The following is a 55,926-nucleotide window of genomic DNA, read 5'->3' as shown; positions in this document are numbered from 1 at the left end:
CGCCAACTGGTCAACCTCTCACTTTGTTAGGAGTTCTAAGGGCAGGCCCCGTGACGGACGTTTCGAAGGGAATCGAAAGCATGGCCTGACCGCCAAGCCCGTGGAATGGTGCTCCCTCACCCTCTACGAACAAGGGGAACATCATGCACTGTGCGCAGGAGGTTCGAAAATGACGAGTCATGAGACACGCTGGGTGCTTGCCTTCGACGCGTCGTGCGGAACCTGCCGGAAGGTGGCCGCGACGGTCGAGCAGTCATCCAGGGGGCGGTTGGAGATCGTGCCCCTGGACCGGCCCGAGGTAGTTGCATGGCGCGCTGCCGCCCTGGGCGAAGACGCACCCTGGCTGCCCACCCTCATCAAGGCACGCGGCGCCCAGGCACACGCTTGGACCGGTGTGCGGATGGGCTTACCGCTTACCCGCCGGCTGGGGGCGCTCGGCACGGTGCGCGTGCTGCGGGCGCTCGGGGATTTGACCGCCCGCAGCGATGCGGGTGCCCGCAAGACCGCACACGCGGACCCTGCCTCGCCATGCCCGGAGGAATCCGGCATGCCGCGCAAGGGATTCCTGCGTCTAGTGACCGGCGGAGTCGTCGCGGGAGCGCTGGTCCTTGCCGGTCGCACCCCGGCGCTCGCGGCGGACGGACGGTCTGAGGTTCGCGAGTGGCTGGAGAAAAACAAGGACGCGCTGCCCACCGAATACGCTGAAGTCACCGCTCAGCCCCTGGCTATCCGGAAGGCCATCTACGGTGCTTCCGCCCCCGAGGTGAAGAAGGCTCTGTGGCTGGCGCACTTCGATGACTACAGGAAGACACGGGGGGCGCTCACTCGAGACCAGCGCACCGCGATCACGCAACTCGAGGCATTCGTCCGGGGAACGGCAAGCTTGTTCACCGTGCCAATTGCTGCGGGTGACACCAACCACCTGACCCTCGACCCGCTCAGGACTGCTGCGATCGAGGCGTTCGGCCAGCAGGAGGCGCGCGCCCTGATGGCTCAACTGGGACCCGACTCCTCACAAGAGGCTCTCGCCGGCGAGTGCGGGTGTGCCCTGGGTGACCCGAGCTGGTGCGGCCGCACCTGCCACTCATGCTGCTACTTCCAGCTCGGCTGCCCTAGCGGTTGCGGCTGTTGCTGCACTCTGGTGTCCAGTGGCTGCGGCTCTCTGTGGGAGTACACCTGCGACGGACTCTGTTACTAGCGGTTGGAATACAAAGCCGCACCGAGGGGAGAACTCTCCCTCTCGCACCCCCTCTTGAGCCGCTCAGGCTGCGTCAACTGGTGCGTGGTGCGGTACGCACTCCGTACGGCGATGCGCACCGACTGACCGGAGCGCACGGCATCGTGCGCACCTGCTTGGGAGGAAACTGCACCGAATGCGCATCGCCGGCGGGGGAGTGTGCTGCATCGTGCACGACACATCACGCCGCGCGTCCTCCGAAGGCGCCCTCGCTTGTTGGGTACTGCCGGGCGGCACCGTGGAAGCGGGGCGAGACCAGTGCGCAGGCCACTGTCCGGGAGGCATTGGAGTGACGTCGTCGGCCTCTATTTCAACCCGCCCGAGGGCGCGGTGGTGCTGTCGGTGGACGAGAAGTCGCAGATCCAGGCCCTGGACCGGTCCCAGCCGGTGCTGCCGATAATGCCGGGCATGCCCGAGCGGCGCACCCACGACTACGTCCGCAACGGCCCGACCACCCTGTTCGCCGCGTTCGACGTCGCCACCGGCGAGGTCATCACGGCCCTGCACCGCCGGCACCGTGCCGCGGAGTTCAAGAAGTTCCTGATCCGCATCGACAAGGAGGTGCCCGCTCACCTGCAGGTCCACCTGATCGTCGACAACTACGGCACCCACAAAACACCGGCGATCAAGGCCTGGCTCGCCAAACACCCGCGGTTCGAGCTGCACTTCACCCCGACCGGCTCCTCCTGGATCAACCAGGTCGAGCGGTGGTTCGGCTACCTCACCCACCAGAAGATCCGCCGCGGCGCACACAAGAACATCCAGGCCCTCGAAGCCGACATCCGGACCTGGGTCAAGCACTGGAACGAAGACCCCAAGCCGTTCATCTGGACCAAAACAGCCGAAGAAATCCCCGACTCCCTCGCCCGCTTCTGCCGACGGATCTCCGGCGCAGGACACTAGTGGCAAGTCGTGGACGTCGGCGGCTATCGCGAGGACCGCTGCGGCGTACCCCTCGGTCTGGAGAAGGCCGGGTACGAGGCCGCAGGAGTACAGCCGAAACAGTTCCGTGTCGCGGTATCCGCGGACCCGGCTGTCCTGGATATGCCGCAGCCCCGCACGGACTTGGTGGCGCCACTGCCGGTACATGGACTCAGCGCCGAGGGACTGCACCACGAGATCTTGCGCCTGAGCTTCCGCACGGGCGGCCTCGCACCAAGCGCGAATATCGTTGGCCGACGGGCCGGTGAGGGCGTTTTCGATACGGCTCGTCTTGGAGTAGTGCCAGCCGCACGCTGCAGCAAGTTGTACAACCGTCAGGCCGGCCTCCTTGCGGATGTCATGCAGGCGTTGGGCAACGGCTTCACGCGCGGCCTGGGCAGACGAGGACGGCGAGGCGGGCATGGGCTGGCTGCCGCTGCTTTCTGATCAGTGGATGTCGTACTGGTCGTGGGGGATGGCGCGGTCCCAGACGGCCGCGAATGCCTCCGAACAGAGCTTCGCGGTGGACGGGTCGTCGATCGTCTCATGGCCGACCATGGCGCCGTTGCCGGAGAAGTAGCCCCAGCGGACCACCCGGTCATCAAAGAGCCAGAAGTCGTTGCCCAGTAGCGCGAGGTCGGAGGCGCGACGGCGGGGAAGCCAGCGGACCTCCTCGCCCGCCAGCAGGTTCACGACGGTGGAGGCGTGCTCGTAGCGGATGTAGTCAGAGACCGGTTCCGACACGATGCGGGCGCGCCGCACGGCGACACCGCGAGCGCGGGCCTGGGAGACGATGCTTACCCAGGGTGCCCAGTCCAGTGAAGCGGGGTCGGTGTCGAGGCGACCGGTCTCTAGCCAGGCCCGGAAGTCGTCGGCTTCTTCGGCCACCCCGTAGTGGTCCCGCATCTCTAGGTGCACGGCGGAGCGCGTGCAGCCAGCCATGAGCTCAGCGATCGTCGGCTCGCTCGACGGCATCGCACGCCTCCCTGATCATCGGCACCATCCTCGCGGGGATCCGGATCACAGCCTCGTCGTAGGGGATGCCGACAGGTGGCCCGGCACCTCGAACGCCGCGCACTCTGCTTCGAGTTCGGGGCCCGGCTTCCAGCCCTGAAGGACGAGTTCCTGCTTCTCCTGGTCGACCCTGCTCTTGCCGGAAAACTCGGTCCGCGCAGGTCACGCGGCATGTTCGTACTCGTGGGACGCTTGGCCGATCCTGAGCCAGGTCGGCGCTCCGAGGATCTCGATGTCCTTGCCGTGGTCGCTCGTCGGCAGCAGGCGCAGCATTGCGAACGCGTTCGTCACGGCGAGATACGTCAGTCGCAGCAGCACGGCCGGTCATGTTCCCGCAGATCCCGGCACGCCACCACACCGCCTCCCACCAGGACAGATGAGTTTCTCGGCAGGGGCAGCGTGCCATTCCATGGTGCGCCTTCCGGCGGGCGTCGCAACCTTCACGCCATCAAAAGGGTTCATTCCGCCCCCTCATGGCGAGAGGTGGCAGGTGGCGTCAGCCCGTTCGCTCATGCGTAGGATCCGTCCCCGTCGTGCCGCCTGTGCGAGTTGCGGGGACTGCACGTCGCACCCGATGGGTCTGTGACCGACAAGGCCCAAAGGTGAGACATCTGTTTCGGCGGCGGTGGCTTCGGGTGTCACTCCGGCTGGCGCTCGGGTCCTCCGAAGTCCGGGCTGGTGTAGTCCGGGCTCGTGAAGCTCGGGCGCGGAGCGGGGGTGGCGTCGTCCGGGCTGCTGAAGCCGGGCCGGTCGTAGCCGAGGTGCGGCGTGCGGATGGTCGGAGCCGGCGGTGCCGGACGACGCAGTACGTCGGTGCCGGGGTCGGCCAGCGCCTCCCGCAGAAACGGCAGGATGCCGCACTCCAACAGTGCGTTGTGCCAGGCCTCCCTGGCCCGGGTTACTTCCGCGGTCAAATCGCGGTACGGTCCGGCCTCGAGCGAGGGCTTGCTGCGCAGGGCGGTGATGAGCAGTCCGACGGCGGTGACGAGGATCGCGGCCGCGGTCACGGCGCCGAACGTCCATCCGGTGGTGAGCATGGTCTGGGCAGCTGCGGGTTCGGGGTCGAGCATCGTGAGGATGTAGCCCACGAGTAGGAAGATCGCTGCGATGGTTCCGGAGAGGGCGGTGGCAGGAGCGGCGAAGACCGAGAACGGGCTGGGCCGCGCGGCTCTGGCTGCAGCGGGTACATCTGGACGTACGTGCAGGCCGAGCACTGCTGCTAGCAGGCGACGGCCGTAGGACATTCTGGCCCACCGATGTACAGCGATCCCGTCGCTGGCCCGACCGTCGTACGACGGCCCGGCTCCCAAGGCGCCCGCGCCGGTGGTCTCGGCGACCTCTCCCATGGTGGTGGCGAGCCCCGTCGTGCTCGAGCGCGGTTCCGCGGAGCCGGTGTCACGGCTGGACTGCGCCGGGTGGCGCAGTTCCTCGCGGACCTTCACGTAGTGCTGGTACTCGGTCGCCGCGGCCGCCGTGATGAGTGCGGTGGCGTTGAGCGCCATGGTGCGCAGCTGTTCCGTGTTGAGTCGCTGTCCGACAGCGGCCAGTTCCGGGCGGTCTGGTGCGGAGCGCAGCGCCTCGTCGAGGATCCGCTCGTATTCCTGGCGGTCCTCGCTCAGCAGGTGCTCCGGATCGCTGTTCACAGCGCCTCCTCCCCGGTCGCAGGTCCCTGACGCCATCGTGGCGCGCCTCGACCATCGAGCCCAGATCCCGTTCTGTCGGTCGGATCGCCAGGCAAGGCAGTGTCCCCAGGAGATGCGGGCTCTGCACGGTGTGTGCGGTCCGCAGAGAGCGCGCCGGGGATGGGCTCCTGCGTGGGAGCAAGCGCGGCACGAGGCGTGGACGACGACAGCGGACGCACAGGGGGAGGCGGGATCTGAGTAGAGGCCGCCTGCTGGACCGGGCTGGCGAGGGACGGGGAGGGTGCCGGCCGGGGGTCCGTTTGGGGCAAGGGAGCGGGCGGTGTGCTGGTTGCCGCATCTGAGGCGCTGGCGTGGTCCGCACCGCCCACGGCACCAGTAGCCGGAGGCGCCCCGATTGCCGTGGGTGCCTCAGTCCCCTCGGCAGGCCGCCGATCGCCCGTCACCGCCTCGTTCACTGTCTGGACGCGGGTGAGCTGGGTGAGCAACATGGGGGCTGACATTCCGACGACGAGGGCTGCGTACTCACCGCTGATTTGCCCCGTAGTGCCGAACAGTACTGCGGCTCCGGCTCCCATAAGGGTGTGCAGGACGGGCGCGACGATGTCGGTGGAGGGGTCGAAATAGTCCTGGAATCGCGGTGCTTGCCTTGCCGATTGCCGACAGTCGAGGCGAACGGTCTGCCAGGACACGAAGCGGCTGTAGAGGTCCACGGCACCACGCAGCAAACCGCCCGCCGCCCCCAACACGATCAACGTCGGGACGTCCACGGTCTCCCCCGGGTGTAGACGCTGACGCCTGGCTGCAAATTTCCGGACACTGCGTCAGCGTAGAGCCAGGCGCGAGTACAAGGAAGGGCTCAAGACGGCTCACTGCTGGGCTAACTACCCATACCTCAGGCGTATTTGACGTCAACGGAGCCAGTCCGTGAGGTAGCCGTGTCGCGCAGTGTCCTCGCCAACTCAAGCGCTTCTGTGTGATGTCCCCGTGGAGGAGGAGATCATCGGGTCCGGGGGCCGGATGCCCTCTGCGGCCGGGCGGGGCTGGCGCCCGGCGGCCGGTGGCCGCGCGAGCAACGAGGGGACAGCAGATCTTTAGCAGAGGCCCGATTTCTGGCTGCGGCAGCAGCAGGCGCCGAGCGGTGTCGCCGGGCTGCCGAGTCAGGACGTCCAGCAGGTGTAGGTGAACCAGGTCTGGACCTCGTCGGCGGACAGCACACGGGTCAGCTCGGCTGTCCCCGGGAGCATCGGGAAGAACCGGTCTGCGTTCCAACTGCGCGGGTACATCGGCTCGTCCAGCACGAGTAGGCGTCGTCCCTCCACGACGGGTATGTCGTCGGGCAGCCCCTCGTTCCAGATCCGCTCCCCGTCCGGGGCGAGGAGTTCGAAGGCCCCGGACGCGAGGGCCCCCGTGCGGCCCTGGGCGGGCTCGGGGTCCGTGGCCAGGCGGACGCTCTCTGCCGACGGTGCGGTGCCGGGTACGTGGCCGCCGCCGACAAGCACATGGGCGAGCAGCGTGTGCAACTGGAAGTTGTCCCCGATGCCGCCGATGCGCACTTCGAACCCGGTCCCGGTGGGCCGGTGCAACACCACCAGGGACTCGTCGTCCAGGATCGCCAGCGCGTAGGCCAGGCACTTGAGGTCGTGCCGCTCCAGGGCCGCCAGGTCGCGGCAGGCGGGGAGGAGCGTGGGTGCGTGCCGACGGCGCACCTCGGCGCTGCGGCACAGCACGGCCAGGGCGGGGGGCTGCCACTGCTCGACCGAGCACCAGGCCAGCGCCAGCCGCAACGCCTCGTGCGCCTCGCCACCCAGCCGGGCCATCAGTGCATCGTCGATGATCTTCTCGTCGGTCTCCGGCAGTTCGTCCCCGGCACCGCCGGCGAGGGCCCAGCGGCGGGCGAACTCCAGGGCATCGAGTAGGTCCCGGTGGGTGCCGTCGAGGATCGGCCCCGCGCAGGCCGCCAGGTCGGCACCGCGTTCCACGCAGAAACCGGCCATTGTCGCCAGCATCGGGCGCGGACCGGTGGGCGGAAAGGCGGGGAGCAGCGCGGCCAACCGGGGTCCCACCGGCACGCATTCGGTGTCCGTCGCCGACTGCAGACCACTCACCACCGCGTTGAACGCACGCTCGGTGCGGCCACCGTCGCGGGCGGCCACTGCCTGCTCCAGCTCTGACATGACGGCGGCCAGGTCCGCGGCCTTCTGCTTCCTTCTGAAGATCACCGGCACACCTTAGGCGTGAGGCCTGACGGGTGTCATGAGGGCATCATCGTTCGAAGATTCTGGACCGTTCCGTGCTGTGGTTCGCCCTCGCTCTGAAGCTGCAGCGGCAGTCACGCCATCACCAAGAGGACGTCGCCCGTGTCTGGCGAAGCACAGGAGGAACCTCGGTTGGTGCTGGCCCCGCGTGATCTTCCTGTTGTAGTGGCCGACGATGCCGGGTTGCCCAGGGCAGCGAACGCGGACAAGCCGTCTTCACCTTCATCTGACCTGCGTGAACTGAGGTTGGCGATGCTCAGTGACGGGGTCAACAGAAGGGCCGGGGGCCCCGTGCACGGAACGGCTTATCGCGGCTACTGTCCTCTGACGAGCGTAGTGGGCAGTGACGCGCCGAGGATCAGATCACGCGGCAGTGCGAGTTCGAAGTGCTGCTCCAGCACGGCGAGAGAGGCACGGTGCGCCGTGTCCCTGTTTGTTTCCTCCGGGATGCGGGCGGCGATGATGTCAGCGCGGATGAGGTCGGCTCCGGGGCCGGTGATCTCCTGCGACCAGGTGTGCATGTACATGTCGAAACCGCACACGTAGTGGTCGTCGTGGAAGCAGGCGAATGCGGGGGGCGGGACCTTCGGGTTCTGCTTCTCGTAGTAGAGCTCGAAGATGTGGACGCCGTCCCGGGAGGTCCCGTCGTGGTAGGCGGGACCGAGGACGGACGGCCAGTGGCCGTAGGCTACGGCGAAACCCAGTCCGGCGTGGTCGCCGTAGCGGACGGCGATGCTGTCGGTGTCGCCGCGTTCGGCGTCGAGCCTGTCGATGAGCTCTTCAGCCTGCGGCCCGGTGGTGGCCTGGACCGGTACGGGTCCGCCGGTGGCGGCGAGGCGGGCGGCGAGCTGTTCGCCGGTCAGGCCCCGGGCCAGCTTGATGTAGTAGCCGAGCCAGGAGATGTCCGCGTCGGCTATCCATGTGATCCCGCCGGAACTCACTGTGTGTCTCCGTTCTCCGGTGTGGCGCGGCCCGGGGGCGGCCCTGTGGCCGGCCCCGGGCCGCATGTGCGGTGTGCTTCAGCATCTTGCTACCGGATGTCGCACTTGATGGTCGGCTTCGTGGCGTCGCACTTGTCGAAACCGGGCGTCCTGACGAAATACGCGTCCTGATCGATCAGCCGGAGGTTCTTGGCGAAGGTGGGGAAGCGGCTCATCGAGGTGGAGTTGATCCATCCGGACATCGCGGACCGGCCGCATACTTCGGACCATGTCGGCGCGGCTGTGCGCTCGTCGTCGTAGAGCCGCCAGGTACCGTCCGAGAGCTTGGTGGCGTAGGTCCGGGCGCACTTGTCGCCCGAGGTAACCGGGTTGGTGCCGCTCATGGCGGAGGGCATCCCGCCGCTGTTGTAACTCGCTGCGAAGGTGAACTCGTCACAGGACGCCTTGTCGCTGGCGGAGATGTCAGTCACCGGTGTGGTGTCCGGGTGGCCGGATTTGGCGGCCCAGCTGTCCGGGCAGATGACCCTGCGGTTGGCGTCGAGGTCGCGGCCGTACTGGTTGCGCTCACCGTGCTCGCCGGTATCACCCCTGCGGTCGGGGAGGTAGCTCAGCGGTGCACCTTCGCGGATTTTCGCCTGGATCAGCCAGGCGTGCGCGGCAGCCGCCGGGGTCTTGGCGGTGTTGAACACATAGCCGGGCATGTAGTCCCGGAACACGCAGCCCGCCGGGGAGTACACCATGTCGCAGCGTACGTATACCGGGTTGCCGATGAAGCCCTGACTGTTGTCCGTGGGGAACGTCTCCGGCACCGACGTGGAGAACGCGTAGGGTGCGAACGCCAGCGCCTGGGAGAGGTCGGAGTCCTTCTTCCCGGACTCATCCGGCACGCCGCCGGACCACGGCACGGTGGCCGTCGCAGTCTCCTCGTGGGGGTCGATGTCGTAGGAGCCGCCCCACATCAGATTGCCGTCCCATGCGTAGGCCGGCTTGTCCATGCAGCCGGCGGAGCACTGCGGGGAGATCGTCAACTTGATCGCCCCCGGCTGGGCGGGGAACGGCAGGTGTCCGGCGGGCATCGGCAGCGGTGTGACACGGGCCCACAGTTTCAGCTCCGTGCCGGTCAGCGCCGTGCTCATGTGAGAGGAGTACAAGAACTCTTGGTAGCCCTTCTCCTCCTGGCCCTGCTCATCGGTGACCTGGACGGAGAACTTGCCGTACATGCACGCTTTGTCGCGGGTGAAGATCGACAGGTAGGTGTCCTGAGCGGCGCCTACTTCGCAGGAGTCGTGCAGCGGCGGGTTCGCGGCCCGCGTGGACTTCAGCCTCGCCCTGGATTCGCGGGCGGCTTCAAAGTCTGCCTTCGTGGCCGGCTCCCAGGCGAGGCACAGCCGGTCACCCTGCCCGGTCGCCTCGCAGTGTCGTTCACCTGCGGCGTCCTTGGTCTGCACCGATCCCCAGCCGGGGACTGGCTGCCAGGAGGTGTCGAAGGCCGGGTCCGCCGCATCCTTCTTCGGCGCGGGGAGGGTGATGTCGACCTGTCGGCCCCGGGTCTTGAACGTCGCGTACGGCGACCAGTCCGTCTCGTACAGGGAGCCGTCGTAGGCGGGGGTACGGAACGCGTAGGTGGTGGCGGGCTTGAGGTTGCCGTGCGGGACGGTGACCGTGGCCTTCGACCCCGAGGTCACCATCTTGGACACGATGACGCCGTACTCGGCGGACACCTCGCCCTGGTTGGCCGGGTCGGCGTTCTGGCCCGTCAGCTTCATCCTTGGCCTTCGGCTTGCCGGCCGTGTCGACGCTCCACACCTCGAACGCGAGGTTCGCCTTGTCCCCGTCCGGGTCCGTGACCGAGTTGCGCAGCTGCGCCACGGTGCGGTCGATCTGCCACACAGTGCCGCTCTGCTTCCATGTGGGCCCAGCTTCCGGCTTACTCCCCGACGCGGGGCGGCCACCGGCTCGGGTGCCCTTTTCCGGCCCGGCGGCCGGCCGCGAGGACGGAGCATAGTTCCCGTCCTGGCTCGGAGCCGGGCTGCCGGCGGCAGACGCCACGCCGGTGCCGAGTAACGGGACCGCGGCGGTAACGCCGGTGGTTAACCGGGACGGACAGCGTCTTCTTGTCGTCGTTCCAGACATGCTGGATGATCCTTTCAGGCCCCATCCCGCGAGCCCTCGGCTGTGCATGGCTCCCGGGGCGCAGGCTGGTTGGTGGTTGAGGCTCGCCGGGAACCTTCCTGCAGGGCCGCCGCCTTGCCACTCCACGGGCATCAACTGGGGCGTTCAGTCTGAAACGCAGGTAATGGACGTGATGAGGCCGACGTTTAGCGAGGGTTGCCGCGCGGACCCTCCAAACCTTGAGCAGCGGTCGCTGTAGATCTCCACCAACCCTCCTGTGGGAATTCGGTGTCAGAGCGTGGGTGGTGTTTCCGGGGTGGCGGCTACCGTGAACCACATGGATGACTCCGCGCACAACCCCGCCGCCGTGCACTGGTTCCTGATCGCCTGAGGCCGAGGAGTGCGAGCGGGCATTCGGGTTGCGGGCCTGGGCGACGTCGCACGGTGATGTGTCCGGGTTGGTCGCGCTCGAGGGTGGTGAGCGGGCGATTGGCTCGCGGGTGTGGTGGCGGAGCCCGGTGGAGATGTGCGGCGCACCCGGGCCGGGGCGACGGGGCCCCGGTCCGGCTTCCGGCACAAGCCGCTGAGCCGCGCCAGGACCGCGGGCGGCTCCGCGATCGGGTCAGGGACTTAGGCGCAGCCAGGAACGCGCACGCGGTCAGGGACAGGGCGAAGGGGGCGGGTGGCGCCGATCTGGCGCCGACGGTAGAGGAGCAGGGGGTGCAACTGCTGCCGTGATGTCCCGCTGCGGGCGCTTGGTTCGGCGCGAACCGTCGTGGTGGCGCATCCCACGAACTGGAAGGCGCAAGCCGTGAATGCCCGCTGCTGCCCATGAGGCATCGGCTCGCCACCCCCACCGCCGTGCAGCAGCCCCGCGTTCAAGGCCCTGTTGTGCGCTCCAAAGGAAAGCTGACGCCCGTGCCTGGTGGGCGCATTGCCGTGTGGAAGGGTTGATCCGCAGAAGAGACCTCCGATTAGGGTGGCGGGGGTGCGGGCATCGCCTTGGTGCGCGTGAAGTGGCCGTGGTTTTGAGGGGGGTTCACGGGGGATGGGCTACGTCCTGCCTGGCTGGATGGACGAGATCCTGGACTTCATCGGGATCAACTGGCCGAACGTCGACGGTGATGGCGCTCTTTGAATCTCCTCATGTGACGCTCTTCAGGTGGCCAAACCTGCTCAGGTGATCTCCCCACCCTTTGCGTGATCCTTCTCGGCGTGTCGATCTGGTGTCGGCGTGTCGTGGAGAGCCTGCGTGGCTGCGTAGGTGAGAGGCGAGAGCGGATGTCGGTGGGTTTCGGCAGCGACTGACGCTGGGCTGGCGCTGAAACGTTCCCGAGTTCTGAGAGCGCCCCTGCTTCCGTGTCGGTTGCGGCAGGTCCAGGACGATGCAGTGCTGGAACGTTTGATCGATAGCATCTCGTCGTGACGCTGCGGTGGTCAGTGGTCTGACGAGGTGAGGAAGCTATGAGCGATGATGTCCTGTCGATCATTCCGAATGATCCGCAGTGGCAGCCGGACCGCGATGCGGTCGACCACGTCGTCGCGCTCGTCGAGGACCTGGCCCCTGGTGTGGCGGGCGGCGTGGACGTGGAGATCGAGGTGACGTGGCACGACGTGGTGACGGCCGTCGACTGCGGGGCGAACCTGGAGAGGATCGGTTGTCCCTTGTGTCAGGCGGCCATCGACACGGAGTGGTGGGGCGACCTCCTTGAGGCTCACTGCGACGACGGGTTCACCACGCTCGCGATCGAGGTCCCGTGCTGTGGAGGATCAACCACTCTTGACGTGCCGGATTACGACTGGCCCTGCGGTTTCGCCCGGTTCGAGATCGCCATATGGAACCCCGAACGCTCCTGGTTCAGCGAGGACGAATTGAGGACTCTAGGGGATCGACTGGGCCATCCGGTGAAGCAGATCCGGGCCCATATCTAAGTCTCCGCAGCTCATGCGATCGCCTGTTGTTCGGCGGCGGGCGCGGGCGCGGGTGGTGGCGAGGCGGTAGGAGTCGGTGCCGGTCTCGATGATGTTGCCGCCGAAGGTGAGGCGGTCGATGGCCGCGCAGAGCCTGGGGTCGGTGAAGGTCTTGGTCCAGCCAGAGAAGGACTCGTTGGAGGCGATGGCGACGCTGTTCTTCTCCTCCCGCTCTGTCAGAGTGCGAGATGTGAGCCTTTACCCGGTTCGTCGTTGAGTTTGGATGAGGCGCAGTGATCAGTGGTTCGGGGCGTGGGTCGATACCAGGTGCCGGGCGATGGGACTCAGCGGGCAGGAGCCGGCTCGGACGACGGCAGCCACTCTCGCCTGAGCAGCCCGTAGACCCACGAGTCAGAGACCTCGCCGTTGACAACGCAGTCTTCCCGCAACGTCCCCTCACGCACGAAGCCGAGCTTCTCCAGCACGCGGGCAGAAGCCACATTGCGCGTATCGGCCTCAGCCTGGACGCGATTCAGGTCCAGCGTGTCGAATGCCCACCGCAGCAAAGCGCGCGCGGCCTCGGTCGCATAACCGTGGCCCCACGCTGCATCGTCGAAGCAGTAGCCCAGCGACGCGCTGCGGAAGTCCGGATTCCACCTGTTCAGGGTGCACCAGCCGATGAACGCCCCGTCGGAGACACGATCCACGGCCAGCCGGGCCCCGGTGCCTTCCTTCTCCATCTCTCGGCAACGGGTGATGAACTTCTCGGCGCGCGCTTGTTCGGTCCACGGTGGATCGTCCCAGTAGCGCAACACGTAAGCGTTGCTCTGCAGCGCGAACAGGTCGTTCGCGTCCGCGTCTTCGAAGGCACGCAGTCGCAGGCGAGCAGTGTGTAACGAGGGGGTGGGCAGCGAGATACTCATGTTCCATCCCGTGATCGGTGGCCGATCAATCAGACATCCGATGCGGCTCACTCGCAACGGGTTTCCTCTGCGGGCTGGCAGAACGACGTGAATGGGCCGGTGGCGTGTTTGCCGGGCGGCTACGGTCGCGGCCTGTGAACAGTCCCTGCTCGGTCTCATCGAGGATTCCGCGCCCGGTCAGGCGCTTCAGTTTGATGCGGACGTTGTTGATGTTGTTCGGCACGAGGTCCAGGTCGCTGTCAGAGGGCCGGTGACCGCGCCGACGATCGCCTCCGTGGTCTCGCGCACCTTGTATTTCTGCCAGCCCCTGGTGGGTCGGTAGGCATCGTCCAGCCTTTTGAAGATCACGCCCTCCATTCCCACCGAGGCCCATGTCAGCCACTCGCGCACGGTGTCCGGGTCGGTGGTCGACGGGCACAGCACCCAAGGGGCCGACAACCGGCGGGCGGCGAACACGGACTCCAGGGCGGCCCTGCGCCGCCGATACGGCCATCCGGTCGTGTCGGTCCCGGACAGCCGCAGCAGATCGAACGCGGCGAAGTAGGCCGGCTACTCGCCAGCGGCCCAGACCGGCCGGGCGCCGCGCCGCTGAAGCCGGTTCTGCAACTGCTCGAAGGCGAGCCGGCCCGCAGCGTCCCGTACGACCAACTCGCCGTCTATCGCCGTCGCGTCCGGCAGCTGCGCGGCTCCCGTCCCGATCTCCGGAAACGCCGGGAGCATCTCGGTGCCGCGCCTGGAGCGCAGCACCACCCGGCCTGCGTCGACGGAGACCAGGGCGCGGAACCCGTCCCATTTGGGTTATGCCCTGTTGAACTGTCCGCGGGATAGAGTCCGGCGCCATGTCGATCACTGGCGGCGAGCGGCTGTCCTCGTGAGAGTGCGGTCAGGCGGCGAAGGAGGCGAGCAATTCGTTGTACTGCTTGGCGGCGGTGGCCAGTTCGTCGTCGGAGAGGCCGAAGGCGGTGCCGTACACCTTGACCATCGGCTGCTGGATGTCGAACTGGCAGAGCCGCAGGGTGGTGTGCCAGTTGCTGAGGAGGGTCTCGATGGTGGCCTGGTTCGAGCCTTCGGGGGTGTAGTGGTCGGCGGGGACGCCGGCGGTGACGGCGACGACGGCCTTCTTGCCGGCCAATTGCGAGGCAGAGCCGTCCATGGTGAAGGCCCAGCCGAGGGTGAAGACCTTGTCCTGCCACTGCTTGAACAGGGGGGTGGTGTTGTACCAGAACACCGGGTGCTGGAAGACGATCACGTCGTGGTCGGCGAGCAGTGCCTGCTCGGCGTCGGCGTCGATCTGGAAGTCGGGGTGGGTGGCGTAGAGGTCGTGAACGGTGACATGGGCCAGCTCGCGGACGGCGTCCACCAGGGCCTTGTTGGCCTTCGACCGGGACAGGTCGGGGTGACCTACGACAAGGAGAACCTTGGGCATGATGAGACAACCTCTTCAGCGATCAGTGAAATGGATGAGCAGATGCGGGCCGGCCGGGTGTGACGGGTCAGCACGTCGACAGGGCGTCAGATCACCGGTCGATGGTGGCCATGTTCGTCTCGTCGTGGCGTTCGCCCGCGGCCGGTGTGAGGTTGTTCAGGCGGTCGAGCTGAGTGGCGCTGAGTTCGATGCCGTCGGCGGCGGTGTTCTCTTCGACGCGTGCGACCCGCCGGGTTCCGGGGATGGGTGCGATGTCGTGGCCGCGGGTCAGCAGCCATGCCAGTGCGGTCTGTGCGGGGGTGGCGGGCCTTGTCCCCGGAGGGTGGACACCTGTTCGTATCGTTATGCGGCAAGTGTCAGGTAGCTGACTGCTGCTCGTAGGCGATCGGCGCCTGCTGTCCGTTCGCCGAATGCCGTCGGCGGGTGTTGTAGCGGGTGATTCAGGCGAAGACCGCCAGGCGGCAGGCGCGGGTGCCGGCGAGGCGGCGGGCACCGCGCAGTGTCTCGCGTTTGAGAGCGGCGTTGAACGACTCGGCGAGGGCGTTGTCCGCCGAGGTGCCGACCGCGCCCATCGACTGCCGCACTCCCAACTCGGCGCAGGTGTGGGCGAATTGGCGGGAGGTGTACTGGGCTCCGTGATCGCTGTGGAAGACGGCTCCGGTCAGGCTGCCGCGGGTCGCGGCGGCGGCCCGGAGTGCGTCGGCGCCCAGCTCGGTGCGCATGTGGTCGGCGATCGACCAGCCCACCAGGCGGCGCGAGAAGCAGTCGATCACCGTCGCCAGATACAGGAACTCGCCGTCGCCCACCGGCAGGTAGGTGATGTCGCCGACGTATTTGGCAGGCGAGCCTGTCCCAGTGACTAGGCCGAGCCAGGAGGCAGCCTACGTGCAGCCGTCATCCTCGGCACCGTTCGCCTGCACAAGATGGGAGTTCCAAGCCCGCTCCCGCATTGGTGAAGGTGCCGAGGAGGCGGTACTCGTGACGCTGGCGCATCGCTTCCGCACGGAAGCGGGAGCCCTGCGCCGCCTCGTCCCCTCCCGGGGTTTTCGACCGGCAGGGTGTGACATGAGTCATGGACGGGATCTTGGAAATGCCCTGCTCCGCCGCGCTGCTGCACTCGTTGTGGGCTCACCATGCCCTGGGGGCGCCGGCCGATGATGCCGGGTGAGGGAAGCCGCTTCGACACGGCCCAGGCCCGCCCCTCGTACTTCTGTACCACCTTCGAAAGGTTCTCCTGCGCCATGCCACTGGCTCTGCTGGCCCTGGCCGTTGTCGCTTTCGGCATCGGTACGACGGAATTCGCCACGATGGGGCTGCTGCCCCAGATCGCTGACGGAATCGGCGTGTCCGTTCCGCAGGCGGGCAACATCGTCTCCGCCTATGCGCTGGGTGTCGTCGTCGGTGCCCCCGTGCTGACGGCCATTGGCGCACGCATCCCGCACAAGAGGCTGCTGCTGCTCCTGTCCGGGCTGTTCGTCGTCGGCAACGTCGCGTCCGCGCTCGCCCCCGGCTTCGGCCTGCTCTTCGCCGCGCGCTTCCTCGCCGGACTGCCCCACGGGGCGCTGTTCGGCGTGGGCGCGGTGGTGGCGTCCCGGCTGGTCGCCCCCGACCGGGCCGCACGCGCGGTCTCCAAGATGTTCCTCGGGCTGACCATCGCCAACAGCAGCTGGGCTGGCGGGCCGCCTACGTCGCGGTGGCCGTCATCGGCCTCGTCGCCCTGGTGGCGCTGTCCCTCTTCGTCCCCCACCAGCCGCGCGGCCCGCAGACCGGCGTCCGGCACGAACTGCGGGCCATGGGCAACAAGCAGGTGGCCATCGGCCTGGCCACGGCCGTCGTGGGATTCGGCGGATTCTTCGCCGTCTACAGCTACCTCGTGCCCATGCTCACCCATCTCACGGGCCTGTCCGACTCCTCGACCACGCTGGTCCTCGCGCTCTACGGCGTCGGCATGACCCTCGGCACGCTCGTCGCGGGTCCCCTCACGGACCGCGCCCTGCGCCCGACGCTGTACGCGGGACTCGCGCTGATGTCCTCGGCGCTGGTGGTGTTCTACTTCACCGTCCACAGCACCGTGCCCGCCCTCATCACGATCACGTTGATCGGCGCGATGGGCGCCCTCATCACCACGCCCGTCCAGATGCTGCTGATGGCCAAGGCGAAGGACGCCCCGACCATGGCGGCGGCCTCCAACCACTCCGCCTTCAACCTGGCCAACGCGGGCGGCGCCTGGCTCGGCGGCCTCGCGATCTCGGCGGGCTGGGGCTGGGCGTCGCCGTCGCTGGTCGGCGCGGCGCTGGGCGCCGCCGGGCTGGGCCTTGCGTTCATGGGCGGCTTCATGGACCGCGGCGGCAGCCGTTCCGAGGTGATCACCGGCGCCCAGCGGGAGCAGGCCGCCGCCTCTCAGTCCCAGAGCGGATAGGACACGGTCGGGCCGAACTGCTCCGGCCGGGCGGCCGGGTACGTCAGTGTGATGCGGGAGTAGTGCGACACCTGGGGGTGCTTCTTCCAGGGCCGTGCACGGTCCAGTCGTACGGTCACCGGGTAGGCGTGGAAGTGCCCGGCCGCGCAGTACGGCTTGCAGTCGTTGACCCAGTTCACGCCCTTGGCCCGCGCCGAAGCCGCGTCCCATCGGGTCCAGTGCAGGGAGGCCAGGCGGCTGTTGCCGTCCCCGCAGGCGAGCATGAAATGCGTCGGCCGCACTTGCGGGTGCCACAGGCAGTCGACGAGGACCGGCGGCGCGGTGCGTGGCTGGACGGTCTGTGTCACGGGTGCCGGTGCGGGCCCGGCCGCGGGCGAGGTGCCCGCGGCGGTGGCGAGGGTGGTCACGGCAAAGACCGCGACCGTCGTGGTGAGTGTGCGTAGCTGCATGGCCGATCCCCGCTGCCGCTGGCCGATGGATGTCCCGTCTTCGACGCTACGACCGTGGGCCCGCGCTCACCACTCGAACAGGGCAGAGCGCGGTCGGCTCAGGCCGCTGCCGCCGGTGGCAGCGAGAAGAGCATGCAGGAGCTGGTCGCGTGCGCCAGCACCGGTCCTCGGTGTCGACCAGCGTGGCCTCGGCGAGAGCCGTCTGCCGGCCGCGGTGGACGATCGTGCCGACGGCCCGTACCGGGCCGGTGTCCACCGAGACCCGCTTGAGGAACTTCACGCTCAGGTCGAGCGAGGTGTAGCCCATGCCCGCGGGCAGCGTGGACTGCACGGCGCAGCCCAGCGCCGAGTCGAGCAGGGTGGCGTAGACGCCGCCGTGCACACTGCCGATCGGGTTGTAGTGCTCCTCGCCCGGAGTGAGCGAGAAGACCGCGCGGCCCTCGGACACCTCCTCCAGCGTGAAGTCGAGAGCGGCGGAGATCGGCGCCGCCGGAAGCCTGGCGTTCAGGACGTCACGCAGGAAGTCCAGGCCGGACGAGCGGCCCACGGCACCGGCCGTGACCATGGGGTCGTCCCATGTGTATGTACGTGTGCGTCCCATGCGTCTGTGCCCTCCCGGCTGACTTTGTACGGCGAAGCTAGCCCTGCCCGCAGCTGACTGTCAATCATGAAGTCAGCGGGCTATCATGGCCCGGTGGACTGGCTCGCATTCAGCACCGAGAACTGTTCCGTGCAGCGCGCCCTCGACGTGGTGGGGGAGAAGTGGACGCTGCTGATCGTGCGGGACGCGGCCAACGGCGTTCGCCGCTTTGACGATTTCCGCAGGCACATCGGCCTGTCGGAGGCGGTCCTCAGTGACCGGCTGCGCAAGCTGACCGAGGCCGGCATCCTCACGACCGTCCCCTACCGCGAACCCGGCAGCCGCTCCCGCAACGAGTACCGGCTGACCCGGAAGGGCTGGGACCTGTGGCCGGTGCTCGTCGCCCTGCGTCAGTGGGGCGAGACACACAGCCCGGACCCGGCCGGCCCGGTCCTCGACATGCGGCACAGCGCCTGCGGATGCCCGGTCCGTGCGGTCGTCGCATGCACCGGGGAGCACGGCGCGCTGACCCCGAGGGACGTGACGGTCGAGCCGGGGCCGGGAGCGCGACCCCTGACCTGACGCGACGTGGCTACACCGGCAGCCGGGAGCCCCCGCCGCGCATCAGCTCCAGATCCTCGCCCCAGGCGTCCAGCACCCCACCGTGCCGGCCGCCCGTGCGGCCGCTTCGACGCAGCTCCAGACCCCCGGCGACCCGGACCTAGCTTCTGCCTCCGTGATCACCGCCGTGCCCAAATGAGGATGGCGGCGCGGTGAAGTGCGGCCTGGTAGGTGATCGCGAGTTTGTCGGTTCGTGTGGCCGGGCCGCGCCACTGTTTGAGGCGGTTGGTGCATCGCTTGACGGTGTTGCGCTGCTTGTAGGCATCGGCGCCGAAGCCGGGCGGGCGTCCGCCTCGGCGGCCCCGTCGCAGACGACGGCCCATCTGGTCCGCGGGCTGCGGGATGACCGCGCGGATCTGCCGGCGGCGTGGATGACTGCGAATTGCGCGGGATGAGTACGCCCGGTCAGCCAGAACCATGGTGGGGCGGGTCCGGGGCCGGCCGATTCCGGTTCTTGGCACTCGGATGCGGGCCATGACCGTCTAGAAGGCGGGTGCGTCATCGGCTTGACCCGCAGTGACGACCAATGCCAGGGGCCGCGCATGGCTGTCTGCAGCCAGGTGGATCTTGGTGCTCAGCCCGCCGCCGGAGTGTCCCAGTGCGTAGTCGGCCGGCTCGTTCGGGTCTGCGGCCCCCTTTTGAGTGCTCCGGCGGCGTGCTGGTGGGCCCTAACGACGGTGGAGTCGACCGACACCGCCCAGCCGATGTCGTCGACGACATCCGCTGCCGCGAGGAGAGCGGTGAGGATCTTCTCCCAGGTACCGTCGATGGCCCACCTGATCAGCCGTTTGTGAGTGGTCTGGAACGAGCCGAGCCCGTCCGGAGCGGGCCCGCTCGGGCTCGTCCTCGCCGACAGGCTCCTACGTCCTCACCTCGCCCTTCGTGAGCAGCCACTCCTTGTGCAGGGCCCCCAGAGGGATCCTTGTCCGGAAGACGGGCGTGCCGAAGATTGAAAGCTGAAGATTCAGAGTGCCGGTGAGGTCGATTCCGCCGTACAGGGCCCAGGAGCCGGAGCCGGAGGCGGAGCCTGCGCCGTCCGTCGAGCCCTCGGCTGTCGCATCGGATTCGGCGCGGAGATAGGGGGCGAGGTCGGCGGTGACCCCCACCGTGCCGTAGAGGCCCACCGTCGCCTCGGCACCCATGGCGGCCTTGACGTCACCGACGGCGGTGAGCGTCGTCTTCAAGGGCTCACCGGTCATGTGGGATTCACTGACGCCGGTCCAGCCCTTGGCCCAGGTGAAGTTCCCGCCTACGCGGAAGTCTCCCTTGAGATCCTGCTCGGCGTCGACCGTGACGCGGCCGTCCGCGTCCACCCGGAAGTAACAGACGAGATCGAGATTGACGACAATCGGGACCGGGCCGACCTGGATCACGGGGTCGGCGTGCAGTTCGGCGAAGGGGATACGGATCGGCTTGCCGTTTGTCGTGCCGGCCGCTCGGCCCTTCAGCTGCCACTGGGAAGTCCACTCGCCGGTCAGACCCAGGAACGCGCCGCTGGGCGAGGAGCTCGCGGTAGCGCCGGATCCGTCGTACGAGAACGCGACCTCGGGGGCCAGTTGGACAAAGCCCTTGAGCGAGGCGGCGGCCGAGGCGGGGGCACCTGCGGCGGTCTGCACAGCGGCTGCGACGTCGATGCGCAGGTTGCCCAGCGGGAGCTTCGCGCCCTCGGGTCCGAAGGTGAGGTCACCGGTTTTCGCCCAGGAGACCTTCACGCCCTCGACGAGCGGGTCGACCTTCAAGGTGGACGGGTCGACGGGGACCGCACCGTCCGCCTTGCTCTTGCCCAGGACGGAGTTCAGCTTGGTCGGTTCCGTCTGGACTGTCGCACTGCCGTTCGCCGCGGTGTCGACGATCTCTGTAACCTTGGCCAGTACGCCGTGGGGGGCGCCGGGGGCGGGGGCGCTGGCTATGACGTCGCCAACAGCCACTGCGGTCGTGGACTTCGCGCCGCCCGAGCCCGCGTCCTGGGGAGTGCTGGAGTCGACGGGCGAGGAGGCGGTCGTCGTCGACGGGGTTGCCGACGGGGCAGCGCCCGAGCCGGACGGCGGTGCCGCTATGGCCGCCCGGCCGCTCTTGCTGTCGTACGACGCGACCCTGAGCGTGGATTTTCTGGCCCGGGCGTGGCCGAGCGTGTTCGCCGCGGCCACCGCGGTCGGGGTGGCCACGTCACCGGTCGGAGCGGAAACGACCGCGAGTTGCTCCTCGCCGGTGCCGGGTTTTGAGGCTTCGGCCGTCGAGGCGGCTGCCTCGCTGGTGGGGGCGGGGGAGTGGGCCGAGCAGCCGGTGGCCAGCAGAGCCGCGACGGTGACCGTCGACAGGGCCGAAACCAGGGCATGCGCTCTGAGCTTGTGCACGCGTGAGTCCTCGGGAGCGGTGGCAGGGGGTGTTTTTGGAAGGAATGGCGTAGCGGCGTGGCGCAGGTGCCATGGCGACATCCCGGACGGCGGGTACGAGAGGGGGATGGCACACGGGGTGGACGTGGTCGGGCGGCAGCTGTCCGCGTGACAATGCGCGGCGGTTTGTTACCTGTCAGTAGATGCGCATGAGCATGCCAGGTTGACGGCGCGACTGGGGCCACTTCCCCTGTGGCTCCCGCGTGACGTGGAGCACATCCATCTGTGAGTCAACTAGCGCTTGGGAAAAGGGCGGTTGGGCGGTCGACCAGTGTCCTTGGCAGCCGCTGTCGCCGGTGCGGGAGCTGAGGGGGGACGGCCACGACGTGCTCATGCTGATCTCCGGGGTGGGGAACCTGGGGATGTGGCCCCGATGCGGAAGTAACGGCGACGCCCGCGGCGCGATGCAGTGGTGGGGCGGCGACAGGCCCGCCGCCAGAACCTGCGAGATTCCCGAAGTTTCCCATGCAGTCCTCGACGCGTCCCGCATGAGAGCGGCGGCGGTAGGCGGCGCAACGAGGAGTCGATCGCTGCCCTGCCGAGCGTCCATCCGGCGCCGTTCCCGCTGTCCACTCGATCGCGCGGCGTTGCCGGTGCCTGTCGAAGAGGTCTTCTCCTTCGGGTTGGATCTCGTCCTCAGGGGGCTGGGGGACTTTCGTGATGGTGGCTGACCAGGACAACATACGAGCCAGATCGGTCAGGCACAGATGCCGGATGGCGTGGGTGGAGAGCAGCTCGATCTCGGCCGTCAGTGCAAGACGGCGGACCGCCTTCGACCACGTCCACAAGGTCAGAGGCTGGGCGCGGTTGCGCCGGGGCTCCGACAACAACAGTGGCCCCCGGCTTCGTGACGGGCCTGCAGCAGCTACCGCCGCAGCAGCGTACGGTTCTGGTCCTCCGCGACGTGCTCGGCTTCCCCGCAGCGGAAGTCGCCGACATCCTGGACACGAGCACGGCGGCCGTCAACAGCGCCCTGATCCGAGCTCGCCACGGTCTACGCCCAGGAGGCGATCCGCACGACATCCCGCTGCCCAAATCGCCGGCCGAGGCGGCGATCGTCGACCGATTCGTCGACGCGCTCGAACACTTCGACCTCGACCGGCTGGTGGCCCTTCTCACTCAGGACGCCAGGCTCACCATGCCGCCCGAGCCCTTCGAGTTCCGCGGTCCCCGGGCCATCGCCGGGTTCTTGCAAAACTCCCGTTCTGGAAGCGAGACCTCAAGCTCGTCCCCACCCGCGCAAGCAACAAGCCCGCCTTCGTCTACTACGTCCCCGACCCCCGCGCGCCGATCTGGCGGGCCGGCAGCATCATGGTGCTCGCGCTGGGAGGCGATCGAATTGGCGGAATCACGCGATTCGGAGATCACGGGCTGCTCGCTCGGTTCGGAATCCCGCGCACACTGCCCAGAAACTGACCGGCATCGGCCGGGCGGTGGGCAAGCGCGAAACACGACGCTTCGCCGTGAAGCAGTCATCCAACGCACGGGAAATCAACTCCCCGAGACCCACTGCGACGCGGGTCGGATCCTTGCGTCGATGCCCCGAAACGGCCGAGCGGCATGCCAGCCTCGCTGTCGAGGCGCATCGTCGTCAGGGCTGCGGGCCACGGCTTCGGTCCTCTCGTCTGCGCAGGCTCAGCAGGCGAACGCTTCGGTCAGGCTGATGCGGTAGCCGTCCTCTTCCATCAGCACGACGGTGACGCCGAAGGGGGAGGGGTGGTCAATCTCGATCGGGATGAAGGCGTAGTTCACCGCGGCCTGGATCGGCGGCACCAGTTCGGCGCCGGGCCGCGGTGCGGGGGCCGGCCTCCAGTCCGGGGCGACTGAGGCCCCGCCCTCGGGGCTGCGGGACAGGAGCTGCTCGGTGTAGGGGAACTGGTGCAGGACGTGCCCGTCGCGCGTGGCGAGCACCATGTTCAAGCAGGGCGTCGAGCCGGCGACCGGCAGCTCGCAGACGGTGGCGACGTCATGGGTCTCCCAGACCAGGACGACCTCGTCCGCGCCGGCGGCTGCGGCGATGTTCGAGAGTTGCGCGACACCTGCGAGTGCGTCTTCGCCGACTTTGATCCGGCGGACCCAGATCATCCCCACCAGCTCGCCGCGTACCAGCGGCATGATGAGCGGGCGCGGGACCGTGCCCTCGCCCAGCCCTGCGGTGTATGCCTGCTTCGCCACGCCGACCAGTGCGTCCCACATCTGCGCTTCCACGGACGCCCCCTTTGTCTGCCGATTCCGATCACCGCACCCTGGCACAAAGGGTGCTGCCCTGTCAGCAGGATGATCACCTGGCTCCTGAGGGCGCCCGTCATCGGCTGGATCGCGTCGTGTCCCACCGATGGGGGCCGGGTACGGCTTCGGCAACTGGCTGTGGCGGTGAGGGGCAGTAGATGATTGTCGCGGTCGCTACGAGGGCGAGTACGGCGCAAGAGATCGTGCCGGATCGTCAACGTCGCCTGGACGGACTGAATCCGATGCTCGTGAGTATGGACGGCGGCACTCGGGAAAGCTGCCGCCGGTCTGGTCTGTAGCGGAGCGGACTCGGCCGGTGGCCGTCGGTAGCGGTTTGTCCAGGAGGAAGGCGCGCAGCAGTGCGGTGTAGCGGCCGGGCTGTTCGCCCGAGATGGAGTGTCCGGCTCTCTTGACGGTCACCAACTCGGAGCCTGCGAGGGTGTGTTGGTACTCGGCGGTCACGGCGGGCTTGATGAAGTCGCACTCCCCTCGCATGATCAGAGAGGGGACGCGCAGGGTTCGCAGACGGGGCCGGGGGTCGGGGAGCCGCTCGAAGTCCTTGACGGTCATCTGGTTGCTGTAGAAGCCCTGAGGGTTGTCGTGCGCCGTGGTGGGCGGAGCGTCCTCGCACGAGGTGCTGTCTTTTCCCTGGAGGGCGACTTCGTGCATCCAGGGAACGACTTCGCGGTCGTCGACCAGCGCGTGCGGGGCGGCGGGGTTGATCTGGAGGAGCAGGGTCGCGGCGATGATGCGGGGTGCGCTGTTCAGCCGGTCGAGGCGGGCCTGCTGTGCGGGGGAAAGGCGGGTCCAGGGTTCGCCGTCCTTGGAGCCGGGGTATTGACGGCCCCACAGCGCGCCCGTCGACGTGAAGACCGCTTTGGCGACGTGCTCGCCATGGGCGGCCAGGTACTGGGCGGTGAGCGACCCGCCCCAGGACTGGCCGACCAGGATGATCCGGTCGGCGCCGAGTGTGCGCCGGATCGCCTCCAGGTCGGCGACCTGGCGGGCGACGGTGTATCCGGTGACGTCCCGCAGGCGGGTGGAGCGGCCGGCGCCGAGCTGGTCGCAGGAGTAGACGTCGAAGTCGTCCGCCGCGAGCTCAAGGCCCCCGGTGGGGACGCCCTCGCCGGGGGTGCCCGGCCCGCCGTGCAGGAAGATCACCGGGGTCGGTCTGGCCTTGCCTGTGGCGGGGGAGTGGACGTAGGCGATACGTGAACCGGTCGGCAGATCCCAGAACCGCACGCCAGGCGGGGCGGGGGCCGTCGTCGTGGGTATCGGACGCAGGACGGTGACGGCGCCGAGGACGGCGACGGCCGCGGTAAGGCCGACCGAGAAGAACGCGGACGCCCGTAGGGCCGGGCGGCGGTCGAGGCCGAACAGGGCGAACGCCGCCCGGCCCAGCAGCCCGCCGGACAGAGCGCCGCAGCCGAGAGCGACGACGACCAGGACCGGCACGCTCGCGGTGACGAACGCCGCGGCGAGGAAACCGGCCACCGCCACGGCAGGGGTCAACAAGAGCGCCAGGAACAGCAGGACACCGCCGGCGACACGGTGGAGAAGTATGCGTGACGTGCCGTCGATGCTAGGAAGCCGACGCGGGCGATCCGTCCAGCTCAGGGACGGTCCCGCCGCGTGCGGGGGCCGCCCTGCGGCGGGGTGTCACCCCCGCCTGGCGGCGGGGTGCGGGCTCGATCACGGCCCGCTGCCGGGCCTGATCAGCCCTGTCTCGTACGCGGCGATCGTCGCCTGCACCCGGTCGCGTACGCCGAGCTTGCCGAGGAGGACGGAGACGTGGTCCTTCACGGTGGGCGGACTCACCCCCAGCACCGCCGCGATCTCCGCGTTGGACAGCCCCCGCGCGACCTGCCTCAACACCTCCGTCTCGCGCGGGGTGAGCAGGTCGAGCCGGGCCGCGTCGAGCGGACGCGGCCCGTCCGCGAACCGGTCGATCAGCCTGCGGGTCACCGCCGGGTCGAGCAGCGCGGCGCCCCCGTGAATCACCCGTACCGCGTCGATCACCCGCTCCGGCTTGGCGTCCTTGAGCAGGAAACCGGCGGCCCCTGCGCGCAGCGCGGCGAACAGGTATTCGTCGAGACCGAAGGTGGTGAGCACCAGAACACGGGTCGCGGGGCTGCCTTCGGTGATCGCGGCTGTCGCCGCGAGCCCGCCGATCCCCGGCATGCGGACGTCCATCAGCGCGACGTCCGGCCGCGCCGACAGCGCGAGTTCGACGGCCGTGTCGCCGTCCGCCGCCTGCCCGACGACGCTCAGGTCGGGTTCCGCGTCGAGGATCGCCGCGATCCCGGCCCGTACGACGGCCTGGTCGTCCGCGACGGTCACTCTGATCGCCATGGGAACGCCTCCGGGAGCCACACGCGTACCGCGCCGCGGTCGGTCGTCGAGAGGGTACCGCCGGCGGCGTCCGCGAGGGCGCGCAGGCGCCGCTCCACCGCGGGAACCGCGGGTGCCGGACCGGAGACCTCCACGCCGTCGGGGAGCGTGCGCACGGTGAGGGTGACGCCCACGGCCATGAGCGCGGAGGCGGTCCGGTACGCGAAGACCTCCACGGCGGCGGGCAGCGGACGGCGTGTTCCGACGTACCGGACGACGGCGCCGTAGCGCGCGGCCAGCGCGGTGATCCCGGAGACGGTGGGCGGAGGGGCGCCGTCGGCGTCCGCGTCTGCGCGCAGCCCGGACAGCAGGTCCCGCAGCGCGGTCAGTCCGGCGCGGGCCCCTTCCCGCACGGCCCGCAGGTCCCTTTCCTCCGCTACGGCGACGACCGCCCGCGCGTGCCGGAGGGCCGTGTCCCGCAATCCCGCGGCGAACAGCAGACGCTGCGCGTATCCGGCCGCCTCGGCGTCCCCGTCGAGCAGGACCCGCCGCCGGATGTCCGTGGCCCGCAGCCGCTCATGGCGCCGGGCGGTCCGGCGCCCCCACGACCAGACGGCGAGGGCGGGGAGGGCCAGCCCGCCCGCGAGTACAGCCCAGGCAGCCGTACGGCTGCCGGTGATGCCGCTGCCGCTCGCCAGCGCGAGTCCGCCCACGGCGGCCACGGCGAGCGGCGCGTACAGGCCTCGGCGCCACGGCAGACGTACCCCGACGCTGTGGACGAGCGTCAGCTCGACCCACCCGTACACCAGGAAGATGTCGCTCACCGGCGGCCGGGTCCAGCCGCCCGGTCGCAGGCCCACCACAGCAGCAGCGCCGACAGTACCGCCGTGAGCGCGCGGCCGGGCGCCCGTGAGCGCCAGGCTAGCGGCACGGCATGCAGGCCCGACAGCAGGACGGTCACCAGCGCGGGCAGCAGGCCGCCGAAGGGGGCCTTGGCCGTCATGAGGCTCGCGCCGAGCGACAGTGCGATCGCCAGGGCCACCAGCGCGTAGTCGAGCGCGGCCGTCCCACGCCACAGAGCCCACCCGCGCAGAGGAAGAACCGGTGCCGCAGGCAGCGAGGCCCGCACACGCCAGCCCTCTCGACGACCTTGCGCCACGGGTCCCGCGCGGAACGTCCCGCCCGCCGCGGTGACCGCGGCCGCCAGCCTCGCGAGACCGCGCCCGGTCCCGAGGCCCGGCTCGACGACCGTACCGCCGTCGTCCGTGACGGTGACGGTGAAGAGGCGCTCACTGTCGGCCTGTTCGGGCTTGACCCGGTCGTCCGTCGGCTCGATCCGGACACGCACTGTCGCTCCCTCGGCGTACCGGGCCGCGTTGGTCAACGCCTCCCGGACGACCCGGTACGTCGCGTCCGTACTGCCGGAGATGCCTTGTCGACCGTGTATCGGTAGTCCACCGCGTGCGCGGCGGCCAGCGCGTCGACCTCGGCGAAGCCGGCCGCCGTCGCGTCCAGCCCGGTGAGGCGCACCAGTTCGCGGACGGCCCCCCGGCCCGCCTCGGAGGCATGGCGCAGCGCGTCACCGGTCCGTTCCCGGTCGGCGAGCCTGAGCGCGGCGCCCGCGGCCACCACGATCCCGGTCACGCGATGCGCGGCCACGTCGTGCAGCTCCGCCGCCAGCCGGTCCCGTTCCACCAGCGCCGCGAACAGCGGGACCGCCGCCGTACCGGCCTCGTAGTTCGCCAGCGCGGACCGGCGGGCCGACCCGCTGCCGACGGGAGCGGCCCGTCGCCCAGACGACCGCCACCACCCCACCGGCCGTCAGCGCGACCCCCGCCACGTAGTGCGGCGGTTCACCGCATACGGCGGGGATCGCGGCGACGGCCGGCGTGAGCACGACGGTTCCTATGAGGGAGGAACCGGCGGTCCTGCGTACGGCCAGCAGATGGACCAATATCAGCGCGCAGACCGCCGCGACGAGGGAGAGGACCCACACGAGCCCCGCGTAGCCGTTCATTGCCCCACGCCGACGACGCACGACCGCTCGACGATCTCCATGCCGGCAGACCAATTGGCTTCTTTGGTAGGGGTGAGGAGACGTCGTTGATCGTCGGCTGAGGTGAGACGGAGGGCACTCTACGTGCGCTGTATGAGGTTGCGTCCCAAGACGCGTTTGCGCCACAACAGCAGCCGAGCCCGACCCACAGGGCGAGGCCAGGGCAAACCCTGATCCCGGCGTCGGGGTGGCCGGACCGATTTTCAGGGAGATCCCTCATCCCCGGGGTGGATTCGTCGTACTGGCGTGGACGGACACCATCGTCCACGCCAGTACGACGAGGATCACCGGGAACAGTCAGGCGGGAGAACGATGAGGGACTCACGATTCGGGGCGTTGGCACTGCTGACAGTGTGCGTGCTGGTTCCCACGGCGGGCGGTGCGGTCGCCGCGCCGCCCGCCGTGGCACGGGACGCAACCGCGTTGCAGGCGGCACTGGACCAGGTGACGGCAACCGGAGCGATCGGTGCGGTCGCCGAGGTCCGGCAGGGCGATGCCGTATGGCGCGGCAGCAGCGGCAAGTCCAGGCTCAACGGCCGGCAACCGGCCCCCGTCGGCGGCCGCTTCCGCGCTGGAAGCGTCACCAAGACCTTCACTGCCACAGTGGTGCTCCAACTGGTGGGCGAGGAGCGGCTGCGCCTCTCCGACACCGCCGAGCGGTGGCTCCCCGGCCTCGTTCCCGGCCCTGGAGGCGACCGGATAACGGTCCGTGACCTGCTTGAACACGCCAGCGGCCTGGCTGAGTACTCCGATGGCCTGCTCGACGGCGATGCCCCCCGTGACCGCTTCCGCACCTGGGCACCGGCCGAGCTGGTCCGACGGGCCGTCAAGGACGGCAACAGGGACCGCCCGCTGCTGTTTCCGCCGGGCACCGACCACCATTACTCCAATACGGACTACATAGTGCTCGGCATGATCGTCGAAAAGGTCACCGGCCGCTCGTACCGCACCGAGATCGACCAGCGCGTCATCCGGCCCCTCGGACTCCGGAACACCCGCCTGCCGGGCCGCTCCCCCTTCATCACCGGGCCCCACTCCCACGGCTACGAACCGGTGGAGAAAGCGGACGGGACACTCGTCCCGGTCGACTACACCACCGTCAACATGTCCGTCGCCGGCGCCGCGGGGGAGATCATCTCCACCACCGCCGACCTCGACCGCTTCTTCCGCACCCTGCTCAGCGGCGGCCTCTTGCGCCCGGCCGAGCTGCGCGAGATGACCGCCGACCCCAGCGGCGGCGGCTGGGGCCTGGGCCTGGAGATCGCCACGCTCCCCTGCGGCACGATCGTGGGCCACGGCGGCGGCACACCCGGCTACCGCACCGTCTCCTTCCACACGCTCGACGGCACCCGCCAGGTCACGGTGGACTGGACCGACTGGGGCGCCGACGCCGACGCCGGCCCCGCGGCCCTCGCCCTGATGACCGGCGTCCTCTGCCCCTCGTAGCCGCCGACGGCCCAGCGTCCCGACCTCCTCCGGGAGGAGGCAGCAACTGGAAGCAGCGGAGCCGGTCTTCGAGAACACCCGCTCCGCGTCAGTGTCCTGCCACAATGCGGGAGGCGCCCCGTACCCGGGCACATCACGGCCTTGGGCTCCTCCCGTCGACCCTCGGTACAGGTCTCGGTACCTCCCCCTAAGCTGCGGGCGTGGACTACAGCGAGCTTGAGGCGGAAGTTCTCCGGCTGGTCGCCGGGGCCACCGAGGGTGGCGCTCGCGCCTTCGGCGAGGAAACGGTCACTCGTCTGGTGCGGCCGGAGCTGCTCCTCGGTGCGGCCGAGGACGAACTCACCGAAGAAGCCCGGGCCGCACTGACCACCGCCTGCGCGAATGTCCTGACGATCAGCGCCGCCGAGCTGCACGACAATCTTGCGACGATCTACGACGGCATCCTGGTCGAAGACGATCTGGACCCCGGAGTCCTCACCGCCATCACCGCGTTGGCGCACTGGAAGAGCTATCTGGAGCAGAACCGGCGCGGCGAACTCTACGAACTCGCCATCCGTTCCATCGAGGACGTCGACCACGAGGTCTCCGCCGATCTCGACGACTTCCTCGCCGCACCGGAGATGGCCGCCGAGTACGAGCGCATCCGCCGGCTGCTGGACCCCGGCGCAGGGCGGGAACGCGGGATCCACCGCGAGTAGTTCCGGAACCACGGCGATGCGGGCAGCCGGGGGCTGTGCCCGTCGCTGTTCAGTCCCCGGCCCGTATGAGCCCGCTCTCGTAGGCGAAGATCACTGCGTGGATACGGTCGCGGAGGCCGAGTTTGGTGAGGATGCGGCCGAGGTGGGTCTTGACGGTCGTCTCCCCGACGAAGAGGCGGTTGGCGATCTCGCCGTTGGCCAGCCCCCGGGCGACCAGGGCGAGGACTTCCCGTTCCCGCTCGGTGAGCGCGGCCAGGCGGCCGCGCTGGGCGGGCGCGGACGCGGGGGCGTGCAGGACGAAGCGTTCGACGAGGCGCCGGGTGAGCGAGGGCGCCACCATGACCTCGCCCCGCAGCACCGCCCGGACGGTCACCAGGATCTCCTCGGCGGGGGCGTCCTTGACGAGGAAGCCGTTGGCGCCGGCGCGCAGGGCGGCGTAGGCGTACTCGTCGAGGTCGAAGGTGGTAACGACGAGGATCCGGGGTGCATGCGGCTGCGCGCAGAGGTGTTCGGTTGCGGCGAGCCCGTCCAGGCCGGGCATGCGTACGTCCATCAGGACGAGGTCCGGTTCCAGGGCGGTCACGCCCGCGATCGCCGCGTCGCCGTCGGCGGCTTCGCCCACTACGGTGAGGTCGGGCTGGCTGTCGACGACCATACGCAGTCCCATCCGAATCAGTTCCTGGTCGTCGCAGATCAGCACCCGCGACGGCGACGGGGTGGGGGTGGGGCCGGTCATGGGGTCGCCGTGGTGGGCTTGGGCCCGGTGGGGCGCAGGGTGGCGGTGACTCGGTAGCCCCCGTCGGGTGTGGGTCCGGCGTCGACGCTGCCGCCGTACAGGGCGGTCCGTTCGCGCATGCCGGTGAGTCCGTGACCTCGGGAAAGCAGTGGGCCGGGGTGGTCTGGGGCGGCTCCCGCCCCGGCTGAGTTCTCCACCCGGACGCGGACCAGCCGCCCGGGCCCCTCGGTACCCGTGTCGACCCGTACGTGGATCGTGGCGTCCGGCGGTGCGTGCTTGACGACGTTGGTGAGCGCCTCCTGCACGATGCGGTACGTCTGCACGGTGAGATCCGCCGGAAGGCCGCCACGCTCTCCGTCAAGGTCCAGGCGGGCGCGCGTGCCGCTCGTGTTGAGGCGGGCGACCAGCCGCCGGAGATCGGCCGAGAGGGACTCGCCGACCTCACCGCGATCTGGCCCGGGTCCGGGGTTGCCGGATGGGGCGTCCGCGGGGGTGCGCAGCACCTCCAGAAGCCGGCGCAGTTCGTCCAGGGCGTCGCGGCCGGTCGCGCTGATGACGCCGAGGGTGCGGTCGACGACCGTGGGGTCGGCGTGCCGCATCAGCCTGCCGCCCTCGGCGTTCAGCACCATCACGCTCACGCTGTGCGCGAGGACGTCGTGGATCTCGCGGGCGATGCGGGCCCGTTCCTCGGCGACGGCTACCCGGGCCAGGGCGAGGCGTTCCGACTCGGCGAGCGCGGCCCGTCGTTCGAACTCGGCGATGTAGGCGCGCCGGGCACGGACATATTCGCCGAACACCCAGGCGCCTGCCAGCACGAGCCCCACGGCGAGCGGGGTGAGCCAGGCACCGCGGGCACCCGGGCCCCCGTAGTCCCGCTGCCAGGCGGGAATCCAAAGCACCACGCAGACGGCGGCACAGACCACCGTTGCCGCGGCGGCCCGGCGTCGGCCCCGCACCGTGAGGGTGGCCAGGACCGCGGCCAGGGCGACGGCGCCGCGTCCCGGCTCCTGCCCCCACACCTGCCCGAGGTACTGCGCCCAGAACCCGGCCGTCACCAGGGCCGCGACGAGCGCCGGCCGCCGACGGCGCCATAGCAGGGGCAGCACCAGGGCGGCGTACACGACCGTCTGTACCCACACCGGCCGCCAGCCCGGCTGCGGGCGGATCACCGGGGGCACGGCAACCAGCACGACCAGCAGCAGGTCCGTCAGCCACGGATGTGCGCGTCGCAGGCGGGGCAGGGTCTCGATCAGCCGTTGCACCGCCTCACGCTACGGCCGGGTCCCGCTTCCCGGCATCGTCCTGGCGGCCGTCACGGGGTCCTCCCGCAGTCGTACGGACACCGGCCGGAGATACGACGTGGGGCCACGCGGGGCGTTTCCACCATGGCCGCCATGTCGATCACCACCGAGTTCCTCAGACGGCCCCTGACAACCGGTGCCGTAGCGGCCAGTTCACGGCGGCTGGCGTACGCGATGACCGAGGGCATAGGCCTGGAGCGGGCCCGGCTCGTCGCCGAACTCGGGCCGGGGACGGGGGTGTTCACCGACGCGATCCTGGCCCGGCTCGCCCCCGACGCGCGGCTCGTCGCCATCGAGCTCAACCCTGTGCTCGCCGCCCGGCTGTCGGCCACCCGACGCGACACCCGGCTGACCGTGGTCCAGGGCACGGCCGCCGAACTGGCCGCCGAGGTGGGCGAACCGGTCGACGCCGTGGTCTCCGGGCTGCCGTGGACAGTCATGCCACGGGACCGGCGCGGGCACATCCTGGACGCCGTGACCGAAGTCCTCGCGCCTGGCGGACGGTTCACCACCTTCGCCTATCTGCACGCGGCCTGGACCCCGCCCGGCCGCCACTTCACCGCCGAACTGGCCTGCCGGTTCGACCGGTTGGAACGCTCGAAGGCGGTGTGGGCGAACCTCCCGCCCGCCTTCGTTCACCGGGCCATGAAGAAATAGCCTGACGTGGGAGGAGTCGACCACGCAGCGGGACCAGTCCAGGCGCTAAGCCGCGTTGAGTTCGGCGAGAAGGACCTCGTGCAGCCGCTGCCAGACGCCGGCTTCGTTCCAGTCCCGCAAACGGCGCCAGCAGGTCATGCCTGAGCCGAAGCCGAGGTCTTGCGGCAGGTACTCCCACTGGATGCCGGTGTGCAGCACGTACAGGATCCCGCAGCGCAACTCGCGGTCCGGCAACGGTTTGCGGCCCGGATACCGGAACCTGCGCTCACGCTGCGGCAGCAGCGGTTCAAGACGCTCCCACAGCTCATCCGACACGATCCAAGGCGACATCCCCACACCGGGCTGAACGCTCAACTCCCGCCCCAGACACGGCCATCAGGACACAGCTACCTCATTGTGTTAGCCGATGTTAGCTAAGTTAGGAATCATTGTTACGGGAAGCTGTTTGAGTTGCGGTTCGGCACGGATGGGGACAGTGTAAAAAGAGAAGAACGTCGTCGAAAATCAGCACCGGAGTCGCGGGCTCGATGATCGGGGCTTGCCCGGCGTCCTGGGCGAGGCCACCAGGCTGCCGGAAGGAGAATCCGATGGCCGGGCCGCCCCAACGGCGTATGGATAACCATCGGGCATCTCGCCATCTGGCAACGGGAACTTCTGGGGAGTCGTCATGTGCAGCGGGGATGCACTTGAGGCGACCAAGGCCATGGTAGGCAACGTGGCCAGGATCCTGGGCAGTATCCACATCACCGACTGACCGAGCGCCGACCGACTGAGTCGAGTCACCGGCAGGATCGTCAACCGCCTATCAAGGAATTGGCTGCCGCTCGACGCCAAGGAGGAGATAACCGTGGCGTGGAATAACAACGACCTGACATACGCCGGCGATGCCGTACCCTCCGCCGGTGATCCGGCTGGCTACATCGGGGCCGATGACAATACCCGGCATGTGGTCTACCGCGGCACCGATGACCGTGTTCACGCATTGTCGTTCGACGGACAGTGGCACCACAACGACCTCATCGCCACCGGCCACCCTCTGAATGCGCTGGGCAACCCTGCCGGCGATGCCTGGCACTTCGACCATCAGCACGTGGTCTACCGCGGCACCGACAGCCACGTCCACGAACTGCGGTTCGACGGACGGTGGCACCACAACGACCTCACCGGCGCAGCCACGGGCCACCCCCTGAACGCCACGGGCGACCCTGTCGTCTACGCCTACGACGTGTCCGGCGACCCAGCGGCCATCTACCGCGGCACCGACAGCCACATCCACGAACTCCGGTGGGAAGGCGGTTCCGGCCAGCAGTGGGTCGACGACGATCTCACCGATGTCACCGGCCCCCTGGGCCACCCGCCGAACGCGGCCGGCGACCCTGCCGCCGTCTATCACTGGAGCGGCGACAGGGTCACCACGTGATCTACCGCGGTGAGGACGGCCATATCCACAATGTGTCGCTTCACGGCCACAGCGGCTCGAACTACCAGGACATCACCGGCGCGGCCACAGGCAGCCCCCGGACGCGGCCGGCGAGCCCACCGGCTGTACCGGGCCCGACGACCAGCACGTCATCTACCGCGGCCACGACGGTCACCTCCACGAACTGGTCGGCGGGTTCAACGACAAGTGGCGCCACAACGACCTCACCAGCGCGGCCACAGGCGCCCCGCCGAACGCGGTCGGCGACCCCGCCGTCTACACCCGGGATGCCGACAACAGCCAGCACGTCATCTACCGCGGGCACGACGGTCACCTCCACGAACTGGTCGGCGGGTTCAACGACAAGTGGCGTCACAACGACCTCACCACCGCGGCCACAGGCGCCGGGCCGAATGCGGCCGGTGACCCCGCCGTCTATAACACCGATAACACCCAGTACGTCCTCTATCGGGGCACCGATAGCCACATCCACGAACTTTCGCTCGCAGGCGCGGCGGCAACTTCCTGACAAGCTCACCTGCCCGCATGATCGGAAACGCGACGAGTGCTCCTGACCTGCAACGATGGGACTTGTCTAGGGTCCAGGTCGTCGCGTGGAAAGAAGCACTCCTCAGGTGAAGAAGAGTATCGGGTCCTACCCGCGTTTCCGCATCGAGGGCGGCGGCCGGGCGGTGGTCTCCCAGGCCGGGGGTGTGCTGCTGGTCGAGACGGTCCGTAAGACCGGCCTGGACACCGCGATATCAGCGGCGCTCGCGCCGTGGCGGCGGCCACGGGCGGTGCACGATCCGGGCAAGATCCTGATCGATGTGGCTCTCGCGGTCGCGGTCGGCGGAGACTGCCTGGCGGATGTCGCGATGCTGCGGGCCGAGCCGGCCGTGTTCGGGCGGGCCGGTGGCCTCCGACCCGAAGTCTCCCGACTCATCGACACCCTCGCCGCGGCAGGCCCGAAAGCCCTGACCGCGATCCGGTCCGCGCGGGCCGAAGTCCGTGAACACGTCTGGAAGCTGGCCGGGGCATCGTCGCCGGACGCCTCCGGTCAGGTGATCGTGGACCTGGACGGGGTGCTGGTCCAGGCCCACTCCGACAAGCAGGACGCGGCCGCGACCTGGAAGAAGACCTACGGCCACCACCCGCTCATGGGCTTCGTCGACCACGGACGCGGCGGCACCGGAGAGCCGGTGGCAGCCCTGCTGCGGCCCGGGAACGCGGGCAGCAACACCGCCGCCGACAACATCACCGCCACCCAGCTCGCCCTGGCCCAGTTCCCGAAGCGTCATCGGCGGGGCCGCTCCACCGTGATCCGCACCGATTCCGGCGGCGGCACCCACGAGTTCGTGGCCTGGCTCGCGAAGCGCGGGCGGTGGCTGTCGTACTCGGTCGGGATGACCATCACCGCCGCCATTCACCAGGCCGTGCTGAAGGGTCCCCGCCTCGGCCTGGACACCCGCGATCGAACCGGACGGTGAGATACGCGACGGCGCCTGGACCGCCGAGCTCGACGGCGACGTCCTGAAAGGCTGGCCGCCGTGCCGATCACGGCGACTGACCTGATGCTCAGGCCGGGCCCCTGTGGATAAAGTCCGGAGATTTCTCCCCCGTCTCCAAAGCGGGGCGAACTGGTGCTGCATGGGTTGAAGCGGGCCCCTTGTCGAGTCTGGTCGGCCCGACCATGACCCCTTGTCGAGTCGTGGTCGGGCCGACCACGGACCCCTTGTCCGATCGTGGTCGGGCCGCCAGGAGCGTGCGTTCCTCCTTGACCGACCTCGCTACCGGCCGCCGTCAGATCGCGGACAAGGGGTGGGCGTTCACGATGGCCGCCACGCGCCCGCAGGAGGGGCATGCAGCGGCCACCGAGCCATCGGGGCGGCTCTCCCTCGCGCGAGCGTGCCACCGGCCGTCACCGGGCCGGTGGAAGCCAACGCACAAGGGAGAGACCGCCGATGATGACCGAACACAGGCGCCCGCCGTACCCTGACCGCGCCGCCGACCATGGAGCCGCGCACCTCGAGCCGGGAGGGCTGGTCGGGTGGGCAAGCCGCCGCAGTCTCCTGCCGCCGGCGCTTGCGATCCCACTGCCGTACCCACTTCCGTGCCCGGCACGAGCGCGGACCGCGTTTCCCCAGCACACCACGGCTTTTCGGCGCTCCGGGGCGTCGTCACAACCCTCTTCTCTCCTCCTCTCACTGACCAAGCCCGGGAAATAGGTGGGGGTGGGGTGTCAGTGGTGGAGGCGATCATCGGGTTCACGGCGCGCCGGGTGCCCTCTGCGGCCGGGCGGGGCCGGCGCTCGGCCGGTGGCCGGCCGCGACGCATGGGAGGGCGGGGCTGATGGCGGGCAAGCGCAAGACGAACGAGGCGGGATCGACGAACAACCTGCGCGCCGATGTGCTGCGCGTGCTCGGGGTGCTCAAGGCCGCGACGGCGGACCAGATCCAGCGCCTGTCCTCACCGCACCTGACGTACCGGCACACCCTCAAGAAGACGCCAGCCTACCAGGGGAAGATGCCGATCGTGGCGACCACGCTGGAGCTGCTGCGCGAGCACGGACCGACCGGGCCCGCGTTCTGGCGCTTCGGCCGCGAAGGACCGGCGGAACCTCTGGGACGCTATCGGCAACCCCCGCCGGGACGCCGCCCTCGCCCGCCGCGCCGAAGAGGGGCGGCGCCGTCTCGCGCAGGAAGCCGCCGAACGTGAGGCGCAGCGTCCGGTGTGCACCGACTGCGGGACCAAGTTCACCGACGACCGGTGGAAGGCCAGCATCGCGGTCGACTGGGGCCGCGGGGACAGCCACCCGCACCTGTGCGACGACTGCAAGGCCAGGGCGCTCGAAGTGGAGCGGCACGCGGAACAGGCCGAACGCGAGCGCCAGGAGCGCGAGCTCCAGGAGGAGGAGGCGCAGGCCGCGAGGGCCGGCGGCTGGCTCGGACGCTGGCGCAGCTGACCCGGGCAAGCCACCCCTGACAACGCGAGGGCTTGCCCAGGCAGTCCTGGGCAAGCCCTCGTTGTCGGTGGCGGCTGCGAGGCTGGAGGGCATGGAAAGCGACGATGAGCAACTGCTGCGCGGCCGGATCTACGGAACCGACCACGACCACCCCTGCCCGAAGCCGGGACGCAACTACGCCGAACTCATGGGCGGGCCGCTGGACGGACTGCTGCTCGACATCACCGGCTGGAGGCCGAAGGAGATCGACGACGGTGTCTCCCTCCTCACCGAGCTCGGGCAGTTCGGCCCTGGCGGGCGGGCGCTGTACGACCCGCGCCCCGGCCCAACCCGGCCCGCTGGGACTGGGCAGGCGACAGCCCCTGATCACCTGCACTCGGTCGGGTGAAGACACCACAGCGGCGGAACCCGCTCGGCAGCCCGGGCGTAGTGCCGTCCATGGACCCCATCAACGAGGCGCACGTGAGTGAGCCCGGCCTCCTGGTCGTCGACGTCGCCGCCGCCGACGACGCCACCGCCCTCGCCTTCCAGCAGCTGCTCGCCGACCGGTGGCCAGCGGCGACAGCGGAGCGGACGACGCGGGATGCGGGGGAGCCCGGCGTACGGCTGCGCTGCTGCCTGGACCTGCGCCAGCCGCTCAGCCCGGCTGCGCCGGACGAAGCCTGACACCGGTCAGCGCAGCCGCATCACCGTGACGACCGCGTGCCGGGTCGTGCCCGCCACAACCTCCACCACTACGTCGCCGACGGCGGGCGCGTAGGAGTCGCCGGCCATCGTGAACGCCCGCCCGGCCTGGGGGAGAAGGCGCGGGCCGACGACGGACGCGAGCGCCGTGGTCAGCCGCTGGGACAGCGCCCCCCGCCCGTCGGGCAGGCGTACGGCGAGGGCCTTCGGATGCCGGGCCGTGCCGGTGAAGCCGACCACGGTGGCGTCGACGGTGTCCGCGTGCCTGACCTTCGCCCTTAACTGCACCAACCATTGATCTTCAACGCGGTGTACAAGGCTGCTGCAGGCTCAGTTCTTCAAGGTCTGACCGCTCCACATCGTGCTGTCCCCGCCCTGGTCGCTCCTGGCTATCTGGCTGAAGGACGAGCCCTGAGCGGATATTCGGTTGCTCGTCTGTGAGGGTGGTGGATGCAATGTCCGGCATGGTGACTGAGGTCCGTCCGCCGCGGCGAGATGAGATGGCTGCCTACTACCGGGCATTGCCGTTCGCGAACGGGTTACCGAGCTGGGAGCCTGCGGACGCTGCGTGGCATGGTGGCCCCGAGCCGTGGCCTCCACAGCGCACGCCTGCGAGTGCGGAGCAGCTCGAGAAGTTGGCGGCAGCCGACATCAAGGATGAGTCCTTCCATCCGATCGCGACGTTCGTCGACGGCAGTTGTGTCGGCGCGTCGGCGACCATCTCCTTCGAGGTGACGGTCCCTGGCGGGGGAACGGGGAGGATGGCTGGCGTCACTGCTACCGGGGTGATCGCGACACATCGCCGGCGCGGTTACCTGCGGCAGATGATGCAGGCCATGTTCGAGGCGGCCCTGGAGCGAGGCGAGCCGTTGGCGATGCTCAGCGCAAGCGAGGGCAGCATCTATGGACGGTTCGGCTTCTCGCCCGCGACCTACCGCACCCGGTGGGAGCTGGCCCGCCATGAAGCGGCCCTCCTTCAGGCGGAGCCGAATCCCGGGTCGCTGGAGCTGGTCGACGCCGCGCAGGCGAAGAAGGCCTGGCCTCGGGTGCATGCGGACGTGCGTGCACACCGCGTCGGGGAGCTCAGCCCTCTCCCCGGGCGCTGGGACGGGCTGTCCGACGAAGCAGACGGCACAAACGGACCACTGAGCTTTCTCGTCCACCGCGACCAGCACGGCGATGTGGACGGCATTGCCAACTTCCGACTGCCGTGGTCTCCGACTGCGGACCGTGCGGGAACGCTCGTGGTGGAAGCGCTGGAGGCGACGAGCGCTGTGGCCTACCGCGCGTTGTGGGGGCTACTGATTGACTTCGACCTCACCAAGACCGTCGTGGCGCCGGGGCGTCCGCGCGACGAACCCCTGCGGTGGATGCTCACCAACCCGCGGGCGATGCGCGTCACCCGCCAGACGGACAACCTCTGGGCGCGCCTTCTCGACGTCCCCCGGGCCCTGACGCAACGCTCGTACCTCACGCCCGGCGAGCTGAGGTTCACCATCGACGACGACCAAATGTGCCGGGCGAACAACAGGACATGGCATCTGAGAGCAGACGGCCCCGTGGTGACGTGTGTTCCGACCGACGAGACGGCGGACCTGACTATCAGGCTCTCAGCGCTCAGCTCGCTCTACTTCGGTGGCATGTCGGCGCACCACCTGGCGTACGCGGGCCACATCACCCCGCACACCGGCGGCGCGATCGGACAGCTTGCCCGGATGTTCTGGACCGACCCCGAACCGCACAACTCGTTCGGCTTCTGACAAGACGGTGCGTGACAGCGGGTGAGGCCGTCGGCCTCAGGTGATTCTCTGATCTTCCAACCGTTGTAGGGCGATGAGGGTCCTCGCGCGTCGGACTGTTTTGCCCACGTCATAGCGGGGCGCCCGGTGTCTGTCTCCTTACGCCAGGTGACGGTCCGGGGCCGGGCCCGCTGTCGTCGTGTTCGGCGAGAAGCAGGCACGGGCTGCCCAGCATGCTCATCGCGAACCCGATGCTTCATCAACATGCAGAGCGTCGTCCAACAAAGGGCGCCGGTTCATCGCTCCGCAGAGGCAATGATCCGCCCTGCTAGGCAACCTGCGCGCCGTGGCGGTCACGGGGCGGCGGAGGGCATCCCCAGGTGGACAGTACGCGGGTGACCGGACAGCCGCAGGGCCTCGGCATGCTTTTGCCGCAGGAGGGAGAGAGTCAGCTCGATGCCTTCGATTTCGCCTTTCCAGCCTTCGTGTTCGGCACGGGTCCGGCGGTCAATCAGGTCCTGCTCGATCACTTTCAGCCTGGGGATCATGTCGGGGTTGATCCGCAGGACGGGACAGCGGAGGCAGGCGTGCTCGTGCTGGCAGGGGCTTCCGTAGGGGCGGCCGCAGGTGCCGAGTTCGACCTTGCGGGTGTCGAAGTGGTCCTCGAATGCGGACCACTCGTCGGTCGTGGCGGGCCGGTACTCGGCCTGGGGCCGCAGGTGTCGGCGGTTGTCGAGGAACTGCTGGTAGTGGCGGGTTACGTCTTCGTCGAAGACGGCGACGTAACCGCGGGTGGTCTGCAGGCTCAGGTGGCCCAGGAGGGCGGCGCCGATGTGGATGGGCACACCGTTGTTGACGAGGTCGGTCGCAAAGAGGCGTCGGAAGTCGTGTGCGGTGAATTTCGCGGTGCTGAAGCGGGGGTCGGCAGGGGCGAGGGATCGGCAGGCGCCGCGGAGCATGCGTGTGACCACGTTCTCGGAGATGCAGCCGCTGGCGGTGTTGCTGTGGCGCTGGAACAGGAACGGCAGCGGTTCGCTCAGCTCCTTCTCCGCCTGGTCCCACCGCCGCACCAGCCGGATGGGCCTGCCCGTGCGGGTGTGCCGACGGATGATCTCGGCGATCACGTGGAACAGCTCGGCGGACATGGGGATGACCCGCTCGCGATCGGTCTTGGACGGGGCGATCACCAGCAGTCCGATGACCTCGCCATTGGGGCGCTGGTACTGCCGGATGCTCAGGTGGCTCAGTTCCAGCAACTCCTCGATGCGGACGCCGGTCAGCCGCAGAGTATGGATAACGGCCCAGGTCCAGAATGCGGCGTCCTCGGTGAGCTCGGCGTTGGTGACCGTCGCGTCGGACAGGCGCTGGACGCGCACCGGTGCGGTGCCGTCCCAGCGGGCCCGGTCGCTGTCGTACTTGGTCCACATCCTGCGGTAGGCGATTTTTTCGCGGGTGAAGACCTCGCCGGGCTGCGCTTTCTGAGCGGCAGCCAGTAGCCGGCGGGCGGCAGCCAGTTCATCGTCGATGTGCTGTACCAGGCGGGGCAAGAGGGGCTGCAGGACGCGGATGCGGTCGGCGATGCCTTCCTGCCGACGGCGCTGCCGGACGGCGTAGCCGCGGGTGGCGCTGGGCGGAATGGGGTTCGGTGCGGCCCACATGCCCCACCGTTCCGGTTCGGCCGTGGCCCAGGCAGACAAGTCCAGGTAGAAGGCCCGCACGGCGAGCTGGATGTTGTCGGTGTCGATCCGCGGTTGTCCGTCGGCCTTGACCGAAATACGCTCCAGCCAGGCTCTGTAGGTCTCTGGGGAGAGCCGAAGATTATTTTGGTCCGGGTTGACAGACTCGATCGTCTGCCAGAAGTTGTGGGCCAGCGTGCGGGCGAGGCCCGAAGCACTGGAGAAGTCCAGACCATCGGCGACCCGGATGCGCATGTACTCCACCAGCAGTCGCTCGACAGCCTTGTTCCGCAGCTCGTATCTGCTGATCAGTGCGGCCAAATCGTGCGGATTTCCGTTCAGGGCCCGGCGCAGGGTGTTGGGCGTGGTCGGCGGGAAGTGGCCGGTCTCGCACAGAATCTCCCACAACACCCGGGCTCCGAAAGAGACTTCGCCGTTGCCGATGGTGGTGCAGATACGCCGCCATTCCCAGGCGTAGTGCAGCAGTGCCGATGGCGTCAGGTCGCTCGTCGCATCTTCTGGGTAACCAGCGCCGCAGCCAGGTCGTGACGGGCGCGTCGTCGGGACAGCCCGGAATAGGGAGATGACTCGATAGCCCTGAGGGCCGCGTCGATCTCGGCGGTGCCCTGCCCGGTCAGGAAGACTTCGGCGAAGTTCGGCAGCATGTTCGCGCGCAACGCCCGCAGCGACGGATGGATGGCGCGGAACGTCGTCATCAAGGTCACGCCCTGCACGCGATCGACCCGGTCTCCACCCAGCGCCGGCGCACCTGGCTGAACGGGATTGGATCCTCCGCGTCGTCCAACTCCGACGCGGTCCACCGCTCCTGCCAGGTTCTGCCAGGGAACGCTGACAGATACTGGGTGATCGCGCTGATCGACTGCCGCCGCTTGGACCGGACCGACGACGCGTCACCGACCCCGGTCATGTTCGCCGCCTCGAACAGCTCCTTCACCGAAGCCGCCGCGAGGTTCCCGAACGGCTGCGGAGGATTCGGCGTGGCCGGCTCCGGCTGCACCACACCGGCACCTTCCACGAAACGGCTGTTCAGCGCATCCGCAGCAGGCAGTGCCCGGCGCCGGGTGCGGCTGGTGGTCTCCGACAAAGCCCTAGCCACCGAAAACGACCTCCATGTCCTGCGGGTCGTATCCAGCTGGCAGCCTCGGCTCGTGCCTCGGTCGGCTATAGAACGTCTGCAGGCGGTCGAACATCTCCTCCACCCGCGGCACGGTGTATCGGGTGGTGGTCCGGATATCGCGGTGACCGAGGATCGTCTGCACGTCGGTCAGGCTCAGCGCCTGGTCGTTGGCCATCCGGATCGCCGCCGTGTGCCGCATGTCGTGCAGCGTCCAGTTCGTGCTCAGCACCTCGTTCGCCCGCTGCATCACCCGCCGCATAGCGGAGTAGGACAGCGGCCGTGACTCACCGCGCCGGGTCCGCCACACCACTTCCTGCAGATCGAGCGGCCCGCGGGCCGCGATGTACCGGGCCAGCCATCGCACGGCCTCAGGCGAGATGGGCACCGCCCGCCGAGCGGTGCTCCCCTTGGAGATCACCCACAGGCGCTGCCCAGCCCAGTCGACGTCCGCACCGAGCACTCTCAGCAACTCTGTGGCGCGCGCTCCCGAACTGACGTAGCAGGCCAGCAGGGCACGATCCCGGTCGCACCGCAAGCTGGCGCACATCTCGTCCCACTGCATGTCCAGGATGGACCGAGGAGACTGCTCCACCGTCTTCTGCCGCAGCCGACTACGACGGCTCACCTGCCAGGGGGCGTCCGGGGCGTGATGCCGGTTCAGCAAGCGCTGACGGTGCGACTCCGGCACCGGGTTGACCGCAGGCCCCTCCCCGAAATGGGCGTGGAACTCGTAGAAGCCCCGCATCGCCGCCAGCGTCAGGTTGACCGTCGAGGCGCTGTAGCCCTCGGGCAGAGCACGCTTCCCCGTCCGTACATTCACCGACCCCGCCGGAGCAGCATCCACTCGGCGCCGACGCCGTTGCGGGTTGCGTGCGACGCGAAGCCAACCGACCATCACAGCCGTGTCATTCTCGGTGGCTCGATCCCAGGGACGCCCCAGCGTCCACAACACTCGGTACCAAGTCAGCAGGGCATAGCAGTAAGAACGGCAGGTCTTCGGGCGGGCGTCCCCTGCATCAGGTCGCGCACCCAAACTTCCACCTCGGGAAGGGCATTGCCCTGGGCATCCACCACGAGGAACGGAACGTCCTCGCGGCCGGTCTCCATGACCGCACCCACCTGCACTGGGAGCGCTTGCCCCCTCGTCAAAAGTTCCCGTAGATCCATGGACCAGTACCGCCCCTTGCCGTCGCCGGGTTCGAAGGCTGCACTCTCACTTCGCTGAGATGGTGCAGTCAACACACCAGACCCTCTTGCCCGGCGTGTACGCGGACTGCAGCGGCTTGGCGACGATCCCCTCCACGCCCGTTCCCTCGAGCGCCTCGAACCAGATCTGCGCCTCGGAGCGGTCGGTCGTCGACCACACCGGCTCGATCGGCGGCCCGACCTCGGCGAGCACATCCACCAGGACCTGGCGGCGCTCGCTGTAGGGGTGCGCGCGAAGGTCGGGGAGGCCGACAGCGGGGTGGGCGAGAATGTCGAACGCCACGAACGTCGCCGGGTGTCGGCCAGCGAGCTCACGGGCCCGGCGGGGCGTGGAGAGGCCGCGGGACTGCGCCGCACTGAAGCTGATCCGGGCACGATCGCCGTCGGCGACGTATACGACGGCCTCGCCGTCCAGGATCACTCCCGGCGGCAGGCGCATGCCGGCCACGGCGAGGTCCATCCACAGAGCGGTGACATCGCGGCCGGTCCGCGACTGCAGCTGGACGCTGTCCTCGGTGCGCCACAGCACGGTGCGGTGGCCGTCGACCTTCACCTCGTACGCCCACGGTCCGGTCGGCAGATGGGTCACGGGCCGCGCGAGCGCGACGTCAACGGGCCACTCCACACGATCAGCGTGCGCTCCGCGAACGACGGCCGCCTGCTGGCGCTCCCGCGGCCAGCAGGCGGTGGTGGTGCGGGCGGCGCGGCCGCGGCGGTTCGGCCGCGCCGCCCGCGCGCGAGCCCGGCCGCGCGAAGCGAACCGGGCCTGGGCAGGTGTCAGTGCGGTGTGAGCTCCATGGCGATTTCTACGTACCGATCGGCGGGATGCACCGGATCTTGATTCTCCCGACGGAACCAGAGATCGAGGACGCCAAGGAGGACCTGAACGTCCTCCCGCTCGCCCTGTACCCAGATGATCGCTCCATCGCTCCATCGCTCCATCGCTGCCTTGCGGCCGCTGCGCCGCTTGAGCAACGATTCCCACATCGAATGCCCTGCTCCACACGGATCCGGTGTGCGGGGCACTCCATCGCAGTTCGGACGGGAGACGCGGCGCAGTGTCCGGGAAAGACTGAGCGAGCTCGTTCAGGAACTGGTCGCCGTTTGAGTCAGGGCCACCGACGACACGAACAGCGACGGTTCCCGGCTGGACTCTGGTCATGGTGCCAACGTAGGCCTGCTGATGCTGTACGGCTACGCAGCTGCTGCTGAACTTGATTGGGTGATGTCGGGTCGGTTCGCCTGACGCGGGGTGGTCGGTGCCGGTAGCTCTCTGGTCGTGAGGTATGCGCAGGGCGGCGGGTTGACGGACGCCAAAAGGGCCGCGCGGGAGCGGATCAGGCTGCAGGCCGTGGAACGCTTCGAGCGCGGGGAGAAGAACCGCGAGGTCGCGGTCGCGTTACGGGTGAGCGAGCGGTCGGTTGAACGGTGGCGCCGGGCTTGGCGCGAGCGCGGCAAGACCGGCTTGTTGTCGCTGGGCTCACCGGGCCGCCCCAAGCTCAGCGAGCTGCAGTTTGCGCGACTGGAGCGGGAGTTGGAGCGCGGGCCGCTGGCGCACGGGTGGTCAGATCAGCGGTGGACGCTGGCGCGGGTGAAGACGCTGATCGGTCGGCTGTTCCACGTCTCCTACACCGTGGAGGGAACCTGGCGGCTGCTGAAGCGGCAGGGCTGGTCCTGGCAGCAGCCCTGCCGACGGGCGATCGAGCGCGACGATGCGGCGGTGGAGCTGTGGAAGAAGGAGGTCTGGCCGCGGGTAAGAGCACCGCGGCGGCAATCGGCGCCTGGCTCGTCTTCCAGGACGAGGCCGGGCAGTCGATGACGCCGCCGCGCGCCAGGACCTGGGGCCGGGTCGGCCGGACGCCGGTGGTGCGGGTGCGCGGCCGGGGCTCGGGCCGGGTGTCGATGGCCGGGATGGTCTGCTACAAACCCGGCCAGCGTTCCAGGCTGATCTACGCAGTACGCGAGTACCACGGCCGCAAGGATGAGCCGAAGGGCTTCGGCTGGAGAGATCTGCGCAACCTGCTGGTGCGTGCGCGCCTCCAGCTCGGCGGGCCGATCGTGCTGGTGTGGGACAACGCGCGCCTGCACCTGACTGCCGGCATGCGGGAATTCATCGCCGCGAACGCACATTGGCTCACCGTCTTCCAGCTGCCCGCCTACGCGCCGGACATCAATCCCCAGGAGGGCATCTGGTCACTGGTCAAACGCGAGATCGGCAACCTCGCCGCCGCTGACCTCGCCCAGATCACCATGGCCGTCAAACGCCGGCTCAAGCAGATCCAGTACCGCCCCGATCTGGTGGACGCCTGTCTGGCCGCCACCGGGCTGATCGCGGACGGCTGACGCTGTGGGTCACCCGGACGCTCCCAGGCGGGAGTATTCGCTGGCAGGCCACGGCTCCTGGCTGACAGGCTGTGGCCATGAGTTCCGAGTCCAAAGGCATGTCCCGCACTTCTTGGCTGGGTAACCCGATCGACGCGCGTCCACTGTTCGGTCCGGAACTCAGGTCGCTGCTTGACACGCTGCGTGGCCTGACTGCATCCGACTGGAGCAGGACGGCAGCCGGGCACTGGACGGTGCACGACGTTGCCGCCCACCTCCTCGGTGACTATTACGGCCGCCTCGGCCACGACTACCGGAACGGCTTCGTCGATGGGGAGACGGTCGAGGCGTTCATCCACCGCACGAATCAGGAATGGGTCGAGCTGCACGCGGACGACAGCCCTGCTTCGCTCATCGACGCCCTGGCAGCGGCAGGCACCCAGCTCACCCACGAATTCGCCACAGCCAACCTTGACGCGGACGCCCTAGGCGTGTCGTGGGCAGGTGTCGACCCCGCGCCAGCCTGGCTGGACATCGCCCGGGAGTTCACCGAGCACTGGACTCACCGCCAGCAGATTCGCCACGCTATCGGCCGCAACACCGACCCGGAGCCGCGTGCCCTGGCCGTGGTCCTCGATACCTTCATGCGGGCCCTGCCCCACACGCTCCGGCGCACGTCAGCACCAATCGGGGCGCAGGTCCAGATGATCGCCAAGGGCACCGCCGGCGGCACTTGGGCGGCGACTGCCACAGCGGACCGATGGTCGCTGGCCGAAGCGCCTAGTGGCCGACCAACCGCAGCCGTGCTGCTGGACACAGAAACCGTCTGGCGATTGGCTACGCGGAACATCGATCCTGCGGCTGCCCTGTCCCGCGCCCATGTGCAAGGAGATCGTCAGCTCGCCAAAGCCGCGTGCCAGATCGTGTCCATCATCTACTGACGACGTCAACAGCACCAGCGATGGACACCGACATCACGCATTCAAGTTCAGTGACTACGTTCGTCCGGAAAGGCTGGATGCTCAGGGGCGGGTGCTGACGAATCGCACGGTCGCCCCCCAGCCGGCCTTCACCGGCTCCATGCACCACTGGCACAGCGGGCTGCCGCCGGTGCCCTAACGATGGGTCTTGCGCTGGCTTCTCTGCACTTCACCTGAATGGGCGGCGAGGGGATTCGGGGTGGCATGGGGCGTGCTGATAGGAGGCATCCGGGTGGAGCCCGTATTCGGCTAGCCACCCGAGCAGCTCGTGGCGGGAAGCCTGGATGAGGCACCCTCCCGTGAAGCGGGTGTCGTCGGTGACCTCTGCGACGCACTCAACCGGGGGGATAAAGGACTGGGCCTCGTCATCTGTAGTGAACTCGGCTTCTGCGAGTACCAGGCCCTGCAAGTAGCCGTCGAAGACGTCGACACCCAAGGGGGGAACGCTGAAGCGGGTCTTCGACAGCAGGGAGGCCGGCAGTGAGGCGATCACGTCGTACTCGGCTGGCGACAAGTACGTATTCGTGATCAGGCCCTGGATGGCCCCGCGCTGCGAGATCGGGACTTTCTGGGTGAGCTTGAGCTCACAGCGGCCATCCGAGAAATCGGCCCGACGCAGCCGCAAGCGCGTTCCTGTCACATACCGATCGTTGATCACGCGACTGACGGTCACCGCCGATGGTGCTGGTGGCTCGGCCAGCAGGAACCGTCTCTCCCGTTCGACACGTGCGTACTTGCCTGGGTGAACGGCCTGGCCTTCAACCCCGCCTCTTTTGTCCATCATGAGGACAGCCTCTCAGCCGCGAGGGCGCGGAAACTCAAGGTCAACAGTTGTTCGTCGTCGTGAGCGGATGGCGTCGGCTTGCTTGGTCCGCAGGAACGTCAAGGTCAGGTCGATGCCCTCGATCTCCCCCAGCCACTGTTCCTCCTCCGCGCGCTTCCGCCGCATGACCAGGTCTTTCTCCAGTTCGTCGAGACGGGGCAGCATTTTCGGGTTGATCTGGAGCATTGGGCAGCGGATGCATGCGTGCTCATGCTGACACGGTGTGCCGTAGGGGCGAGCGCAGTTGCCGAGCTCGACCTTCCTCTTGTCGAAGTGCTCTTCGAACTCCGCCCACTCCTTGGGGGTGATGTCTGTGTACTCGTCTTCGGGCCGCTGCGACCTGCGGTGGTCGAGGAACTTTTGGTAGTGGCCGACGATGTCCTCCGCGAAGACGGCGACGTAGCCCTGCGTGGTTTGGAGATTCAGGTGCCCGAGCAGGGCAGCGCCGATGTGGACCGGGAGACCGCCGTTGACGACTTCTGTGGCGAACAGTCTGCGGAAGTCATGCGGGGTGAAAGTAGCGTCCTCGAATGCCTTGTTCGTCTGCGCGATCTCTTCGCATCGCCGCGCGAGCATCCTGACGACAGTGTTGGGGGCCAAAACGCTGTGGACAGTGCCGATTTGGCGTTGGAACAGGAAAGGCATGGGTTCTGACCAGGTTCTTTCCTGGGGGTCGTAGCGGCTCAGCAGAGGGATCGGTCGGCCGTGTTTCGTCTGTCGGCGGACGACTTGTGCGATGGCGTGGAAGAGTTCGGGCGACATGGGAATGACGCGCTCGCGCTCGTTCTTGGAAGGGGCGACCACCAGGAGCGCGATGATCTCCCCGTTGGGCCGCTGATACTGGCGGATGCTCAGGTGGGTGAGCTCGGTCAGTTCTTCGATCCGGATGCCGCTGTGCCGGAGGACCTCGATGACAGTCCAGTCCCAGAACGCCATCTCCTCGGCTCGGTCCAGGTGGACCATCTTGCCTGTTTCCTCGTCCATGACTCGGATGGTGGGGCCCTCGGGCGTCTTGATCCGCCGTCGGTCCTCTGGGGAGTTGCTGCGGCGGTAGTGGCGGCCTCGATAGGTGAACTGGGCGCCGAGGGGTGTGGAGCGTGCGACCTCACGCAGGCCGGCAAAGTGCTCATGCCGTGATTCGACGTGTTGGACGAGCACAGGCAGCAGGGGCTGGCGAATCCGGGTCCGATCGGCCATCCGCCGGTGGATCTCACGTCGCCGCTGCCTGAATCCTTTGAGGTCGCGCGGCCGGATCGGACATGGAACGACCCATTGCGCCCACTGTTCCGGTTCGGTGACGGACCAGCTTTGGAGGTCGATGTAGAAGCCGCGGACCGAGAGCAGGATCGAGGCCCTGTCTTGGCGGATCTTGGATCTGTCGCCTCTCCAGAACTGGATCTCGGCCAGCCACTGTTCATAGATCTCTGGGCTGAGCCTGAGGTCCTTCTGACCAGGGGCGATGCGCTCGATGACCTCCCAGAAGTTGGCGGCCAGATGGCGGGCCAGTCCGTCCAGCGTGGTGTAGTCGGTGTCGGCCTTCCGTCGAGCGAGGTAGTCGATCAGCAGCTGTCGGACAGCAGCGTTCTCGATCTTGTAGCGGTCGACGAGGCCCTCGACGCTGTGCTGGCCCTGCTGGAAGCATGACCGCACCGTACGGGGTGTCCCCTGAGTGAAGTGCCCCATCTCCAGGAGCACTTCCCAGGCGGCCCGAGCGGCGAATCGGGTCTTGTCCTTGTTGCAGGCTCCGTGCGTGAGCCCGAGCCGCTTGTTCTCCAACGAGTAATGCAGAAGTGCCGAGGGCGTCACGTGCTCCAGGGCGATGCCCTGAGTGGTGAGCGCGCAGGTGATGTCGAACTTCGCCCGGTGCTTGTGGACCGAGTTCAGCCGTGTATGGGCGTCGACCACCTTGAAGAATTCGTCCAGCGCCGGATCTTCCTGCAGCAAGCGGAACGGCTCGGCGTAGCCGGAGAACCTGTTCACCCGGAACCCTGACAGGGAGGGCTGAATGATCCGCAGGCCGAATGCCATCTTCAGTGCAGAGGTCGCGCTGCTGGCCTGGCTCCGGGTTGAGGCAAGGATGCTGACCGGCGGGGCGCCCTCCGCGTTGAAGCCGGCAGCCTCCCATCGCTCTTGCCAAGTCTCGCCTGGATGAGTCGCCAGATGGTCGAACAGCGTGCGGATGCCGGCGCGGCGCTTTTCACGGACCCCCTCGCTGGCATCGCGCAGAATCTCCGCGGCGATGTCGATTAGATCGGGGACCGTGGCGCGTGAGAGATCACCGGACGGTGCGGGCGGATTCTCGGGTCTCGGAGCGGGAGCGGGTTTCACCACGGTACTCACGAACCGGGTTACGTCCTGCCGTTCACCACCACGGTAGTTTCGTCGCCGGTCCCGGATCGTGTAGGTCTCGACCGTAGAAGCTTTAACCACCGAACACCGCCTTGAAGTCCTCCGGGTCATAGCCCGGAGCGAACCTCTGCTCGACAGGGAGCCGGTTGTAGTGGGCTTGCAGGGCCTCAAAGAGTTCCTCGACCCGGGCGTTTAGGTAGCGGCCCGTGGTCGCCAGGTCGCTGTGCCTCAAGATCACACGCACCTGCGGCAAGGTGAGGGCCGGATCGTTCGCCATGCGGTTCGCGGCCGTGTGCCGGATGTCGTGGAGTGTCCAGTTGGTGCCCAGCTTCTCGTTCGCGCGCTGCATCACCCGCCGCATCGCCCAGTAGGACAGCGGCTTCTCCGGCCCTCGACGTGTCCGGAAGACTGGTTCATGGGCAGGTGGAAGGCCGGCCCTGTCCAGATAGGACGCCAAGATCACGAGGGCCTGCGGGCTGACGGGCACCGGCTCGCGTTCCTGGCTTCCCTTGGTCACCACATAGATCAGCTGACGGGACCAGTCGATGTCGGCCGGAGTGACGCCCAGCAGCTCACTGGCCCGGGCGCCGCTGGAGACATAGAGGAGCACCGCAGCTCGGTCCCGGTCGTGGGTCATCGCTGCGAAGAGCTCGTCCCACATTGCGTCCGGGATGGCTCGTGGCTCCGTACTCGGGACCCGTTGACGAAGGCGTGCCCGCCTGAACACGGGCGGAGCAGCGTCTGGATCGCGGTGAGCTAGGACGTGCCGCAGCGCGGACGCCTCGGGGACCGGGTTGACCACGGGGCCGCGTCCGTGGTGCCCGTGGAAGGCATAGAAGCTGCTGATCACCGTGATGTTGTGGTTGATCGTGCTCGGTGCGTAGCCGACCCGCAGGTAGTTCTTGCCGGTGCGGCCATTCACCGACTCGGGTGGCGGGGCGTCAGGGTTGCGCCGGCGCCGTTGCGGGTTCGCCGTGACGCGGAGCCAGCCCACCAGGGCGCTGGTCTCCGCCTCAGTCGCCCTGTGCCAGGGGACCTCAAGGAACCAGAGCACGCGGAACCAACGCAGCAGATCGAAGGCGTAGCTCCGGCAGGTCAGCGGGTGGTTGTCGCTCAGAGCGAGGTCCCGCAGGTACTGGACCACGGGCTCAAGAAGTGCTCCCGTAGCGTCCAACACCACATAGCGGGGGTACGACGTTTCCACCTCGATGACACATCCCACCCGAGGGACATCGGCCCGTCCCTCGATCAGGGCGCGGTGAAACTGCTGCAACAGACTCTCCTAAGGGGATCTCGATCCCCTCGCTCAACGAGTCAGAGAAGGTGCAGTTAACAAGTCAGCCGGTGCAGGGACCGGCCTTGTCGCCGGGGCAGATCAGCGCGGACGGGTCGGGCTCCGTGATCGGGGGCAGGGCTGGCTATGAACGACTTCTCTGGCCCCAGCGGAACGAAGGGATCACCGGAGCGCGAACGACGCTCGCTGCTGCCACCTTGTTCCGTCGTGGACCAGCAGATCGACCGACGACACGTGGGCAGTGACGGGAAGCCGGCCGCGAAGGTCGGCCGCGGCCTCCTCGAGCACGGCATCGTCCTGCCCCTGGGCGATGGTCAGATGCGGGACGACCTCGTCGAACTGCCCGCCGAACGGCGGGGCCTCCCGCCACCGGTCCGCGATCGCCTCGGTGAGCCGGCGGAACGGGATGTCCGGTTCGGGGACGAGATACAAGATCCCCGGGAATCGCCCGCAGTGCTCGAACTGCGTCTCGAAGGACCGGTGACGCCCGATCACTTCTCCGATAACAGCACAGGCATCGTTGTCGATGCGGCTCTCGTCGAGGAACGGGAAGAGGACGGTGACATGAGCCGGAACACCCGCACGGGCTGACGGGTCCAGCCGGTCACGCCAAGCTCGAACAGCAGGTTCTGCCTCTGGGACCCTCACGATGAGTCCCGACCGCCCTGCTTGAAACTCACCGGAGTCGTCGCCTGTCATCGCACATATGTATCAGCGGCGGGCGAGGGGATCGGGCGCCTCGGGTACGGCTCGCGCGACGGCGGGGCCGCGCGCGAGGCCGGGCATGAGGTCATGAAAGCGGTGTTTGACCAGGCGCCGCAGGATCGGGAGGCGGCGGCGCGCTCGCGTTGAGAGCGCGGGTCAGCTCACACAGAACGTCAGCACGCTCACTCTCCGGCAGGCCGGGCACGGCGGCCAGGATCTTCTCCCTGAAAGCGTTGTCCCGCCGCATCCGTGCGTGGTCGGTCCAGCCAGCCAGGAGGCGTGGGGCGAGGGCCACCACAATGCACAGGGCCACGATCGGACCCGGAAGGCCGGCGGCTATGCCGCCGATGCTGACACCAGGAAGCACAAGGGAGGACAGGATCTTCACGCGGCTCTCCGCGACGTGAGGGAGTGGGCGGGTGGCGGACACCTGCCTGGTGTCGTCCGCGTGGGGGAAGCCGCGCGGTCGGCCCAGCCCTCACCAGTCGACGTGCCTGGACGAGACGCTGAAGCCAGCGTGGCACAGATTTCATCGGGCATTGCCCCTGCTCCCCTCCGAGCGGACTGATCTCTCAGCGGTCCTTCCTCACCCCCTGGTGCCGTGAGCCGGGCCGCAGACAACGGCTGCGGGCCCGGAACCTCAGAGGGATGACAGAAGGCCCGGAACGGGTCCGGGCCTTCGACGGCCTTACACATGGGTTATGTCGTAATCACGGGCGGATGTTAGGTACGACGGCGAAGTCAGTGGAGCGCTCCGCGCTTCACTGCGGTGTGAAGGTGTCGACTGTCAGGGTGCCGTCGTCGTTCATGCGGACCCGGTCGGCGAGTTGGGCGAGGATCTGCTCGGGTTGAAGGCCGGTGTGGGCGGCGATGGTGCGTAGCCGGCGGCTCGCGTCGGCAGGTGATAAGCATTCGGAGGCCATCGCTCTCTGCATAGTCGCCCGGTATAGGCCATTCCAGGTGGCGCTATCGGACAAGGGTCTGTCAACTGCCTTTGCGAACTGTTCCTGGTGTGGGGAGGTAGGCAGGCTGTAGTGACTGCAGAGAGCATCGACTCGAAGGAGCTTTCATGCTACGAGCGAGAACGATGGGGTGGCAGTGACGCTGGCGGCACTGGCGGCGCTGACACAGGCTGCTGACGTTGCGTCGGCGCATCCCGCTGCACGTGGGACATCTGAGCCCCGCAACAGCCCGCTGATCCTCCGCAGATGCGCGCTCAGCCCTTCACGATGGAGCACTGGGGACTGTCCCTGCCCGACGTGGACGCTACGCCGGAGACCGCGCGCGGACCGCTTGACGAGCACGAGCAGCGTCTCCTCGCCGAGGCCCACCGAGCCGTCGACAACGCCCGCACAGCCCGCTGGATGCTCGGCTTCTCCCTGGAAGTTGTCCGAAGGCGCCGCCTGTACCGCGGTGACGGCACCCGTACCTGGGAGCAGTATCTGGCCCAAGAGCACGACGGCCTCTCCACCAGCGAGGCGGATCGACTCCAGAAGACGTGGCGTCTGGCGCAGACCGTGCAGAAGGAGCTGGGTCGGCCCCTACCTGACAGTCACCTGCGAAAGCTGCAACCGTACGCGGAGCGCACCAGCGACCAAGAGGCCGCGCGCGCCTACGCAGAGCTGTACTGGGCTCACCAGACAGGCGGGGTGCGGCTCGTAGCCAACCAGGTTCAGCAGCGCGTGAAGAAGGCGCTGGCGGCAGCCAAGGGCGTTTCCGATCCGGCTGAGCGAAGCCAGGCGGTCAGCGCAGCCTGGACGACGGCACCCGAAGCCGTCATGCCCGCACAACGGGGCGAGGCGGAGCGCGAGCAGAGCCGCGCATCCGAACGAAGCTCGGATCCGGTAGACGCGGCGCTGCAGCTACTGAATGCGGCGCGGCAGGCAGTCGAGGACGCCACTGAAGACAAGGCTGCCCGCAAGGCTCGTAGCGGCGAGGAAGCCCAGCGACAGCAAGATGCCATCCGCCGCATCGGCCGAATCCTCAGCAAGGTGAAGGTCGACGCCGATGCCGACACCGTCGATGAGGACGTCATCGTGGATGCCGAGCTAGTTGAGAGCTGACCCCTGCGGTTGAGCGGGACTTCCCCAATTGGGGAAGTCCCGCGTCTTTTGGCGATTCCGGCCCGGACTTCCGGGAGCCCCGCGAGACGGAAGGCGGACCCGGGCTGCCGCCCTCGTCCCGGACGAGACCTGTGCTCCCGACAGCCCCAACGTGATCACGGACGTGGCCACCATCGCGGCCACCACCCACGACAGCAAGGTCCTGCCCGGCATCCACACCCGCCTGCACCGCCGCGGCCTGCTACCCGCCGAGCACCTGGTCGACAGCGGCTAGCGAGCGCAGCGGCCACACCCCGCTGAGAGCCGCGCAGCGAACGGACCCGAGGGTCACCCACGGGGCGGCAGATACCCGGCCTTGAACGGGCTTCAGTCGATCCTGACGCAGTAGACGAACGGGACGCTGACCGTGCTTCGACCCGACGTCAGATCGACCGCGCGAACCCGGGAGTTCGGGTTTCCGGGAGCGCATGGTCCGGTGAAGCCGGGGACGAAACCGAAGCTCCCCCCGGCGTATCCGGAGTGCCTGGCGGCCGTGACCGTCCAGGACCTGTTGACCGCGCCGGAGAACACGATGCGGACTGAGCTGTTTACGTTGAAGTGGTCGCCGCTGACCTTGAGGGTGCCGTTTTCCGAATTGATCCACAGCCGCACCGCCAACCGCCGGTCATCGGCCTGACTGTTGTCGTATCGCGCCTGCGCGCGGGTCTGCGGGGTCACGCAGGTGAGGTCGTCGGAGCCCCATGCCTCACGCCAGACATAGCCCTGCTTGCAGTAGCCGTTCGGGAGGGTCCGGCCGGGGGCCAGAGCGTTGTCGTTGGCGGTGTCCGTACGCGTCTGCGGTGTGACGCACACGAGATCGCTGGCACGCGCGACCCGCCAGACATATCCCTGTCTGCAGGTGTTGGGCCCGGAGTCCTGAGCGTTGGCGGCCGACGGTGCGATGAGCCCGCCGCCGATCCCGGCGGCAACCACCATCGCCGAGGCCGTAAATCTCCTGAACATAGTCATACCTCCACAGTTCCGAGGTTGCTATGGCTCTATCGTCCGCTTTCGCCACGGAATCATCAAATCCTGAGGGTGGAAGTCCGGTCAGGCCTCACCGTGGGACGCCGCCCGACTCGGCTACCCGCAAGACCGCCAGACGTCCGGAATCATCACCGCGACGCCGTGCGCCCCGGACGGCAGTGCGGCCAGGAACCGGCGCTGCACGGCGTGGAGTTGGAGCGCGTGGCCTGGGTGCACGCGCGCAGGAACGCCCCCAGCGTGGACAGGGCGCGGATCCGCCCTGCGCAGCTTCGCCATCAACCGACTCCGCACCGCCGGCCACACCGACATCGCCGCCGCACTCCGCACAACAACAGCCCTCCGCCCCTACGGGGCCCCTGACCCTCATCGGCCTCAAGTGACCTGCACCGATCCATCACCAGACGACTTTGCACGGTTGAGCAGGGTCAGGTCGAAGGCGAACGGCGCCAGCCCGTACAGCGTTTGCAGCTTGGTCACGCCCCTGGAGATAACGCGTACCCGGCCTGCGGCGGCAGGGTCCGGGTGCTGATTCACCCGCCGGACAGGCGGGATCGCCCCAGGAACGTTCGGAGGCGAGGCCAGGCGGGCCGCGGCCGCGAGGAACGCGGTGTTCAGGTCCAGACCGACCGCGAAGGGCAGCGTGCACTCCTCATCGGTCAGCAGGCCGCACCCACTGGTACGCCTCCTCGTTGGGGAAGCTGTCCATCCAGCCGCACCCCTGAACCAGCAGGTCAACGTTCTGATGAGGAGGCCAGCCGGAATAGGCCGGAAACGTGCCGTAGGCCGTCTGCGGTGGTGATCTGAAGCTCGCTGGCCCACCGGTGGATCACCCGTTCGTGGGTTCTTCTGATGATTCGCGGCGGGGTGGCTGGGGCTTCTTCGCTGGTCATGTGCTTGTGGTGTCTGTGATCGACTCGGCTGCGTGTGCTTCGTATGAGTGAGCGGCCGGGATCATGCGGCGCATGGCTTCGGTGGAACGTACCGCGTATCCGCGGTTCAAGCGCACGATCTCCTCTCGCGAGTTGCACGAGGCGTTCACCCCCGGCACGGCCGAGATGGCGTGGGCGCGAGGCAAGGCGCGCTCGCCGGAGCATCTGCTGGCGCTGGTAGTGCTGCTGAAGAGCTACCAGAAGCTGGGCTACTTCCCGGATCCGGGCGAGGTGCCGGAGTTGGTGGTCGGGCATGTGCGCGGTCTGCTGGAGCAGGACGAGAGCGTGTCACCGCGGCACGACTCGGTGCG

Annotated in this window: 53 protein-coding genes and 13 pseudogenes (2 of these 66 running past the window's edge); 23 read left to right on the top strand and 43 right to left on the bottom strand. The window is 68.5% G+C overall.

Going from position 1 to position 55,926, the window contains the following annotated elements:
* The 3 genes and pseudogenes from ACIRP7_RS36595 to ACIRP7_RS36585 form a co-directional block, all read left to right on the top strand.
* Positions 1-30: pseudogene (locus ACIRP7_RS36595) on the top strand (IS5 family transposase); it begins 792 nt to the left of the window's first position.
* A 139-nt stretch (positions 31-169) separates the two neighbouring features.
* Complete coding sequence (locus tag ACIRP7_RS36590) at positions 170-1,198, top strand: bacteriocin fulvocin C-related protein (protein WP_403668515.1); 1,029 nt, start codon at positions 170-172, stop codon at positions 1,196-1,198.
* A 273-nt stretch (positions 1,199-1,471) separates the two neighbouring features.
* A pseudogene (locus ACIRP7_RS36585) lies at positions 1,472-2,140 on the top strand (IS630 family transposase); the annotation flags it as partial.
* Here the strand turns inward: ACIRP7_RS36585 and ACIRP7_RS36580 are convergent.
* The 8 genes and pseudogenes from ACIRP7_RS36580 to ACIRP7_RS36545 all read right to left on the bottom strand — a co-directional run.
* Positions 2,105-2,581, bottom strand: a pseudogene (locus tag ACIRP7_RS36580) (helix-turn-helix domain-containing protein); the annotation flags it as partial. The pseudogenes ACIRP7_RS36585 and ACIRP7_RS36580 overlap by 36 nt on opposite strands.
* Positions 2,582-2,605: 24 nt before the next feature.
* On the bottom strand, positions 2,606-3,133 hold the full coding sequence (locus ACIRP7_RS36575) for a DUF6879 family protein (RefSeq protein WP_403668512.1): 528 nt from the start codon (positions 3,131-3,133) through the stop codon (positions 2,606-2,608).
* A pseudogene (locus tag ACIRP7_RS36570) lies at positions 3,105-3,301 on the bottom strand (hypothetical protein); the annotation flags it as partial. The pseudogene ACIRP7_RS36570 and the gene ACIRP7_RS36575, both read right to left, overlap by 29 nt.
* 33 nt (positions 3,302-3,334) lie before the next feature.
* Complete coding sequence (locus ACIRP7_RS36565) at positions 3,335-3,490, bottom strand: hypothetical protein (protein ID WP_403668510.1); 156 nt, start codon at positions 3,488-3,490, stop codon at positions 3,335-3,337.
* A 320-nt stretch (positions 3,491-3,810) separates the two neighbouring features.
* Entirely contained in the window at positions 3,811-4,851 is a 1,041-nt protein-coding gene (locus ACIRP7_RS36560) for a hypothetical protein (protein WP_403668508.1), read from the bottom strand.
* Between the two features lie 1,121 nt (positions 4,852-5,972).
* Positions 5,973-7,034: a hypothetical protein gene (locus ACIRP7_RS36555; protein ID WP_403668505.1), complete on the bottom strand. Its 1,062-nt coding sequence runs from the start codon at positions 7,032-7,034 to the stop codon at positions 5,973-5,975.
* Positions 7,035-7,384: 350 nt separating this feature from the next.
* The gene (locus ACIRP7_RS36550; RefSeq protein WP_403668503.1) at positions 7,385-8,011 is read right to left on the bottom strand and encodes a hypothetical protein; all 627 of its coding nucleotides are present in this window, start codon (positions 8,009-8,011) and stop codon (positions 7,385-7,387) included.
* An 89-nt stretch (positions 8,012-8,100) separates the two neighbouring features.
* Positions 8,101-9,777, bottom strand: coding sequence for a hypothetical protein (locus tag ACIRP7_RS36545; protein WP_403668501.1), 1,677 nt, complete (start codon positions 9,775-9,777; stop codon positions 8,101-8,103).
* Positions 9,778-11,587: 1,810 nt separating this feature from the next.
* On the opposite strand from ACIRP7_RS36545, the gene ACIRP7_RS36540 reads away from it, so the two are divergent.
* Positions 11,588-12,055 (top strand): hypothetical protein, encoded by a 468-nt coding sequence (locus ACIRP7_RS36540; protein WP_403668498.1) that lies wholly within the window; start codon positions 11,588-11,590, stop codon positions 12,053-12,055.
* 24 nt (positions 12,056-12,079) lie between these two features.
* Here ACIRP7_RS36540 and ACIRP7_RS36535 read toward each other — a convergent pair.
* From ACIRP7_RS36535 to ACIRP7_RS36510, 6 genes and pseudogenes are all read right to left on the bottom strand, one after another.
* Positions 12,080-12,289: pseudogene (locus ACIRP7_RS36535) on the bottom strand (ATP-binding protein); the annotation flags it as partial.
* An 89-nt stretch (positions 12,290-12,378) separates the two neighbouring features.
* A complete protein-coding gene (locus ACIRP7_RS36530; protein WP_403668495.1) occupies positions 12,379-12,957 on the bottom strand; it encodes a GNAT family N-acetyltransferase in 579 nt (192 codons plus the stop codon).
* A gap of 186 nt (positions 12,958-13,143) precedes the next feature.
* Positions 13,144-13,740: pseudogene (locus ACIRP7_RS36525) on the bottom strand (ATP-dependent DNA ligase); the annotation flags it as partial.
* Between the two features lie 100 nt (positions 13,741-13,840).
* Positions 13,841-14,383 carry an NAD(P)H-dependent oxidoreductase gene (locus ACIRP7_RS36520; RefSeq protein WP_403668492.1) on the bottom strand — a complete coding sequence of 181 codons (543 nt, stop codon included), beginning with the start codon at positions 14,381-14,383 and terminating at the stop codon, positions 13,841-13,843.
* 91 nt (positions 14,384-14,474) lie between these two features.
* Positions 14,475-14,687, bottom strand: a pseudogene (locus tag ACIRP7_RS36515) (aldo/keto reductase); the annotation flags it as partial.
* 52 nt (positions 14,688-14,739) lie between these two features.
* Positions 14,740-15,219, bottom strand: a pseudogene (locus ACIRP7_RS36510) (IS3 family transposase); the annotation flags it as partial.
* A 405-nt stretch (positions 15,220-15,624) separates the two neighbouring features.
* Between ACIRP7_RS36510 and ACIRP7_RS36505 the strand changes: the two are divergent.
* Positions 15,625-16,802, top strand: a pseudogene (locus ACIRP7_RS36505) (MFS transporter).
* Here ACIRP7_RS36505 and ACIRP7_RS36500 read toward each other — a convergent pair.
* The gene (locus ACIRP7_RS36500; RefSeq protein WP_403668490.1) at positions 16,784-17,251 is read right to left on the bottom strand and encodes a hypothetical protein; all 468 of its coding nucleotides are present in this window, start codon (positions 17,249-17,251) and stop codon (positions 16,784-16,786) included. The pseudogene ACIRP7_RS36505 and the gene ACIRP7_RS36500 overlap by 19 nt on opposite strands.
* Positions 17,252-17,349: 98 nt before the next feature.
* Positions 17,350-17,852 (bottom strand): annotated as a pseudogene (locus ACIRP7_RS36495) (PaaI family thioesterase).
* A gap of 93 nt (positions 17,853-17,945) precedes the next feature.
* Here ACIRP7_RS36495 and ACIRP7_RS36490 point away from each other — a divergent pair.
* A complete protein-coding gene (locus ACIRP7_RS36490; RefSeq protein ID WP_403668488.1) occupies positions 17,946-18,413 on the top strand; it encodes a winged helix-turn-helix transcriptional regulator in 468 nt (155 codons plus the stop codon).
* Between the two features lie 158 nt (positions 18,414-18,571).
* Here ACIRP7_RS36490 and ACIRP7_RS36485 read toward each other — a convergent pair.
* Both ACIRP7_RS36485 and ACIRP7_RS36480 read right to left on the bottom strand, forming a co-directional pair.
* A pseudogene (locus ACIRP7_RS36485) lies at positions 18,572-19,266 on the bottom strand (IS5 family transposase); the annotation flags it as partial.
* Between the two features lie 46 nt (positions 19,267-19,312).
* Complete coding sequence (locus ACIRP7_RS36480; protein ID WP_403668485.1) at positions 19,313-20,806, bottom strand: hypothetical protein; 1,494 nt, start codon at positions 20,804-20,806, stop codon at positions 19,313-19,315.
* 790 nt (positions 20,807-21,596) lie between these two features.
* On the opposite strand from ACIRP7_RS36480, the gene ACIRP7_RS36475 reads away from it, so the two are divergent.
* Complete coding sequence (locus ACIRP7_RS36475; protein ID WP_403668482.1) at positions 21,597-22,517, top strand: sigma factor-like helix-turn-helix DNA-binding protein; 921 nt, start codon at positions 21,597-21,599, stop codon at positions 22,515-22,517.
* Here ACIRP7_RS36475 and ACIRP7_RS36470 read toward each other — a convergent pair.
* From ACIRP7_RS36470 to ACIRP7_RS36445, 6 genes are all read right to left on the bottom strand, one after another.
* Positions 22,481-23,041: a hypothetical protein gene (locus ACIRP7_RS36470; RefSeq protein WP_403668695.1), complete on the bottom strand. Its 561-nt coding sequence runs from the start codon at positions 23,039-23,041 to the stop codon at positions 22,481-22,483. The genes ACIRP7_RS36475 and ACIRP7_RS36470 overlap by 37 nt on opposite strands.
* A 207-nt stretch (positions 23,042-23,248) precedes the next feature.
* Positions 23,249-24,589 carry an alpha/beta fold hydrolase gene (locus ACIRP7_RS36465; protein ID WP_403668479.1) on the bottom strand — a complete coding sequence of 447 codons (1,341 nt, stop codon included), beginning with the start codon at positions 24,587-24,589 and terminating at the stop codon, positions 23,249-23,251.
* A gap of 177 nt (positions 24,590-24,766) precedes the next feature.
* The gene (locus ACIRP7_RS36460; RefSeq protein ID WP_403668476.1) at positions 24,767-25,426 is read right to left on the bottom strand and encodes a response regulator; all 660 of its coding nucleotides are present in this window, start codon (positions 25,424-25,426) and stop codon (positions 24,767-24,769) included.
* The gene (locus ACIRP7_RS36455; protein ID WP_403668474.1) at positions 25,411-26,229 is read right to left on the bottom strand and encodes a hypothetical protein; all 819 of its coding nucleotides are present in this window, start codon (positions 26,227-26,229) and stop codon (positions 25,411-25,413) included. Before ACIRP7_RS36455 ends, ACIRP7_RS36460 begins: the two co-directional genes overlap by 16 nt.
* Positions 26,226-26,789: a hypothetical protein gene (locus tag ACIRP7_RS36450; RefSeq protein WP_403668471.1), complete on the bottom strand. Its 564-nt coding sequence runs from the start codon at positions 26,787-26,789 to the stop codon at positions 26,226-26,228. The genes ACIRP7_RS36455 and ACIRP7_RS36450 overlap by 4 nt, the downstream gene beginning before the upstream one ends.
* Positions 26,786-27,220, bottom strand: a complete 435-nt coding sequence (locus tag ACIRP7_RS36445) for a histidine kinase (RefSeq protein WP_403668468.1) — start codon at positions 27,218-27,220, stop codon at positions 26,786-26,788. The genes ACIRP7_RS36450 and ACIRP7_RS36445 overlap by 4 nt, the downstream gene beginning before the upstream one ends.
* 553 nt (positions 27,221-27,773) lie before the next feature.
* On the opposite strand from ACIRP7_RS36445, the gene ACIRP7_RS36440 reads away from it, so the two are divergent.
* Positions 27,774-28,907 (top strand): serine hydrolase domain-containing protein, encoded by a 1,134-nt coding sequence (locus ACIRP7_RS36440; protein WP_403668465.1) that lies wholly within the window; start codon positions 27,774-27,776, stop codon positions 28,905-28,907.
* 200 nt (positions 28,908-29,107) lie between these two features.
* The gene (locus ACIRP7_RS36435) at positions 29,108-29,605 is read left to right on the top strand and encodes a hypothetical protein (RefSeq protein ID WP_403668463.1); all 498 of its coding nucleotides are present in this window, start codon (positions 29,108-29,110) and stop codon (positions 29,603-29,605) included.
* Positions 29,606-29,654: 49 nt separating this feature from the next.
* On the opposite strand, the gene ACIRP7_RS36430 is transcribed toward ACIRP7_RS36435, so the two are convergent.
* Positions 29,655-30,341, bottom strand: coding sequence for a response regulator (locus ACIRP7_RS36430; protein ID WP_403668460.1), 687 nt, complete (start codon positions 30,339-30,341; stop codon positions 29,655-29,657).
* Positions 30,338-31,603, bottom strand: a complete 1,266-nt coding sequence (locus tag ACIRP7_RS36425; RefSeq protein WP_403668457.1) for a sensor histidine kinase — start codon at positions 31,601-31,603, stop codon at positions 30,338-30,340. Before ACIRP7_RS36425 ends, ACIRP7_RS36430 begins: the two co-directional genes overlap by 4 nt.
* 132 nt (positions 31,604-31,735) lie before the next feature.
* Here ACIRP7_RS36425 and ACIRP7_RS36420 point away from each other — a divergent pair, with 132 nt between their 5' ends.
* A complete protein-coding gene (locus ACIRP7_RS36420) occupies positions 31,736-32,299 on the top strand; it encodes a class I SAM-dependent methyltransferase (RefSeq protein WP_403668454.1) in 564 nt (187 codons plus the stop codon).
* Between the two features lie 48 nt (positions 32,300-32,347).
* On the opposite strand, the pseudogene ACIRP7_RS36415 reads toward ACIRP7_RS36420, so the two are convergent.
* Positions 32,348-32,629: pseudogene (locus ACIRP7_RS36415) on the bottom strand (transposase); the annotation flags it as partial.
* 475 nt (positions 32,630-33,104) lie between these two features.
* The gene (locus ACIRP7_RS36410; RefSeq protein ID WP_403668452.1) at positions 33,105-33,278 is read right to left on the bottom strand and encodes a hypothetical protein; all 174 of its coding nucleotides are present in this window, start codon (positions 33,276-33,278) and stop codon (positions 33,105-33,107) included.
* A gap of 3 nt (positions 33,279-33,281) precedes the next feature.
* Between ACIRP7_RS36410 and ACIRP7_RS36405 the strand changes: the two genes are divergently transcribed.
* A complete protein-coding gene (locus ACIRP7_RS36405) occupies positions 33,282-33,719 on the top strand; it encodes a hypothetical protein (RefSeq protein ID WP_403668449.1) in 438 nt (145 codons plus the stop codon).
* A gap of 61 nt (positions 33,720-33,780) precedes the next feature.
* Here the strand turns inward: ACIRP7_RS36405 and ACIRP7_RS36400 are convergent, their stop codons facing one another.
* The gene (locus ACIRP7_RS36400) at positions 33,781-34,257 is read right to left on the bottom strand and encodes a hypothetical protein (protein ID WP_403668446.1); all 477 of its coding nucleotides are present in this window, start codon (positions 34,255-34,257) and stop codon (positions 33,781-33,783) included.
* Positions 34,258-34,354: 97 nt separating this feature from the next.
* Between ACIRP7_RS36400 and ACIRP7_RS36395 the strand changes: the two are divergent.
* The 5 genes and pseudogenes from ACIRP7_RS36395 to ACIRP7_RS36375 all read left to right on the top strand — a co-directional run.
* Positions 34,355-35,264 (top strand): annotated as a pseudogene (locus tag ACIRP7_RS36395) (IS1380 family transposase); the annotation flags it as partial.
* Between the two features lie 804 nt (positions 35,265-36,068).
* The gene (locus ACIRP7_RS36390) at positions 36,069-36,434 is read left to right on the top strand and encodes a hypothetical protein (protein WP_403668443.1); all 366 of its coding nucleotides are present in this window, start codon (positions 36,069-36,071) and stop codon (positions 36,432-36,434) included.
* Between the two features lie 13 nt (positions 36,435-36,447).
* Positions 36,448-36,681 (top strand): hypothetical protein, encoded by a 234-nt coding sequence (locus ACIRP7_RS36385; protein ID WP_403668440.1) that lies wholly within the window; start codon positions 36,448-36,450, stop codon positions 36,679-36,681.
* A gap of 91 nt (positions 36,682-36,772) precedes the next feature.
* Entirely contained in the window at positions 36,773-37,069 is a 297-nt protein-coding gene (locus ACIRP7_RS36380) for a hypothetical protein (protein ID WP_403668437.1), read from the top strand.
* A 50-nt stretch (positions 37,070-37,119) separates the two neighbouring features.
* The gene (locus ACIRP7_RS36375; protein WP_403668435.1) at positions 37,120-37,347 is read left to right on the top strand and encodes a DUF6207 family protein; all 228 of its coding nucleotides are present in this window, start codon (positions 37,120-37,122) and stop codon (positions 37,345-37,347) included.
* 6 nt (positions 37,348-37,353) lie between these two features.
* Here ACIRP7_RS36375 and ACIRP7_RS36370 read toward each other — a convergent pair whose 3' ends face one another.
* Positions 37,354-37,656 (bottom strand): hypothetical protein, encoded by a 303-nt coding sequence (locus tag ACIRP7_RS36370; RefSeq protein WP_403668432.1) that lies wholly within the window; start codon positions 37,654-37,656, stop codon positions 37,354-37,356.
* Positions 37,657-37,829: 173 nt separating this feature from the next.
* Between ACIRP7_RS36370 and ACIRP7_RS36365 the strand changes: the two genes are divergently transcribed.
* Positions 37,830-39,125: a GNAT family N-acetyltransferase gene (locus tag ACIRP7_RS36365; protein ID WP_403668430.1), complete on the top strand. Its 1,296-nt coding sequence runs from the start codon at positions 37,830-37,832 to the stop codon at positions 39,123-39,125.
* Between the two features lie 332 nt (positions 39,126-39,457).
* Here the strand turns inward: ACIRP7_RS36365 and ACIRP7_RS36360 are convergent, their stop codons facing one another.
* The 6 genes from ACIRP7_RS36360 to ACIRP7_RS36335 form a co-directional block, all read right to left on the bottom strand.
* On the bottom strand, positions 39,458-41,188 hold the full coding sequence (locus ACIRP7_RS36360) for a tyrosine-type recombinase/integrase (protein WP_403668428.1): 1,731 nt from the start codon (positions 41,186-41,188) through the stop codon (positions 39,458-39,460).
* A gap of 89 nt (positions 41,189-41,277) precedes the next feature.
* Positions 41,278-41,505: a hypothetical protein gene (locus ACIRP7_RS36355; RefSeq protein WP_403668425.1), complete on the bottom strand. Its 228-nt coding sequence runs from the start codon at positions 41,503-41,505 to the stop codon at positions 41,278-41,280.
* Positions 41,502-41,801: a hypothetical protein gene (locus tag ACIRP7_RS36350; protein ID WP_403668422.1), complete on the bottom strand. Its 300-nt coding sequence runs from the start codon at positions 41,799-41,801 to the stop codon at positions 41,502-41,504. The genes ACIRP7_RS36355 and ACIRP7_RS36350 overlap by 4 nt, the downstream gene beginning before the upstream one ends.
* An 88-nt stretch (positions 41,802-41,889) precedes the next feature.
* Positions 41,890-42,663 carry a tyrosine-type recombinase/integrase gene (locus tag ACIRP7_RS36345; RefSeq protein ID WP_403668419.1) on the bottom strand — a complete coding sequence of 258 codons (774 nt, stop codon included), beginning with the start codon at positions 42,661-42,663 and terminating at the stop codon, positions 41,890-41,892.
* 468 nt (positions 42,664-43,131) lie between these two features.
* Complete coding sequence (locus ACIRP7_RS36340; RefSeq protein WP_403668416.1) at positions 43,132-43,749, bottom strand: RNA ligase family protein; 618 nt, start codon at positions 43,747-43,749, stop codon at positions 43,132-43,134.
* A gap of 152 nt (positions 43,750-43,901) precedes the next feature.
* Positions 43,902-44,111 carry a hypothetical protein gene (locus ACIRP7_RS36335; protein ID WP_403668414.1) on the bottom strand — a complete coding sequence of 70 codons (210 nt, stop codon included), beginning with the start codon at positions 44,109-44,111 and terminating at the stop codon, positions 43,902-43,904.
* A 292-nt stretch (positions 44,112-44,403) separates the two neighbouring features.
* Here ACIRP7_RS36335 and ACIRP7_RS36330 point away from each other — a divergent pair, with 292 nt between their 5' ends.
* The 3 genes from ACIRP7_RS36330 to ACIRP7_RS36320 all read left to right on the top strand — a co-directional run bounded on the left by ACIRP7_RS36330 (position 44,404) and on the right by ACIRP7_RS36320 (position 46,387).
* Complete coding sequence (locus tag ACIRP7_RS36330; protein WP_403668411.1) at positions 44,404-44,943, top strand: winged helix-turn-helix domain-containing protein; 540 nt, start codon at positions 44,404-44,406, stop codon at positions 44,941-44,943.
* The gene (locus tag ACIRP7_RS36325; protein WP_403668692.1) at positions 44,940-45,467 is read left to right on the top strand and encodes a transposase; all 528 of its coding nucleotides are present in this window, start codon (positions 44,940-44,942) and stop codon (positions 45,465-45,467) included. The genes ACIRP7_RS36330 and ACIRP7_RS36325 overlap by 4 nt, the downstream gene beginning before the upstream one ends.
* Positions 45,468-45,544: 77 nt before the next feature.
* Complete coding sequence (locus ACIRP7_RS36320) at positions 45,545-46,387, top strand: maleylpyruvate isomerase family mycothiol-dependent enzyme (protein ID WP_403668408.1); 843 nt, start codon at positions 45,545-45,547, stop codon at positions 46,385-46,387.
* Positions 46,388-46,595: 208 nt separating this feature from the next.
* Here ACIRP7_RS36320 and ACIRP7_RS36315 read toward each other — a convergent pair whose 3' ends face one another.
* The 6 genes from ACIRP7_RS36315 to ACIRP7_RS36290 form a co-directional block, all read right to left on the bottom strand.
* The gene (locus tag ACIRP7_RS36315; RefSeq protein ID WP_403668406.1) at positions 46,596-47,210 is read right to left on the bottom strand and encodes a hypothetical protein; all 615 of its coding nucleotides are present in this window, start codon (positions 47,208-47,210) and stop codon (positions 46,596-46,598) included.
* A gap of 12 nt (positions 47,211-47,222) precedes the next feature.
* Complete coding sequence (locus ACIRP7_RS36310; RefSeq protein ID WP_403668403.1) at positions 47,223-49,679, bottom strand: tyrosine-type recombinase/integrase; 2,457 nt, start codon at positions 49,677-49,679, stop codon at positions 47,223-47,225.
* Positions 49,672-50,871: a tyrosine-type recombinase/integrase gene (locus ACIRP7_RS36305; RefSeq protein WP_403668400.1), complete on the bottom strand. Its 1,200-nt coding sequence runs from the start codon at positions 50,869-50,871 to the stop codon at positions 49,672-49,674. The genes ACIRP7_RS36310 and ACIRP7_RS36305 overlap by 8 nt, the downstream gene beginning before the upstream one ends.
* 183 nt (positions 50,872-51,054) lie before the next feature.
* The gene (locus tag ACIRP7_RS36300) at positions 51,055-51,591 is read right to left on the bottom strand and encodes a 2'-5' RNA ligase family protein (protein ID WP_403668398.1); all 537 of its coding nucleotides are present in this window, start codon (positions 51,589-51,591) and stop codon (positions 51,055-51,057) included.
* 91 nt (positions 51,592-51,682) lie between these two features.
* Entirely contained in the window at positions 51,683-51,985 is a 303-nt protein-coding gene (locus ACIRP7_RS36295) for a hypothetical protein (protein ID WP_403668395.1), read from the bottom strand.
* 373 nt (positions 51,986-52,358) lie between these two features.
* The gene (locus ACIRP7_RS36290) at positions 52,359-52,520 is read right to left on the bottom strand and encodes a hypothetical protein (RefSeq protein ID WP_403668392.1); all 162 of its coding nucleotides are present in this window, start codon (positions 52,518-52,520) and stop codon (positions 52,359-52,361) included.
* Between the two features lie 285 nt (positions 52,521-52,805).
* Between ACIRP7_RS36290 and ACIRP7_RS36285 the strand changes: the two genes are divergently transcribed.
* Together ACIRP7_RS36285 and ACIRP7_RS36280 are read left to right on the top strand one after the other, a co-directional pair.
* Positions 52,806-53,660: a hypothetical protein gene (locus tag ACIRP7_RS36285; protein ID WP_403668390.1), complete on the top strand. Its 855-nt coding sequence runs from the start codon at positions 52,806-52,808 to the stop codon at positions 53,658-53,660.
* Between the two features lie 151 nt (positions 53,661-53,811).
* Entirely contained in the window at positions 53,812-53,934 is a 123-nt protein-coding gene (locus ACIRP7_RS36280) for a hypothetical protein (RefSeq protein ID WP_403668387.1), read from the top strand.
* Between the two features lie 92 nt (positions 53,935-54,026).
* Here ACIRP7_RS36280 and ACIRP7_RS36275 read toward each other — a convergent pair whose 3' ends face one another.
* Positions 54,027-54,662 (bottom strand): hypothetical protein, encoded by a 636-nt coding sequence (locus ACIRP7_RS36275; RefSeq protein WP_403668384.1) that lies wholly within the window; start codon positions 54,660-54,662, stop codon positions 54,027-54,029.
* 986 nt (positions 54,663-55,648) lie between these two features.
* On the opposite strand from ACIRP7_RS36275, the gene ACIRP7_RS36270 reads away from it, so the two are divergent.
* Positions 55,649-55,926: the beginning of a DUF4158 domain-containing protein gene (locus ACIRP7_RS36270; RefSeq protein WP_403668381.1), read on the top strand. 337 nt of this gene lie beyond the right edge of the window; the window shows 278 of its 615 coding nt (coding positions 1-278); it begins with the start codon at positions 55,649-55,651; its stop codon lies off the right edge, out of view.

This window comes from Streptomyces sp. NPDC102270 (genome assembly GCF_044766405.1).
Taxonomy (GTDB): Bacteria; Actinomycetota; Actinomycetes; order Streptomycetales; family Streptomycetaceae; genus Streptomyces.
Note: the sequence above shows the minus strand (reverse complement) of the source record. Positions and strands in the feature narration are given on the sequence as shown.

Coding starts and splice junctions, on each gene's coding strand:
- ACIRP7_RS36275 (WP_403668384.1), bottom strand. CDS start 54,662: ATGTTCAGGAGATTTACGGCCTCGGCGATGGTGGTTGCCGCCGGGATC.
- ACIRP7_RS36315 (WP_403668406.1), bottom strand. CDS start 47,210: ATGATGGACAAAAGAGGCGGGGTTGAAGGCCAGGCCGTTCACCCAGGC.
- ACIRP7_RS36335 (WP_403668414.1), bottom strand. CDS start 44,111: ATGTGGGAATCGTTGCTCAAGCGGCGCAGCGGCCGCAAGGCAGCGATG.
- ACIRP7_RS36345 (WP_403668419.1), bottom strand. CDS start 42,663: ATGCGGGGCTTCTACGAGTTCCACGCCCATTTCGGGGAGGGGCCTGCG.
- ACIRP7_RS36470 (WP_403668695.1), bottom strand. CDS start 23,041: ATGTGGGACGCACTGGTCGGCGTGGCGAAGCAGGCATACACCGCAGGG.
- ACIRP7_RS36320 (WP_403668408.1), top strand. CDS start 45,545: ATGAGTTCCGAGTCCAAAGGCATGTCCCGCACTTCTTGGCTGGGTAAC.
- ACIRP7_RS36285 (WP_403668390.1), top strand. CDS start 52,806: ATGCGCGCTCAGCCCTTCACGATGGAGCACTGGGGACTGTCCCTGCCC.
- ACIRP7_RS36530 (WP_403668495.1), bottom strand. CDS start 12,957: ATGAGTATCTCGCTGCCCACCCCCTCGTTACACACTGCTCGCCTGCGA.
- ACIRP7_RS36420 (WP_403668454.1), top strand. CDS start 31,736: ATGTCGATCACCACCGAGTTCCTCAGACGGCCCCTGACAACCGGTGCC.
- ACIRP7_RS36440 (WP_403668465.1), top strand. CDS start 27,774: ATGAGGGACTCACGATTCGGGGCGTTGGCACTGCTGACAGTGTGCGTG.
- ACIRP7_RS36380 (WP_403668437.1), top strand. CDS start 36,773: ATGGAAAGCGACGATGAGCAACTGCTGCGCGGCCGGATCTACGGAACC.
- ACIRP7_RS36375 (WP_403668435.1), top strand. CDS start 37,120: ATGGACCCCATCAACGAGGCGCACGTGAGTGAGCCCGGCCTCCTGGTC.
- ACIRP7_RS36290 (WP_403668392.1), bottom strand. CDS start 52,520: ATGGCCTCCGAATGCTTATCACCTGCCGACGCGAGCCGCCGGCTACGC.
- ACIRP7_RS36575 (WP_403668512.1), bottom strand. CDS start 3,133: ATGCCGTCGAGCGAGCCGACGATCGCTGAGCTCATGGCTGGCTGCACG.
- ACIRP7_RS36560 (WP_403668508.1), bottom strand. CDS start 4,851: ATGGCGTCAGGGACCTGCGACCGGGGAGGAGGCGCTGTGAACAGCGAT.
- ACIRP7_RS36365 (WP_403668430.1), top strand. CDS start 37,830: ATGGTGACTGAGGTCCGTCCGCCGCGGCGAGATGAGATGGCTGCCTAC.
- ACIRP7_RS36540 (WP_403668498.1), top strand. CDS start 11,588: ATGAGCGATGATGTCCTGTCGATCATTCCGAATGATCCGCAGTGGCAG.
- ACIRP7_RS36520 (WP_403668492.1), bottom strand. CDS start 14,383: ATGCCCAAGGTTCTCCTTGTCGTAGGTCACCCCGACCTGTCCCGGTCG.
- ACIRP7_RS36500 (WP_403668490.1), bottom strand. CDS start 17,251: ATGCAGCTACGCACACTCACCACGACGGTCGCGGTCTTTGCCGTGACC.
- ACIRP7_RS36430 (WP_403668460.1), bottom strand. CDS start 30,341: ATGACCGGCCCCACCCCCACCCCGTCGCCGTCGCGGGTGCTGATCTGC.
- ACIRP7_RS36460 (WP_403668476.1), bottom strand. CDS start 25,426: ATGGCGATCAGAGTGACCGTCGCGGACGACCAGGCCGTCGTACGGGCC.
- ACIRP7_RS36590 (WP_403668515.1), top strand. CDS start 170: ATGACGAGTCATGAGACACGCTGGGTGCTTGCCTTCGACGCGTCGTGC.
- ACIRP7_RS36545 (WP_403668501.1), bottom strand. CDS start 9,777: ATGAAGCTGACGGGCCAGAACGCCGACCCGGCCAACCAGGGCGAGGTG.
- ACIRP7_RS36390 (WP_403668443.1), top strand. CDS start 36,069: ATGGCGGGCAAGCGCAAGACGAACGAGGCGGGATCGACGAACAACCTG.
- ACIRP7_RS36300 (WP_403668398.1), bottom strand. CDS start 51,591: ATGACAGGCGACGACTCCGGTGAGTTTCAAGCAGGGCGGTCGGGACTC.
- ACIRP7_RS36325 (WP_403668692.1), top strand. CDS start 44,940: ATGACGCCGCCGCGCGCCAGGACCTGGGGCCGGGTCGGCCGGACGCCG.